Genomic DNA, 57,442 nt, shown 5'->3' with positions numbered 1-57,442 from the left:
GTGCTGGGAATGAAGGAGGTCCGGGCTGTCCTATAACGGGTCGGTTAGCCCGGCGCCATAGCGTTTTGATGCGAAGAATGAATCCCGCTTTGCGGGAAGAAAACGCGTCAAAACAAAAGACTAGGGGCCCGTCTCTGACCGTATCGGCTTACGGCTTCAGGATCGCCTCGATTGCGGCGCGGGCCTCGGTCACCGCCTCTTTCAGAGCGGCGAAGGCGTGGGACCGGCCATGGTCGGTCCGGATCGCACACTCCAGGCTGGCTGCGGCATCGGCCACCGCAAAGGCGCCTATCCCGCGCGCCGAACCTTTGAGCTTGTGCGCGAGCGCGCCGGCGTCGGCCGGACTCGCAGCCATCGCCGCGAGCAGGCGGCCCGCCTGCTCGGCGAACATCGCCAGCACTTCTCGCTCCAGTGCAATGTCGCCGAGCGTCATCCGGGAGAGGTGATCGAGGTCGAGCGGACTGTCGATCGGTGCAAGCGGGGGCGAAGGCATCCAGTCCATCCGTTGCAGTTCAGGCGTCATGGCGCAGGCCCCTGCATCGCGCGGCGGCCGCCGGTCCGGCGGTCAGGTTCCCCTCAGCCAAGCACGAAAATGGTTAACGAAATGTTCGAGCCGTTTGACGCAGATCCGCCCGCTTGTTGACGGAAAGTTGCCGCAATCTGCCGAGTTCGGTGGGGAATTGCATTTATTGCTAAGGCGTTAGGGCGCGATCCTGTTAACGATGATTAAGATTGTCTTAATCGCGGGCATTTCATTCGCGACGCTCTGCCAATAGGATGTTGCGGAAATTGGCGGACAAGCCGTCCGGGTGGGGACGGCTCGGAGATCCGCGCAAGCGGCATGATCCGGTCTGTGGGCTTGCGCCGAGCGCAGGGCTCGCGGGGGGACGCGTACAAGTAACGAGGGCTCGGACTGAACATGGCGAACACTCCGAAAAAGGTCAAAGACCCCACAGAAGTTGCGCTTTCTGCGATCCAGGAAGCCCTGAACATCAGTGACACGGCTGCCGATACCAGCCGCAACGCCACCGCGCGCAACGAAGCGGCGCCCCCGGTGCCGCCCGCGCCGCCGATCTTCGACGAGCCGAGCTTCGAGCCGCGACCGGCCGCCAATGAGCGGGCGACAGTGTTCGATACGGTCGAGGAGCCGCTCTCATCGCGCCGCGCCGCGAATGACGACCGCGAGACCATCGGCCAGCTGCTCCAGGCGCTTCAGAAGGGCCGCCCTGCCCGCAGCGTCTATACCTTCGCCACCATCTTCGCCGCCGTCTGGCTCGCCGCCTGCGCCGCGTTGACCGTCGGCTTCCTGCCCTCGATCCAGGCCGCCCTGGGCCAGAGCAGTGGCGTTCTCGTCATCGCAGGCCTGATCGCGATGGTCTTCGCGCCGATCATGCTGTTCTACTTCCTCGCCAGCCTCGTCTGGCGCGGTCAGGAAATGCGCATGATCGCGCAGGCGATGGCGCAGGTCGCAATCCGCTTCTCCGAGCCCGAAGGCTCGGCCTCCGATTCCATGGTCACGGTCGGCCAGGCCATCCGCCGCGAGGTCGCGGCGATGGGCGACGGCATCGAGCGCGCGATTGCGCGCGCCGGCGAGCTCGAGACGCTGGTCGCCAACGAGGTCGCCGCGCTGGAGCGCGCCTATAGCGACAACGAGGTGCGCATCCGCGCCCTGCTCCAGGACATCGCGCATCAGCGCGACAATCTGGTCGGCCAGGCCGAGCAGGTCCGCAGCGCCATCTCCGGCGTGCAGATCGACCTGCGCCACGACATCGCGCTGATCTCGGATGCGATCGCCTCCCGCGTCGACGAGGTTGCCAAGTCCATCACCGGCGCGCTCGAAGAGCGCGGTGCCCACATCACCAGTGCCTTGAGCAATGCCGGCGACAACATGATCCTGGCGCTCGGCGAGCGCGGCGGCGACCTGCTCGACCGCCTCGAGGAAGCCAGCAACGAGACCACGCGCGCCGTGCTCGACGCCAGCGAGCGGCTGACCACCAGCCTCAACTTCAAGACCGGCCACGTCCACGACGAGTTCGTCGATCTCGCCGACCGCGTCCACGAGATGTTGAACGAACGCATCGACCGCATCACCGGCGAGTTCGAGCAGCGTTCCGCCGCGATCGTCGACGGCATCTCCGAGCGCACCGAGCAGGTGCACGATTCCCTGAAGAACTCGTCGGACTCGCTGCTGCTCGAGCTCGAGCTGCGCTCCAACGACATCTCCGCCAAGATCGACGACGCCGGCAACCGGCTCGCCAGCCACATCATGACGAGCGGCGACAAGGCGAGCGAGGCGCTCGACGCCACCGTCAACACGCTGGTCGCCAAGGTCGTCAGCCAGACCGAGACCGCGCACGATTCGCTGTCGCTGCAGATGAGCGCCTTCGACGAGCTGGTGAGGAACCAGGGCACCGAGCTGGTCGAGAAGTTCGCTCGCGACTCCGGCACGCTGGGCGCGCTGATCACGCGCCACATCTCCGAGTTCGATCGGACCGTGAAGACCTTCGGCGGCGAGATTGTCGAGCGCATGGGCCAGCGCACGCAGGACATCGCCGAGACGCTGAAGACCTATGTCGACAATTTCGATACCCGCTTCACGGCGAACGGCGGCGAGATCACGGCGGTGCTCGACCAGCGCCTCGTGCAATTCGAGACCACGGTCGGCGAGCGCGTCAGCAATCTCGACACCTCGCTGAACGGCAAGATCGCCAGCCTCGACGGCACGATCGAGGGCCACATCAGGACCTTCGACGAGCAGCTCGTGGGCCGGGTCGCCGCGCTCGAACAGTCGTTCGACAGCCGCGCGAAGTCCATGACCGAAACCATCGACGGACGCATCAACACGCTGGCGACGTCGCTGACCGACGGTGCCGCGCAGGCGATCCAGTCGATCGACAGCCGCCTCACCTACCTCACGACCTCGCTGACCGACGGCGCATCCCAGACCATCCAGTCGATCGACACGCGGCTGACGCATCTCACGACGACGCTCACCGGCGGCGCGACGCAGGCGCTCGAATCCATCGATTCCCGCCTCACCTACCTGACCACCGCCGTGACCAACGGCGCCTCGCAGGCGGTGCAGTCGATCGACACGCGCCTGACGCTGCTGAGCTCGACGCTCACGGACGGCACCGCGCAGGCGATCGAGGCGGTCGACCGCCGCATCACCGGCGTCACCGAGATCATCGACGGACGCAGCACGCATTTGACCGACACGGTCACGGCGCGCTTCCAGGAGATCCATCAGGCCATCGAGACCAAGGTCGGCTCGGTCGCCAGCGACATCGACGTGCGCGTGGCGCAGTTCGAGGACCTGCTCGGCTCGCGCGTCGAGGCCGTCGCCGGCCGCATCGAGAGCAGTGGACGCCAGGCCAGCGAGGACATGATGTCCCGCGCCGAGATGATCTCGACCGCGATCCGCTCGCATGTCGAGGACGCCGAACGCTCGCTCACCAACCTCGTCGTCAACACCAGCGAGACGATCCAGACCGGCGCGCGCACCGCTCAGCAGTCGCTGCTGACGGTCTCCTCCGACGTCAATGCCCAGCTCAGGATGACCTCGGCCGAGGTCGAGCAGGCGCTGACCGCGGTCGGCACCGGTGCGGCGAACTCGATCCTGACCAGCGCCCGCGAAGCGCAGTCGACGCTGGTCGCGGCATCGGGCGATGCCTCCAACCAGATCAAGGGGCTCGCGACCGACGTCGAACGCACGCTGTCGGCAGCAGGCGCTGCCACCGCAGCCTCGATCCTGGCCGGCGCCCGCGAGGTGCAGACCACCCTCGTCACCGCTTCCTCGGACGCGGCCAACCAGGTCAAGACTCTCACCGCCGACGTGCAGCGTTCGCTCACCATGGCCGGCACCACCACGGCGGAATCGATCACCGCCGGCGCCCGCGATGCGCAGAGCGCGCTGGTCGCGGCTTCGACCGAGACCGCCAACCAGATCAAGGCGCTGTCCTCGGACGTGCAGCGCTCGCTGACGATGGCGGGCACCTCCACCGCCGAGACCATCATGAGCGGCGCCCGCGAGGCCCAGAACACGCTGGTCACGGCATCCTCGGATGCGGCGAGCCAGGTCAAGTCGCTCGCGGCCGAAATGCATCGTTCGCTCTCGCAGGTCGGCCAGTCGACCGCCGAGACGATCACCACCAGCGCCCGTGACGCCCAGAGCACTCTTCTTGCTGTCTCCGCAGAACAAACCAGCCAGGTCCGTTCGCTCGCGGCCGAGATGCAGCGCGCGCTGGCGACCGCCGGCGGCGCCACCATCGAGGCGCTCACCAGCGGCGTTCGCGAGGCCCAGGGCTCACTGATCTCCGCCTCGAGCGATGCGGCGAGCCAGATCAAGTCGCTGACGACGGACATCGAGCGCACGCTGACCGCGGTCGGCGCCGACACCGCCTCGACCATCCTCAGCAGCGCGCGTGAGGCGCAGATCTCGCTGACCTCGACCTCGGCCGACGCCGCGAGCCAGATCCGCACGATCTCGACCGAGATCGAGCGCACGCTGAGCGCGGCGGCCGCCAACGCGACCAACGACATCCAGACCAGCGCGCTCAACGCCCAGAACGCGCTGATCTCGGCCTCCAACGAGGCGAGCTCGCGGGTCAAGTCGAGCTCGGCCGACGTCGAGCGCTCCGTGCTCGCCGCCAGCAGCAGCTTCGGCCAGGCCATGACCGGCAAGACCGACGAGATCGTCACCTATGTGCAGCAGCAGGCCGACCGCCTGTCGAACATGATCGACGCCAAGCGCGGCGCGCTGGTCGACGCGATCGGCTCCAAGACCAGCCAGCTCACGCTCGACATCGACCGCGTCACCTCCGATGCGCTGAAGTCGATCGAGACGCGCGGCCAGGCCTTCTCGCAGACCATGATGGGCAACGGCTCGGAAGTCGCCCGCACCATTAACGCGGCGAGCGAGATCGCCACCAGCGCGGTCGGCAAGTCGCTCAAGGACCTCGAGCAGGCCTCGCGTTCCGCGATCGACCAGTCGCGCCAGGTCTCGATCGCGGCGGTCACCGAGATGCAGGAGACCAGCAAGATCCTGCGCACCGACACGGTGGCGCTGTTCGAGCGTCTGCGCGAAGGCAACATCCTGCTCCAGGAGGTGCTGACCGGTGCGCACGACAACCTCAACTCGCTCGAGCGGGCGCTGGTGACGCGCGTCGCCGACTTCGTCTCGGCGATGAACGACGTCACCTCGCGCAATGGCGCGGCGACGCAGAACCTGGAAGAGCAGCTCAACGTCTTCAATAGCAAGACCACGAAGGCGCTGCAGGATCTCGGCGAGCTGTCGATCCAGTTCGACAAGCACGGCCAGGCGCTGGTCGAGGCCGCGCAGGTGGTCGAGCAGAGCAACAAGAACACCACCGCCTCGCTCGCCGAACGCAAGCAGGCGCTGGAATCGCTCGTCACCACGATCGACCTGCGCACGGCCGATCTCGACCAGCGGCTGTCGCGCTTCACCGGACTGCTCGATGAATCCCTTGCGGCCGCCGAAGAGCGCGCTCGCGACATCGCCCGCGTGGTCGCCGAGACCGCCGGCGCAGGCTCGGCCGCGATCACCCGCCAGTTCGAGGCGGTGCGCGCGGCCTCCGAGGAGGAGCACCGCCAGACCATCGAGGCGATGCACGACATCTACCGCCAGACCACGGACGAGGCGGATGCGATGTTCAAGCAGTCGACCGAGAAGTTCACCAACCTCGTCTCCAGCATGAAGCAGATGGCCTTCGAGATGCACAACGAGCTCGAAGCCACCCGCAACGAGCTGCGCCGCGGCGTGCTCGAGATGCCGCAGGAGGCTGCAGAGAGCACCGCGCAGATGCGCAAGGTGATCGTCGACCAGATCGAGGCCCTCGCCGAGCTCAACCGCATCGTGGCCCAGCATGGCCGCGGCCTCGACGTCACCACCGCGGGCCGCGCTTCTGTCGCCGTCCAGCGTCAGGAAGAGCCGATGATGGCGGCTGTCGGCGGCCGAGCGACCGAGACGCGCATGCGCGACACCGGCAGCGCCTCGACGCTGCCGCCGCCGGACCTCGGCATGCCGGCTCCCTCGCGCCGCACTGAAGCGCCGCCGGTTGCACCTTCCAGCACCGACCAGGGCCGCGACGGCTGGCTGTCGGACCTGCTGAGCCGCACGGACGCCAACCAGGGCGCTCCGACCGGCCGTGAGCCCGCCCGCGGCCGCGCGGCACCCGCGCCGCTGCCGCAGGCCCCGCAGGGTGGCGGCAATCCGCTGGAATCGCTGTCGCTCGACATCGGCCGGCTGATGGACCGCAACCTCGCCGCCGAAATGTGGGACCGCTACCAGCGCGGCGAGAACAAGGCCTTCACCAAGCGTCTCTACACGCCCGCCGGCCAGAAGGCGTTCGACGAGGTCGCCCGCAAGTACCGCGCCGACCGCAACTTCAAGGGCACGGTCGACCGCTACGTCGCCGAGTTCGAGCGCCTGCTCGACGAAGTCGCCCGCGACGGCCGCGGCCCGCAAGAGCTGCGCGGCCACCTGACCTCGGAGACGGGGCTGGTGTACACGCTGCTCGCGCATGCGGCGGGCCGGCTGGGGTAAAGCGGAAGCTCGCGAATCGCGAATAGCGAATGAAAACGGAGGCCGTGAGGCCTCCTTTTTTTGTTTGGGACACTCTCACGCGGAGCGCGAGCACACTCTCTCCAAACCGTCATTGCGAGGAGCTCTTGCGACGAAGCAATCCAGTCTGCCTCTGCGGAGACAACCTGGATTGCTTCGCTTCGCTAGGAAGAAACTGCTGGTTGTTTAGGGTCAGGCCGCCTCCGCGATGTGCTGGAGTTGGACGGTGAAGCCGAGCTTTTTGAGGCGCGCGACCAAGCGGCTTGCCTTGACCTCGGTGGGCCGACGGTCGAAGTAGGCGGCGCCGAGGTCGTGGTGCTCGGTGCCGTTTTTGAGGATGTGGTAGATGGCGGTGAGGAGCGAGGCGGCGACAGCGCAGATGGCTTTTTGAGGTCCGCGTCTGGCCTGCAAGCGGAAGAACTGCGCTCGGTAGTAACTGTTCTTTGAGCGCTTGGCGGCCCAAGCACATTGAACGAGCATCGTCTTGAGCCACGGCGCCCCCTTGCGCAGGCGCGAGGACTTGCGCTTGCCGGCGCTCTCGTTCTGCCCGGGGCACAGGCCGGCCCAGGCAACGAGATGGCCGGCAGTCTCGAAGCGGCTCATATCGGCGCCGATCTCGGATAAAATTGCCGGCGCTGCCACCGCGCTGATCCCGGGGACCGTGGTCAACAATCCGATCAAGTGGCGAAAGGGGATCTTGCCACCGCCTGCCTCCGCTTCCATGCCCTCGATCCGCTGAGCGATTTCGACATCAAGCTTGCGGATCGTCTCATCCAGACCATCGCGTTGCTTCAGGTGAAGCGCGAGCAGAAAGCGATGGTGATCCGTCAGGCGCCCGTGCAACGCATCGTAAAGCTCCTTCGGCGACGCCTTGAGCTGCTTGCCGGCAAGCTCGGCCAGCTTGTTCGGCTGCCGGACGCCGTCGATCATCGCCTGGATGATCCGCCGGCCGCTCGCGCCCATGATGTCGGAGATCACCGAGCCGAGCTTGATGTTGGCTTCCGCCAGCGTCTTGTCGATCCGCTGCACGTGCCGCGCCTGCTCGCGCACCAGTTGCTTGCGCGTTCGCGTCAGCGCGCGCAGCTCCTGTACCTTCTCCTCGGGAATGAAGCTGCCTTTGATCAGCCCGCAGGCCAACAGATCGGCGATCCACATCGCATCGTTCATGTCGGTCTTGCGTCCCGGCACATTCTTGATATGCGCCGCATTGGCGACGATCAATTCAAAGGCGCCTTCGCCCAGGATCCGGAACACCGGCATCCAGTAGACGCCCGTCGCCTCCACCGCCACATGCGTGCACCGGCTTTCTTCCAGCCACCTTCTCAGCTCCACGAGCGGGTCCGTCGTGGCCGCAAAAGTCCGGCACTCCCGCTGCGCCTTGCCATCGACCATGATCCGCACGCAGGCCACGACCGTGTCCCTGTGTACATCCAGCCCCGCCACCCGCTCATACAAAATATCCATGCTCCTCTCCTCAACAGTTAGCGCCGGCGGCATAGGCGCCTGTCAGAAAAGAATGCTAGGAAGCGTGCTCGAGGGCCATGCAGCCCCTCCGCGCCAGTGTGGGTTATCCAGGCAACCCGGGTCCAACTCGCAACCGGGCTCTCGCGCACCAGAGAGTAATCGACCTCTTTGCCGACGGCCTCTCAAAATACCGCATTTGCCCACGCTCCGACAGTTTCATCCAGCGCGCGTCGGCTCCTCAATGCCGGTCCCAACTCGCAATGACGGTGGAGAGAGCGTGCGCCTCTCCTCTCGTCCGATCTCACTCGTCTCTTACCGCCTCGGCACCGGCTTCGGCGGCTCGGGTGGCGGGGCCGGCTGCGACGAGTTGCTCGCGCCGAACAGCACGCGGGTCGGATTGCGGTCGAAATTGTTCACGGCGCGGCTGATGTCGCCGAGGGTGCGGCGGCCATCCGCCATCAGCGCGCCGGAGCGCTTGTCGAAATCCTCGGCGAGTTCGCGGATCGACTTCACCGCCTGGAACAGTTCGCCGCCGTCCTTGCCGCCGGCGAGCGTGTTGAGGCCGAGCATGAGACTGTCGGCCTTGAGCATGACGCCGTCGACCTTGGCCATCACGGCGTCGATCTTCTCGGAATTGCGCGCCAGCGAGTTGGTGAAGGTCTCGAGGTTCTTCAGCGAGTTCTTCACCGACTCCTGGTTGTCGGCGACGATCTTGTTGACGTTCTGCAGCGTGGCGCGGATCGCCTCGGTGACGTCCTGGAGCTTGTTGGGATCGGCGGTGAGCGTCGGGATGCCGTCCTGGTCGAGCGGCGGTGGGGCCGCGGCCTCGTCGCCGCCCTTGAGCGAGATCGCGGCGACACCCGTGAGGCCCTGGAATTCGAGGCCGACCAGGGTGTCCTTGCGGATCGGAGCGTTGTTCTCGATCATGGCGAGTGCGACAACCCGCCGCGGGTTGTCCAGCTTCACCGAGACCACCTCGCCCACTCTGATACCGTTGAAGTTGACGCTGCCTCCGTTACGCAGGCCCGCCGCCGGCCCCTCGAACACGACGCGAAGAGGGCTGCGCTGCTTGGTGGTGTGCAGCGACTGGAACCACAGCACGAAGCCGATCGCCGCGGCGATCACCGCCAGCGTGAACGAGCCGATCAATACGTAATTCGCCCGCGTTTCCATCAGGTGCTCCGGCTACTCGACCCAGCTATTCAACCCAGCTACTCATCCCATGACCGCGCGGGCGCGCTTGCCATGAAAATACTGCCTCAGCCAGGGATGCTGCGAGGCCTGCATGTCGGCGATCGACCCTGCCGCAATGATCTTACCGTTCCCTAAAACGGCGATGCGGTCGCATGCTGTGTAAAGGCTGTCGAGATCGTGGGTTACCATGAAAACGGTCAGCCCCAAAGTGCGCTGGAGGGTCCTGACCAGCTCGTCGAAGTCGCCGGCGCCGATGGGGTCGAGGCCCGAGGTCGGCTCGTCCAGGAAGACGAGATCCGGATCGAGCGACAGCGCGCGTGCCAGCGCCACGCGCTTGATCATGCCGCCGGAGAGCTCGGACGGGAAACGCTCGGCGACTTCGGGCTTGAGCCCGACCATGGTGAGCTTGGCCATGGTGATCTCGTCCATCAGCCGCTGCGAGACGCGCAAATATTCGCGCATCGGAAACTGGATGTTCTGCCCGACGGTGAGCGAAGAAAACAGCGCGCCCTGCTGGAACAGCACGCCCCAGCGCCGCTCGACGTTACGCCGCTGCGACGTGCTGGAGGAATCGAGGTCGACGCCGAACACCTCGATCGAGCCGGCAATTTTCGGCACCAGACCGATGATCGTGCGCGTCAACACGGATTTGCCCGCACCCGATGGGCCGACAAATCCCAAAATCTCGCCGCGCTTGACGTCGAGATTGAGCCCGTCGAGCACGCGCGTCGTGCCGAACTGCACGGTGATGTCGCGGACGCGGATGATGGGGTCCTGAATCTCGCTTTGAGCTTCTTTTGCCATCGTCACATCCCGATCGAGGCGAAGAAGATGGCGAACACGCCGTCCATGACGATGACGAAGAAGATGCCCTTCACCACCGACGCCGTGGTGTGCTGACCGAGCGATTCCGCGCTGCCCTGCACGGCAAGCCCTTCGACGCAGGCGACGATGCCGATCACGGCGGCCATGACGGGCGCCTTCACCATGCCGACGATGAAATGATCGATCGAGATGGCGTCGCGCAAGCGCAGCAGGAAGGCTTCGGGTTCGACCCCGCCATAGAGCCAGGCAACCAGACCGCCGCCGTAAAGCGCAGCCATCGCGCCGAGGAAAGCGAGGATCGGCAGCGCCAGCACCAGCGCCAGCATGCGCGGCAGCACCAGGACCTCGATCGGATCGAAGCCCATGGTGCGCAGCGCGTCGATCTCCTCGCGCATCTTCATCGAGCCGAGCTCGGCAGTGTAGGCGCTGCCCGAGCGGCCCGCGACCATGATCGCGACCAGCAGCACGCCGATCTCGCGCAGCACCAGGACGCCCAGCATGTCGACCACGAAGATGTCGGCGCCGAAGCGGCGGAAATGGAAGATGCCTTGTTGGGCGATGATGCAGCCGATCAGAAAGGTGATCAGCACGATGATCGGCACCGCGCGCCAGCAGACCTGCTCCATGTGGTGCACGGTGGAGGTCAGGCGGAACGAACGCGGGTGGATCAAGACGCGAATCCCCGCCGCGAGCACCGCGCCGAGCATGTCGACGAGGCCTGTCACGGTCCCGGCCACACCGGCCACGGTCCGGCCGATCTGCTCCAGCATGCCGGAGATGGTGATCGTGCTGCTGTCGACCTCCTGGGGCGCCCGCACCCGCCGCACCTCGTCCACGAGGCTGGAATAATTGGCGGAGAGGCCCGCGATCTGCGCCTCGACAGCGCCCTGGGTCAGGCTGCGGCGCAGCCGCTCGATCAGCCAGGCGCCGAAAGTATCGAGCTTGGCGACCTCGGAGACGTCGATGAAGATGCTTTGCGGGGTGCCTGCGAGCTTCTCGGCGTCAGCCACCATCCGTTCCAGGACCGGCGCGAAGCTCGCGGTCCAGGTCCCGGTAGCGCAAAGTGCCAGCGCGTTGCCCTTGGCAATCCGTTCGAGCTTCGGATCGCTGCTCAAGTTGTCCGCTCCCGTACCGGGGCGGAGAAAATCAGATTGTTGCGCACGCGCCCTTACCCAGAGAAGGTATCCCCAAGTGGTTAATGTTAGTTCCTACAGGTAACTAGCAGGTTCAGATTTCGCCAGAGTTCAAAATGACTTCCTTGAAATTTGCAGCCTTGGCGGCGCGAATCGAGCGCTTCCCGATCGCGGGCAGCTTCACCATCAGCCGAGGGGCCAAGACCGAGGCCGTGACCGTCGTGGCGGAGGTCAGCCGGGACGGCCTGACCGGCCGTGGCGAGTGCGTGCCCTATCCCCGCTACGGCGAGACGCCCGAGGCGACGCTGGCCGCCATCCAGGCCATGCAGGAGGCCCTCGCGGGCGGGCTCACCCGGCAGGCTCTCCAGGCCGACATGCCCCCCGGTGCGGCCCGCAACGCCCTGGATTGCGCCCTGATTGACCTCGAAGCCAAGGCGGCAGGCCTGCGTGCCTGGAACCTGCTGAACCGACCGACGCCCGGAGAGCGCACCACCGCCTACACAATCTCGTTAGGTGCCCCCAAGGCCATGGCCGCGGCGACCGCCAAGGCGGCGCACCGGCCGCTGCTCAAGATCAAGCTCGGCGGCGGCGGCGATCCGGAGCGGATCGCAGCGGTGCGCAAGGCCGCCCCCGAATCGGAGCTGATCGTCGACGCCAACGAGGCATGGACCGAAGCCAATCTGGAAGCGAACCTCGCCGCCTGCGCCGCAGCCGGCGTCACCCTGGTGGAGCAGCCGCTGCCGGCAGGCAAGGACGAGGCGCTGGCACGAATCAAGCGGCCGCTCGCAGTCTGCGCCGACGAGAGCGTGCATGACCGCTCCTCGCTCGCGCCTTTGCGCGAGCGCTACGATGCCGTGAACATCAAGCTCGACAAGACCGGCGGCCTCACCGAGGCGCTTGCCATGGCCGATGCCGCACAGGCGCTCGGCTTCGAGATCATGATCGGCTGCATGGTCGCGACCTCGCTGTCGATGGCGCCGGCGATGCTGATCACCCCGCAGGCGCGCTTCGTCGATCTCGACGGACCGCTGCTGCTGGCGCGCGACCGTGACCACGGCCTGCGTTACGACGGCAGTCTGGTCTATCCGCCGGATTCTTCGCTTTGGGGATGAGCCGTGAGGCGGTGCCGCGCTGACCAGATCACGAGCGCGCCGGCGGCCGCCATCGCGGCCATCACGTAATACAGGCCGTCGCCGATGCGGGCGTAGATCGCGCCTGACGCGATCGAGGTCGCAGCGCCCAAGAGCCCGTTGCACGCGGCGTAGTAGCCCTGCCCCCGCGCGATCTGGTGCTGCGGCACACGCCGCACCAGGAGACTCATGGTGCCGAGGATGGTCATGCCGAAGCTGAAGCCGTGGCCGAGCTGCACGACCGCGAGCAGTGCCAGCGGCGGCTCGCTGGCGGTGACGACCCAGCGCACGACGGCGCTGAGCCCCCCGATCGCCATCATCGTGGACGGATGCAGCGAGAAGCGCGGCGACAGCGCGAACACGACGATCTCGGCGATCACGCCCAGCGTCCACAGGCCGGCGATGGTCAATCCACTGATGCCATGGAGCTGCCAGTTGATGGCCGAGAAGGTGTAATAGGCGACATGGCTGCCCTGGATCAGCGCGGCCGCAGCGATGATCGCCCAGAAGCCGGCATCGCGCAGCAGCGCCGTGCCGGCATGCCCCTCCGTCGTCCTGTGCCTGACATCGTCGAGCGGCTGCAGCAGCAAGCTGGCGAGCACCGCAACGACCGCCCAGGCCACGATGACCCAGATCAGATCGCGCGCCGCGATGACGTCGACGAGATAGCCGCAGGCGAGCGAGCCCGCGGCAAAGGCTGCCGAGCCCCATAGCCTCAGGGGTCCGTAGTCGAGCCCGTAACGGGCGACACCGCGCAGCGCATAGGCATCGGTCAGCGGCATCGTCGGCGTCCACATCATGCAGGTCAGCGCATAGATAAGGAACAATGCCAGCGGCTGCTGCTGTAGTCCGAGCGCCGTGAAGCCGACCGCGGTCGCCAGCACCGACACCATCATGGCAGCGCGAATGGCATGCCGCTTCTCGGCAAGCGCGGTGACCTGCGGCAGCGTGGTGAAGCGCGTGATCGCCGGCAGCGCGTTGATGAGCCCGATCCAGGCCGCGTCGATGCCGATCGCCTTCAGCCAAACCGGAAAGAACGGCAGATGCGTGCCCGAGACCGCGAAGATGGCCGAATAGAACAGGGCGAGGCTCACGGCGAATCGCCGCTTGCTGGCTGCAGCGATGGGGATTTGTGAGTCGGGCGCCATCAAACCAATTGCGATTCGGTCGATATCGTGGTGATCGTTACAGTAACGCGCACTGATTTGCGCGACGAGATTGTCATGGCCAACGAAGCATTCGCCCTCTCGCCCATGTCTGCCCGCGCGGCCGAGCCGAACGAGCAGGATTACGACGCGATCCGCGAAGCCTTCATGGAGACCGCGCGCGGCCGCTGGTTCCTCGGCGAATACGCCAAGCGCAACCGCAACGCCGACACGAGCATGGTGCTCGATGCTGTCGCCAGGATCGAAGAAACCCTTGCGGCACAGCGACAACCCGTCGTCGAGGACCGCCTGCCCGAAGCGCTGGTCGAGATCCGCCGCGCCATCCGCGAGGCCGAGACGATCGCGATCGCGGCGGTCGATCCCGCGGCGTTCGAGGCCAGCCTCGCGCCGATCCCGCGCGGGGTGCGCATCATCAAGGAGATCTCCTGGCGCTGGCGCGAGATCGGCGCCGACGGGCGAATCTGCGACCTCATTGATTCGCAGCTCGCCTCGATCGAGGCCGCCTGCGGACAGATTTCGACCATCGACCCCCGCGTCGAGCTCAAAGCCGCCTTCGATCTGCTGAGGGATCGTGTCGAGCAGCTTGACGGCGGCGCAACGCCGCAGGCCGCTCCGTCCACCGAGGCTGCGCCTGCACAGGCCGCCGCGCCCGCCGGGACGGCCAGCGAAGCCCCCGTGGCTTTTACCGAGACGCCGCAGGACATCGCAGCAACTCCCGAGCCCGAAGCAGCCGCTGAGAAGGCCGGCACCACCGAAGCGCTCGCCACGGCCGAGCAGGCTGTCGATGCTGCCGCCGTGCCGGAGACGGTTGCCGAAAGCGACATCGCGCCCGACCAGGCCGCAGTTGAGGACGTCGCTCTCGAGGAGCCGATCGCCGAACCAGCCGCCTTCGCGGAGGCCGCCGACGCGTTCCCGCCCGATGCCGCCGCGGAAGCCGAGGACGAAGCCATCCTCGAGGCCATCGCGCTGGAGATGGCCGCGCCCGATCCGGAGTTCGACGAGATCGTCGAGCCGGTCGAGATGGCCGCGCCGGCGCCGGAACCGATGGCCTCGGACGTCGCACCGCCCGTTGCCGCCGAGCTTCCGGAGCCGATCGCTTCTGAGCCTGTCGTCGCGGAAGAGCCCGCCGCGGACGCACCGATCGCGATGGACTCGCTCGCGCGCCTCACCGACGCGATTGCCGAAGCCGCCGCCGAGGTGATGGAGCAGCAGGCCCCGGCCATGGCGGCCACGGCAACGTTCGCCGCAGCGTCGACCGCGACGCTGCCGATGCCCTCGCCCCTGTCCACGTCCTCACCCGAGCCCTCGCTCGGCGCCACCATCCTCGCCAGCGGCATCCTGCAAAAGCCCCGCGCGCCGGCCAACGACCCGCTCGCCCCGATCCGCCGCATGACCCAGGCCGAGAAGATCGCGTTCTTCTCGTAAGGGGCAAGTTTCCTCCGCGCCGTTCACTCTCGTGTCCCGGACAAGCGAAGCGCAGATCCGGGACCCAGACGCCACGAGTTCTGCTGCACATGGGCCCCGGCTCAGCAGTTGAACCGGACGATGCTTTGCATCGCCGGGGAAGCGCTGCGCTGCGTCCGGGGCACGAGGCGAGCATTGAGGCGCGCGCTCTCTCCGCGCTGCGCTCGCAATGACGCGCTGAGGCAGCGAGCGTCGCTCTGTCGCCGTCATCCTGAGGTGCGAGGCGTACGATGCGCAGCATCGTGCGGCGAGCCTCGAAGGATAGACGGCCCCGATGCAACCGGGCCGTCGCCCTTCGAGGCTTGCTCAGCGCACCTCAGGGTGACGGTGATGGAACGGAGAAACGCATCAGTGTATGTAAGCCCATCAGACGCTGGTCCTCACACCATGCCCTCCACCGAAGACACCCTCATCCTCTGGCGCCCCATCGGTCCCAAAGAGCTCCAGCTGGTCCAGCAATCCGGCATGCGCGCGTTCCCGCCGCGCCTGCCTGACCGGCCGATCTTCTATCCGGTGCTGACCGAGGAATACGCCATCAAGATCGCGCGTGACTGGAATGTCCCGGCGAGCGGATCGGGCTTCGTGACCCGTTTCGCAGTCAAGCGCAGCTTCATCGAGAAATACGATGTGCAGGAAGCCGGCGGACGATCGCATCTGGAGTACTGGATTCCGGCCGAGGACCTCGACGCGTTCAATGCCGCAATCGTCGGCCTGATCGAGATCGTCCGCAGCTTTCCCTAACGCCGCGCGATCAGCGGCCGCTTACCCGCAATTCCAGATCGGCCCGATCGGTGTTCGCGTCCAGCACGGACCGAAGCTGCCGCCATTGTAGCGGCCGCCGTTGAAGCCTGGCCGGCCGAAATAGTGCCACTCGCCATCCCAGCGGTAATATTGCGGAACCGGGTCGATGTACCAATGGCGCCGGTCGTTGCGCGCAAGGCGCCGCATCGCGTCCTTCTGCTTGTAGAGCGGAATGCTGTTGCTCAGCGGCTGCCGATAGCCCGGCAGGAAGCCGTAACCCTTCCAGACCGGCTTGGGACGCTTTTGCGCGGCCTCAGCGGGCGCAACAGCCGGCAGCAGACACAGGATGATGGCAACGAATAGACACATGAGGCGCGACATGAATCGACGATAGACGCTCGCCTGCTGGAAGGCCATTCAAATTCGAGTGCTGGATGAATGGAGCCATGCGCACGATCGTCGCACAAGACGATCGCACTCGCCTTGCAGCAAGCGGTGCCTCGATCGAACGCGGCTCCGCTAGCTGATCACGCCCTTGCGGAGCAGGAAGCAGCCATAGCCTCTGCTGTCGCCGACCTGCACGACGCCAAAGCCTGCCGCCGCCGCACGATAGAAATCCGCCCGTGACAGCTTGCCGGGAGTGACGGGGCGGCCGGCGGCGCGCGCGATCTCCGCCGCCACCGCATGCTGCACCTCGGGCACGCGGTCGGGATCGTCGACCGGCATCATCACGCGCACCGGATCGGGATCGAAATCGTCGAGCGGATAGACCGACATGATGGCCCGGATGGCGACCTCCATGCTCATGCCCGGCAGCTGGATCAGGCGCTGCGACGTCGTGCTTTGCGCGATACGGGTGGCCGGGTGATTGGCATCGACGAATACGAGGTCGTCGCCATGGCCCATGGAGGCGAGCAGCCAGAGAAGGTCGGGCGTCAGGATCGGATCGATCGATTTCAGCATGTGGCGGACTATCCTCCCAATCGATCGCTAACCATAGCAGGTTCCAAGCGTGATTCAGATCACGTACGCGGCCCTGATGATAGGAATCACGGACCACAGGCTCGAACGCGGCCAAGCTTGCTCGCAACCAATCTCGCATCGAGATGAGTGCCAAAGGAGCACGCCATGTTCCGCTTAAAGCCTTTCCTGATGACGGCGAGCCTGCTGGGAAGCCTGTTCGGCTTTGCCTGCGGGCCGGTTTCCGCGCAAGTCGCTCCGGTCGCGCCGGCCCCCACCGCCCTGCAAGGCCCCGAGCAGCGGGTGGCGCTGGTGATCGGCAATGCGAACTACCAGAACGCGCCGCAGCTTGCGAACCCCGACGACGACGCGCAGTCGATGGCGCAGTTCCTGAACTCCGCCGGCTTCGAGGTCGTCGCAGCGACCGATTTGACCCAGAACGACATGCTCCGCGTCGTCCAGGACTTTTCCGCCAAGGTCGCCTCGCGCGGTCCCAACACGGTGGCGATGATCTATTACGCCGGTCACGGCGTGCAGCTCGCCGGCGAGAACTATCTCGTTCCCGTCGACGCCAAGGTCTCCAGCCCGACCGAGCTCCTCAACAATTCGGTGCGCCTCGTCGACGTGATGTCGACGCTGGAGACGATCCCGAGCCGCATGCGCATCGTCATTCTCGATGCCTGCCGCAACAACCCGTTCCCCGAGGTCAACGATGCCGGCCGCGGCCTTGCGATCGTCGATGCGCCGAACGGATCGATCGTCGGCTACTCGACTGCGCCGGGCGCCGAGGCGCTCGACGGCACGGGCGGTCACAGCCCCTATACGCAGGCGTTCCTGAACGTCGCGCGCGAGCCCAATGTGCCGATCGAGCAGCTGTTTAAGCGCGTGCGCCTGCAGGTCAACCAGACCACCAGCGGCGCGCAGATCCCGTGGGAGAGCTCCTCGCTGACGAGTGACTTCACCTTCTTCGGCGACACCGCGGTGGCCGCCAACCGCGCGCCGGTGAAGGCGCCTGTCGTGCAGATGGCCTCCAGCCTGCCGAGCCGTTCGACACGCCAGGCCTATGACTACGTCGTGTCCGAGGGCCGTCCCGAGTACTATCAGGAGTTCATCCGGATGTATCCGCACGACCCGCTGTGCGACCATATCCGCTGGCTGCTCAACAACATCCTGATCTCGCAGGCCTGGCACAAGGCGGTGCTCGCGAACTCGCCGCTTGCCTATAAGAGCTTCTACGACAGCTACGGCAACAGCCCCTATGCGCAGGTCGCGCTGAAGCTGCAGGCGCAGCCGAAGCAGATTCCCCTGATGCAGGCGACCAAGTTCCTGGCGCCGCAGACCATTGTGCCGACCCTCAAGATCGGCAATCTCGGCCAGCCCAAATACGTGCCGCTGATGCAGCAGGGTCATGGTGGGTCGCAGACGGGCGGCAACCTGCCGGTCGTGCAGAAGCCGGTCGACGGCAACGGCAGCGTCCTCGGCAAGCTCGGCAATGGCGGCCAGATCGTCACCCTGCCCGCGCCGAGCAACAGGAGCAAGAGCATTGGCGGCATCGGCAAGATCGTGACGCTGCCCGCGACCAACACCAAGCCGGGCGCCGGCAACGCTACCCCGGGCAAGGTCGTGAGCATGCCGGTGAAGATCGGCAAAGGCGGATCGAAGATCGACGCGAAGCCGGTCAATGGTCAGACGCAGAACCGCCCGATCCGCATCACCAACGGCAACACCGGCTTCGTGAAGCCCAACGGCACCCCGGTGAAGAAGGTGCAGGTCCTGAACAATCGTCCGCAGTTCAATGCGATGCCGAACCGCATGGTCAACAGCAACGACAACTTCCGGCAATCGATGAACCAGGCGCCGAACATGAACGGCGGCGGCAACCGTCGCGGCGGCTTCATGCGCTGATCGTACGGAAGGCAGACGCGACAAAGGGGCAGAGCCGCAATGCTCTGCCCCTTCTTCATGTCAGCTCTTGAGCATCGTCATTCCGGGATGCGCCGCAAGGCGCAGGCCCGGAATCCATCGGGCGGCAGAGTCGGCGGAGAAATAGATTCTCAGATGCGCAATTGCGCATCGTAGCTCTCGCTTCGCGAGCCCCGGAATGACGGCTAGGCCACCAGTTCGGCGAACAGATCGGCGTCGACGTTCCCGCCGGAGAGCACGATGACGACGTTCTTGCCGGCGACGTCGAGACGGCCCGCGAGCAGCGCGGCAAGGCCCACCGCGCCGCCGGGCTCCACCACGAGCTTGAGCTCGCGATAGGCAAACGCGACGGCCGCGCCGACTTCCTTGTCCGATGCCGTGACGCCGCGCGCGAGCAGCTTGCTGTTGATCGCAAAGGTCATCTCGCCGGGCATCAAGGCCATCAGCGCATCGCAGATGGTGCGGCCCGCCGGTGGATGCGGCTCGCGGTGGCCGGCCGTCAGCGAAATGCCGTGATCGTCGAATGCCTCCGGCTCGGCCACCACGATCTCGGCCTGCGGATAGCGCGCCTTCACGGCGGTCGCGACGCCCGCGATCAGGCCGCCGCCTGAGGCCGGCGCCACCACGATATCAGGGGCGAGACCGAGGCTCGCCATGTCCTCGGCGATCTCGCGGCCGGCGGTGCCCTGCCCTGCGATCACGAAGGGATCGTCATAGGGCTTCACCAGCGTCGCACCGCGCTTCTCGGCAATGCCGCGCGAGATCGCCTCGCGATCGTCCTTGTCGCGATCGTAGAGCACGACCTCGGCGCCGTAGGATCTGGTGCGCTCGCGCTTCGACAGCGGCGCGTCCGCCGGCATCACGATGGTGGCCTGCATGTCGAGGATCTTTGCCGCGGCTGCCACGCCCTGGGCATGGTTGCCCGAGGAGAACGCAACCACGCCACCGGCGCGCTTGTCCTGCGGGATCGAGAACACCTTGTTGAAGGCGCCGCGGAACTTGAACGAGCCGGTGCGCTGGAGCATCTCCGGCTTCAGGAAGACCTTCGCGCCGACACGCTCGTTGAGCACAGGGAAGGACAACAGCGGGGTGCGGATGGCGTAAGGCGCGATCACGCGCGCTGCGGCATCGATGTCGGCGGGGCCGACCGGGAGGAGCTGTTCGGTCATGGCGGAATGGTATCGCGGCCGACGAGGCCCCGGCAAGACACCTCCGCGCGAGGATTCCCAAAACGTTCTCGATCGATCGAGATGGCCTTAGGCGACGAAGCGCGGCTGTTCCGTCACGTTCCCGCCGGGCAGCACCGCGCCAACCGCCCTGATGCTGTCGATAAAGATCCGCGCCGAGGCTTCCCAGGTGTAGTTGGCGGCGAACGCGACGCAGTCCTGCCGACAGACGTCGAGCGCGGCGAAGCAGGCACTGCCCAGATCGTGATCGAGCGCGCCCACCGGCGCATCGCCGATCACGTCGCGGGGGCCTTTCACCGGAAAGGCCGCCACCGGCAGCCCGCTGGCGAGCGCTTCCAGGAGGACGAGGCCGAACGTGTCGGTCTTGCTGGGGAACACGAACACGTCGGCGGCCGCGTAGATGTCCGCCAGCGCCTCGCCCTGCTTCTCGCCGAGGAAGATCGCATCGGGATAGGCCTCCTCCAGCGAGGCCCGCGCCGGGCCGTCACCGACGATGACCTTGGTGCCGGGCAGATCGAGGTCGAGGAAAGCCTCGAGATTCTTCTCCACCGCGACCCGGCCCACCGACAGGAACACCGGTGCCGGCAGGCAGAGATCGATGGCACGGGGATGGAACAGGCCGGTATCGACCCCGCGCGGCCACAGCACGACATTGTCGAAACCGCGGTCGGTCAGCTCGCTGGCCAGCGCCGGGGTTGCCGCCATCACGGCACGGCTGGGCGCATGGAAACGGCGCAGCGCGTGCCAGATCAGCGAGCCCGGCACCGGCACGCGGGCGCGGACATATTCCGGGAAGCGCGTGTGGAAGCTGGTCGTGAACGGCAGCTTGCGCTGGCGGCAATAGCGGCGGACCATCAGTCCGATCGGCCCTTCCGTCGCGATGTGGATGCTGTCCGGACGCGCTTCCTCGATCAGCCTTGCGATCCGGGCCGGGCGCGGCATGGCCAGCCGCACGTCGCGATAGCTCGGCATCGCGAAGGTGCGGAACGATTGCGGCGTCAGGAACGCGAATTCGACGCCAAGACCTTCAACGCTAAGCCCTTTCGCGGCGTCGGCGAGCTTGGTCAGCGTCCGAACCACACCGTTGACTTGCGGGTGCCAGGCGTCGGTCGCAACCAGGATGCGCATCAGGCGGCCCTTGTCATGCAGCTCTTGCCGCGACCTGCGGGACCGCCGCCGGCTTTTGCAGATGATCCGCCCAGGTGATGATCTCGAAATGGCCGTCGTCATGCTCGACCAGGGCCGTGCAGCTCTCGACCCAGTCGCCGCAATTCATGTAGCGGATGCCGGCCTCGTCGCGGATCACGGCGTAGTGGATGTGGCCGCAGATCACGCCGTCGGCATCGTGGCGCCGCGCCTCGGCGGCGAGCGCCTGCTCGAACGCGCCGATATAGTTGACGGCGTTCTTGACCTTCTGCTTGGCCCATTGCGACAACGACCAATAGGGCACTCCGAACAGGCGGCGAAAGAAGTTGACGAGGCGATTCATCTGGATCGCGAAGTCGTAGGCCTTGTCGCCGAGATGGGCGAGCCAGCGCGCATTCTGCACCACGAGATCGAAGATGTCGCCGTGGATGACGAGATAGCGCTTGCCGTCGATGCCGGTGTGAACCGTGTTCTCGACGACGTCGATGCCGCCGAAATGCGTGCCGTAATAGTTGCGCAGGAACTCGTCGTGATTGCCGGGGATGTAGATGATCTTGGCGCCCTTGCGCGCCTTGCGCAGCAGCTTCTGGACGAGGTCGTTGTGCGACTGCGGCCAGTGCCAGCTCGATTTCAGCGCCCAGCCATCGACGATATCGCCGACGAGATAGATCGTGTCGGCATCGTGGTAGCGCAGGAAGTCGAGCAGTAGATCGGCTTGAGAACCGCGGGCTCCGAGATGGACGTCGGAGATGAACAAGGTGCGAAAGCGCCGCTCCGGGCTCTCGTCACTCACAGCGTAACTTCCCATGCGCCAGCCTGTAACAATGTCCCGTGACAGGGGGATGACCGATTGAACCTTGAGGCACCTCAGCTACGAATCAAACTTCGCCTCGCCCTCCCCGCGAATATCAGTCGCATGCGACAATCAGGCGACACGGCGCCGCAGAAGGTGATCGTCATGCCCGGGCTTGTCCTGGCTTGTCCCGGGCATCCACGTTCTTCGTGCTGCGTGGCAAGCGTGGATGGCCGGGACAGGCCCGGCCATGACGATGTGGGGCTAGCGTGCCCCCAAAGTGCACCGCCGCGGCGCTCCCGCGCGCGGCAGCCTCAGTAGAACCTGTGGAAATGATGGATCGGCCCATGGCCGTGGCCGACGCTGAAGCGGTCGGCGGCGCCGATCGCGGCGCTGATCCAGGCCTTGGCATTGCGCACGGCGTTTTCCAGATCCTCGCCCCTGGCCAGTCCCGCAGCGATCGCCGAGGACAGCGAGCAGCCGGTGCCATGGGTGTTGCGGGTGGCGATGCGCGGCGCGGCGAGCGCGATCGTGCTGTCCGCACCGACCAGATAGTCGATGCTCTCCGCGCCCTCGCCGTGCCCGCCCTTGACCAGGACGGCGCGGCAGCCGAGCGCCAGCAGGCGGCGCCCCTGGCTTTCGATCTCGGCCTCGCTTGCCGCGACCGGCTCGTCGAGCAGAGCCGCGGCCTCCGGCAGGTTGGGCGTGATCACGGCGGCGAGCGGTATCAGCCTGGTGCGCAGGGCGTCGACGGCTTCCGCAGCCAGCAGGCGGTCGCCGGAGGTCGCGACCATGACGGGATCGAGCACGACATGCCCCGGCGCCCAGCGCGACAGCGCGGCGGCGATGGCATCGATGCTGGCGACCTGGGCCACCATGCCGATCTTCACCGCGCCGATGTCGAGATCGGAGAACACCGCATCGATCTGTCCGGCGACGAACGCGGCCGGCACCGGGTGGATGCCGGTGACGCCGCGCGTGTTCTGCGCCGTCAGCGCCGTGATCACGGAGGCGCCGTAGACGCCGAGCGCGGCAAAGGTCTTCAGGTCCGCCTGGATGCCGGCGCCGCCGCTCGAATCGGAGCCGGCGATGGTGAGTGCGACCGGGGTCGTCATGACGATTTTCCGCGTTTTCGGGCCATGAGCCCTCTTAGCAAGCTCGCGCCGAACCCAGCAAGTTCGCTTGCTAAATCCGGCCGGTTTTGGCCTATTAGCCGGAAGAATACGCTCTCGGAGTGCCTGCGATGGTTCCCTTTTTCGTCCAGATCAAATGCAAGCTCGGCCAGTCCTATGTGGTCGCCAACGCGCTCGCCGAAGCCGAGATCGCCTCCGAGATCTACTCCACGGCCGGCCAATACGACCTGCTGGTGAAGTTCTACGTCGACAAGGACACCGACATCGGCCATTTCGTGAACGAGAAGGTGCAGGTGCTGCCGGGCATCCAGGACACCCTCACCATCATCACCTTCAAGGCGTTCGGCACCGGTTAGCTTGAGCTAGCTGTCCAGCTTGCGTTTCGGCGGCGTCGGCCCGTCCACCGGCGGCAGCGATTTGAGGTACTCCGCCATCGCGGCGAGATCCGCGTCCGGCAATTGCGAGACGTTCTTGATCACGCGCGTCATCGCGCCGCCGGCGCTGTCGCCATCCGGCAATTCACCGGACTTGAGGAAATAGGCGAGATCCTTCGTGCTCCACTCGCCAAGGCGCTTCTGGGTGATGTTCGGAACCCATCCCTCGCCTTCCGGATTCGGACCGCCGGCAAAGCGCTGGCCAGCAATGATGCCGCCGAGCGCATTGCGCGGGCTGTGGCACTCGGCGCAATGGCCGAAGCTGTTGACGAGATAGGCGCCGCGATTCCACTGCGGCGACTTGCTGGCGTCGGCGACGAAGGGCTTGCCGTCCATGAACAGGAACTTCCAGATGCCGATGTTGCGCCGGATGTCGAAGGGAAAGCTCACCTCGTGATCACGCACCTTGCCTGCAACCGGCGGCAGCGTTTTCAGATAGGCAAAGAGATCGAGCACGTCCTCCCGCCTCGCGTGCTGGTAGGAGGTGTAGGGAAAGGCCGGAAAATAGTGCTGGCCCGATGGCGAGACCCCGTGCATCACCGCGTTGACGAAATCGGCGTCCGTCCATTTGCCGATGCCGTCGTTCGGATCGGGTGAGATGTTCGGTGCGTAGAACGTTCCGAACGGCGACTTGATCGCGACGCCGCCACCAAGCCTGAGGCGATCGGGCTGATTGGGAACGGCATGGCAGGACGCGCAGCCGCCGGCGTTGAACATCACCTCGCCATTGGCGAGATCGGGCGCGCGGCCCGGGATGGCGCTCGCAGCCGCCACCACCGGCGCACTGAGCCACCAATAAAGGCCGGCAGCGGCGACCGCGACGAGCAGCGCCACCAGAATTGTTCGTTGCAACATGCGCACCTATTCACTCGTTGCGGCGAACTTACGACCGATGTCGTCGCGGCTCCAGCCACGAAGAATTTAGCCCGCCCTGGCCGGAGGCCGGAATAAACTGAAATGCCGGCTGTTGGAAGTTTGGCAGCCCCTTCGGGTTCAACAGGGAGAATCTCATGAACAAGTCCGTCATTGCCGTGTTCGCGCTCGGTGCCGTTGCCTTTGCAGGGTCCGCCAACGCCGAAAAGCTGAAAGCAACGCTCGACGGCAAGGCCGAGGTGCCGGCGACGACCAGCAGCGCCACCGGAACGGCCGATCTCAACTATGATGCCGCCAGCAAGAAACTGTCCTGGACCGTCACCTATTCCGGCCTCTCCGGGCCCGCCACTGCGGCGCATTTCCACGGCCCTGCCGAGGCCGGCAAGAACGCAGGCGTTGCCGTCCCGATCCCGAACGCGGCCTCGAGCCCGGTCAAGGGCGAAGCGACCCTGACCGACGCGCAGGCCGCCGATCTGCTCGGCGGCAAGTACTACATCAACATCCACACCGCGGCGAACCCGGGCGGCGAGATCCGGGGACAGGTGACGAAGTAAGCCTCGAGGCGCTTCGTCGCGCGAAGGCCGGGCGCTGGAGGGGCGTCCGGCCTTTTCGATTCCGGGGGCGCCCATTGCCGATCCTCGTTCACCTCTCCCGCTTGCGGGAGAGGTCGGCGCGAAGCGCCGGGAGAGGGCTTCCTCCTCTTGGGGATTGTCCCATTGAGGATACACCCTCTCCCCAACCCTCTCCCGCAAGCGGGAGAGGGAGCGCACCACCGTCGCCGCAACATCGCGGCCTCATCTCATCATGCTCAAGCCGCGTTCAGCGCCTGCGCGAGGTCGGCGATCAGGTCCGACGGGTTCTCGATGCCGATCGACAGTCGGATCGTGGAATCGAGGACGCCGATCTTGCGGCGGATGTCGGCGGGGACGCCGGAATGGGTCATGGTTGCGGGCAGGCTCGCAAGCGATTCCGTTCCGCCAAGGCTCACCGCCAGCTTGAGGATCTGCAGCGCGTTGAGGAACTTGACCGCCGCCTCCTTGCCGCCTTCGATGTCGAAGGAGAAGGTGGATCCGGCGCCGAGACACTGCCTCGCAAACGCGCGCCCGGCCGGCGAGTCCTCCTCATGATGACCGAGGTAATGGACCTTGGCGACCTTCGGATGATCGCGCAGGAAGTCCGCCACGAGGCGCGCATTGTCGTTGGCCTTCTCCATCCGCAGGCTCAGCGTCTCCAGCGAGCGGTTGATCATCCAGCAGGAATGCGGATCGAGCTGGGTCCCGATGGCGCCGCGCAAGGCCTTGATGCCCTTCATGATCGCCTTCGATCCGAGCGCGGCGCCCGCGATCAGGTCGGAATGACCGCCGACATATTTGGTCAGCGAATACAGCGAGAGGTCCGCACCATGCTCGATCGGCCGCTGAAACACCGGTCCGAGCAGCGTATTGTCGCAGGCGATGACCGGTGTGTGGCCCTGCGCCTTTCCGATCGCGTCGGCAACACGGCGGATCATTGCGATGTCGACCAGGCCGTTGGTCGGATTGGCGGGCGTCTCGATCAGGATCATCGAGACCCGCCCCTTGCCCATGGCCTCCTCCGCAGCCTGCCTGACCGCCGTCTCGTCGATGCCGTCGGCAAAGCCGACGGCTCCGATCGACAGGCGCGCAAGCGTGTTCGTCAGCAGGGTTTCCGTCCCGCCATAGAGCGGCTGCGAGTGCAGGATGACGTCGCCGGGGCGAACGAAGGCCAGGATCGTGGTTGAGATGGCCGCCATGCCGGATGAGAACAGCGCACAACTCTCCGTGCGCTCGTAGATCGCGAGCCTGTCCTCGACGATTTCGCTGTTGGGATGATTGAAGCGCGAATAGACGAGGCCCGCGCCCATGCCTTCCGGCGGCTCGCGCCGGCCGGCGACGTAGTCGAAGAAGTCCTGCCCGTCCTCGGCCGTCTTGAACACGAAGGTGGAGGTCAGAAACACCGGCGGCTTGATGGCGCCTTCGGACAGTTGCGGATCATAGCCATAGGTCAGCATCAAGGTTTCCGGATGCAGCATATGGTTGCCGATATGGGTCTTGGACGGAAACGGTTTTGCCATGGCCTGTCTCGCTGTTGATACAATTCCGCGCCGGGCGTTGGAACTCATGATGTCATGAGGCGGTCAGGCGCGAGAGGCGCCGGCTCCAACAGCTCACATCGATGCTGCGGCGGCTGGTGCTGAAGATAACCGCTCTCGCGGCGATCCGTCAGGCCTTGCGAATAGAATTCCTGTTGCTGAACGGCAATGCAAAAGAGGGCGAGTGCTTTCGCGACCGCCCTCTTTTGGTCCTGTAACCAGATGCAGCGAAGCGCGATCGGGACTGGCTCTATGCCCAGCTATTTCAACTTCACCCGATAGGTCTCGTGGCATTCGTTGCAGCGATCGTTGATCGTATTATAGGCCGCCTTCAGGCTCGCGACATCCTTGATCTTGCCCTTGACGTCGGCGATCGCCTTCTGCACCGGAGGAATCTTGGAGTCGAAATCGGCCTTGTTCTGCCAGATCTTTTGCGATGAACCATAGGTCGCGTTCACCACGTCCTGCTTGGGATTGATCTCGAAGGTCTTGGCGATCTTGGCGACATCGGCCTCGATGCTGGCGATGGCCTGATCGGCAGCTTTCTTGTCGAAGGGGATATCGCCCTTGCTCATCTTCTGCAGGACGCCATACTGGTTCTTGGCGATCGATTTCATAAGATTGTCCTGCTGGACGGCAATCTCCTGCTGCGCCATGACGGCGCCCGCGCCCAATACGAGGGCGCCCGCGACAATCATCGTCCGTTTCATTGGTCCGTTTCTCCGGCTCTCGAGACGTTCAGGGAATGAGGCTTCGCCGGCTTCGCGTGAAGCCGGAGCCCATCAGGTGTAGAACCCCGCGCGACGCGTTTATTCCCGTGCGCGCGGAGATCGGGCTCACAGGCTGTGGCGGCGATGGTGCTCGTTGATTGCGATCCACACCCGCTCCGGCGTTGCCGGCATGTCGATGTGGTCGATCTTGTATTCGCGCCAGAGCGCGTCGACGATGGCGTTGACGATCGCCGGGCAGGAGCCGATCGCGCCGGCCTCGCCCGCCCCTTTCACCCCCATCGGATTGGTCTTGCAGGGGATGTTGTTGGTCTCGAACACGAAGGCCGGCCCGTCCGCCGCACGCGGCAGCGCGTAGTCCATGAAGGTCGCGGTGATGAGCTGGCCATCGGTGGCGCCATACACCACCTGCTCCATCAGCGCCTGGCCGATGCCCTGCATGGCGCCGCCATGGACCTGTCCCGCCAGCAGCAGCGGATTGAGCGTCTTGCCGAAATCGTCGACGATCACGTAGTTGACGATCTTGATGATGCCGGTGGCCGGATCGATCTCGACCTCCGCGACATGGGTGCCGTTCGGATAGGTACCGTCGGCGCTGGCAAAGGTCGCGCTGCCGTTCAGCTTCGATGGATCGACGCCGGGCCGCTTGGCGAGACCGGCGAATGAGATCGAGCGGTCGGTGCCGGCGATGCGCACCACGCCCTCGGAGATCTCGAGGTCGCCCGCGCTGGCTTCCAGCGCCTGCGCCGCGATCTCCTTCAGCCTCGAACCGAGCTCGCGCGTGGCGCGCTCGACGCTGACGCCGCCGGAGGGGATCGAGGCCGAGCCGCCGGTGCCGAGGCCGGTCGCGATCTCGTCGGTATCGCCCTGGCGAACATGCACGCGCTCGGGCGCGACGCCGAACTGCTCGGCGACGATCTGCGCATAGGCGGTCTGGTGTCCCTGCCCGCTCGATTGCGTTCCGATCAGCACGGTGACGTCGCCATTGGCATCGAGCCGCACATTGGCGGTCTCCTCGCCCATGGTGCCGCACACCTCGACATAGCTCGCAAGGCCGATGCCGCGGATCAGGCCATGCTTCTTGGCGAGCTTCGCGCGCTTGGGAAACTCCTTCCACTCGGCGATCTCCATCGCGCGCTTCAGATGCGCGGCGAAGTCGCCGGAATCATAGACCTTGCCGGTGGCCGTCTTGTAGGGCAGCGCCTTCGGCGGGATGAAGTTCTTGCGGCGGATCGCATCCGGCGTCATGTCGAGCTTTCGCGCGCAGGCATCGACCAGGCGCTCGATGACATAGGCCGCCTCAGGCCGGCCGGCGCCGCGATAGGCATCGACCGGAACGCTGTTGGTGAAGATGGTGCGCACCCGGCAGTGGAACGCCTGGATGTCATAGAGGCCCGGCAGCATGCCGGCGCCGCCATGGGGAATGTAGGGCCCGAAGGTGGACAGATACGCGCCCATGTCGCCCATCAGGTCGCAATCCATCGCCAGGAACTTGCCGTCCTCGGCCAGCGCCATCTTCGCGGTGGTGACGTTGTCGCGGCCCTGCGCGTCGCCCATGAAATGCTCGGTGCGGTCGGCCGCCCATTTCACCGTCTTCTTCAGTTTCTTGGCCGCGACCGCCATCAGGGCGTATTCGCGGTACGGGAACAGCTTCGTGCCGAAGCCGCCGCCGACATCGGGACAGATCACCCGCATCTTGTCGGTGGGAATGCTGAGCACGTTCTGACACAGGATGTCGCGTAGCCGGTGGCTGCCCTGGCTGCCGATGGTGAGCGTCAGATGGTCGCGCTTGGCGTCATATTCGCAGACGGCCGCGCGCGTCTCCATGAAGCTCGCGACCACGCGCGGATTGACGATCGAGATTTCAGCGACCGCATGCGCCTTGGCGAAGGCGGCTTCCGTCGCGGCCTTGTCGCCGATCGAGACATCGAACAACACGTTGCCGGGCTTGTCCGGCCAGACCTGCGCCGCCCCCTTCTTCACGGCGTTGACGACGCCGGTCACCGCCGGCAGCGGGCTCCATTTGACCTCGATCGCCTCGATCGCGTCGCGGGCCTGGTCGATGGTCTCGGCGACGACGAAGGCGATGGCATCGCCGACATGGCGCACCTCGTCCTTGGCGAGGATCGGGTAAGGCGGGCCGGTGAACGGATCGGTCTCGAGATTGAACAGGCAGGGCAGATTGCCGAGATCCGCAACGTCCTCGGCGGTCAGAATCAGCGCGACGCCGGGCAGCCCGCGGGCCCGGCTCGCATCGATGGTGTATTTGGCATGCGCATGCGGCGAACGCAGCATCAAGCAGCGCAGCGCAGCCTGCGGCGCGTAATCGTCGGTGTAGCGGCCCTTGCCGCGGATGAGCGCGTCATCCTCCTTGCGCAGCACGCTTTGGCCAACGCCGAACTTGATGGGAGCCGCCATTGTCTTTTCCCGTTCTCATGGTTGTTTTGCGGGCCATATTGCCGTGGAAAAACTGGCAAGGCAAACGGGTTTAGGCATGCGCGTTGGCCGAAGGCCGAAGAGAGCGCCGCACACACGTCATGGCGCAGACTGTCGCATGGCTCTTGGAGGATAGGATCGCGCCGCAATACAAGGCCCTCCCCCTGAGAGCCCGCCAAAGGCGGGCATCTCGAAGGATCGGCCGCAAAGCGACCCGCCAAGCTCCTCGACGAGTTACATCCCACCACGGCTCAATAGATACCTCGTGCTATCTCTGAGCCTGTCGATGGCGCGCTCAGGTGCGATGGAGTCGATCTCACAGCGCGTCAGGCCGATATCCAAAAGCTCCCTGTCGCTCAGGTCCTGCAAGGTGGTTTGTGGGCGGTGGCGCCAGCGCCACTCCTGATATGCACGCCAGTATTGCGTGAGGAAGCCCCGCACATCTGGCGTCGTGACGAGGTCGAGGCGGAGCCTCGCGGCATCGCCCGCTGGGTCGGCCGTGCTGTTGGTCAGTTGAGGTGGCATCGAATGCTCCTGCTGTTGAGCCGGCAGCGAGCGTGGCCAAAGAAAAGGCCCCGTCCGATGCCGGCGGGGCCTGGTGGAAAAGATGTCGTCGAATTCCTAGCGCACGACTCCTCCCACCGCCCAGCCGAAACGGGTGATGTGATTGCGGTTGAGTTTGCGCGACGATTTGATCATGAAGCGCTGATACCACGGCAATCGCGCAAAATCAAGAGATGTACGGATTCTGGTTGCAGCCTGGAGGCGAGCACCCCGCTCGTCTAACCGCGCACCAGCGACACCAGCCAGCTGCGGCCGAACAGGATGAGGATCGCGAGGGAATAGACGATGGTGCCGCCGACCGCGAGCAGAACCAGCATCAATTCGTCCCGGAAGTGCATCGCGCCCAACAAAGGACCACCGAAGCGCGCGATCAGCCAGAAGGCGACGGCGAGGATAATGCCGGTCAGCAAGAATTTCGAAAGCGACATCAGCCAGCCGCGATCCAGCACGAGGAAACCTCGCCGCACGGCGAAGAACAGCACCAGCAAGAGATTGGTCCAGACCCCGACGGCAGTTGCGAGCGCGAGGCCGATCTGCGCGAGCGATCCCATCAGGGCGACCTTCAGCGCGACGTTGACTGCGATGCCGGTCAGCGATGCGCGAACCGGCGTCGCCGTATCCTTGCGCGCATAGAAGGTCGCGACCGCACTGCGGATCAGAACGAAAGGAATGAGGCCGATGGCATAGGCCGCGAGTGTGCCGCCGGCGGCGACGGCATCGGCCTTCGAGAATGCGCCGCGGGCGAACAGCGCACGCATGATCTCGTCGGGCACGGTGAGGAAGGCCGCCACGAACGGGATCGAGAACAGCAGCGTGAAATCGAAGGCGCGACGTTGCGCCTTCATCGCGCCGTCATGGTCGTTGGCGGTGATCCGCCGTGACATCTCCGGCAACAGCACCGTGCCGATGGCGATGCCGATGACCCCGATCGGCAGCTGGTTGAGACGGTCGGCGTAGTAGAGCGCCGACAGCGCGCCTGCGGGCAGGAAGGTCGCGATGATGGTGTCGGCGAACAGCGCGACCTGCGTGCCCATCGAGCCCAGGGTCGCAGGTCCAAGCGCCTTGAAGAAGCCGCGGACGTCTTCGTCGAGCTTCAGCGGTGCGAAGCGCGGCAGGCCGCCGTGGCGGGCGAGATCGCCCGCCAGCAGGAAATATTGCAGGAAGCCCGAGATGAGCACGCCCCAGGCCGCGGCGTGGCCAGCGGTCGGAAACCACGCGGCGAGCGCCAGCGTCATCATCATCGCGACGTTGAGGAAGATCGACGCCGCCGCGGCGCTGGCAAAGCGCTGCATCACGTTGAGCATGCCGCCATAGAGCGTCACCAGCGTGATCAGCAGCAGATAGGGAAAGGTGATCCGGGTCAGCTCGATCGCGAGCTTGCGCTGCTCGGCGTCGTCGCTGAAGCCCGGCGCGAGGATGCTCATGGCCTGCGGCATGAACAGCCAGGCGACGATCAGCAGCACCACCTGCGAGGCCAGCAGCAACGTGAAGATGCGGTCGGCGAACAGGCTTGCCGCCGCCTCCCCCTTCTCGCCATGGACATGGGCATAGGCCGGCACCCAGGCCGCGTTGAAGGCGCCCTCGGCGAAGATCGCGCGGAAATGGTTGGGCAGCCGCAGCGCCACGAAAAAGGCATCGGCGACGGGACCGGCGCCGAGGATCGCCGCGAGCATGATGTCGCGGGCAAATCCCGTGACCCGCGAGAGCAGCGTGTATCCGCCAACCGTGAAGATGCGTCCGAGCATGCGTCCTTTGTAGAGCGTTATCGAGCGAGCGATAAGTCTGTCAGCTCCGATGAGGCGGAAAATCGGCCACTCGGCTGTCGCCTCTTCGAAGCGGCCCCCGATGATGGATCAGGTTCGGCTGAAGGGATCGAGGACCGTCACGCCGGCAGGTCTGAAGTCGGAGACGTTTCGGGTGACCACCGTAAAGCCATTTTCCAGCGCAGTGGCCGCGATCATGAGATCGGCGCTGTCGTTGCCAAGAGCAGCGCTGAGTGCGCCCCAACGACGTGCTGCGCGCAGATCGAATGGTACAATCCGCTCGCCATAGAGGTTCACCACCTGATCCAGCCAGGCAGCAAGCGCCGTCGCAAAGCCCGGATCAGCTGCGCGTTGTCGGACGATGCCGCGCTCGATCTCGCCAATGCTGACGACACTCAGAAAAAGATCGGCGGTACGTTGGCGCTCGAACCACCTGACGACCCCCGGATCACGTTCGCGTCTGCGCAACTCGGACAATATGACCGTGTCAATCAGAAACATCAGATTCCGGGCTCGCGCATCCGGACTTTCGCCTGCGGAAATTCTCGGTCATCCTGAGGGATCGCGAGCAGCACGTCCGCAAAGGAGGGAGCCTGGGCGCGCTCAAGGCGCCGCAAGCGCTCATACTCGTTGATGTCGACCACCATGACCGCGGGCGTGCCATGCTTGGTGACCACCTGCGGCGCGCGCCGCGCCGCCTCGACGACCTCGCTGAACCTATTTTTGGCGTCCTGTATGGACCACTGGCGCCGCGACATGGTCGACCCATTCTAGCTAGAAATTCTAGCTAGAATACAGAGCCCCCGGGTCGCCGTCAACGCGTGAAATCCGGCCTCCAAGTCACCCCGCCAGCGCGCCCTGCACGGCGGCGATGATTCGCTCTTGGTCGGCTTCGGTCACATAGGCATGCATCGGCAGGCTGATCACGTCCCGCGACAGGCTCTCGCAACCCGGCAGCCCGCCTTCCGCGACAGGATATTGCTTGTAGGCGGTCTGCTGATGCATCGACTTGCCGTAGTAGATCGCGGTCGGCACGCCCTGGGCCTTCAGCGCGGCGGCAAAGCCGTCGCGATCGGTCCCCTCAGGCAGACGGATGGTGTACTGCGCCCAGACCGAGGTATTGCCGGGGCTGAGGCGCGGCACGGTGACCACATTGGACAGGCCGCGCTCATAGCGCTCCGCGACCTTGTTGCGGGCGGCGATCTCGTCGTCAAAGATCCTCAGCTTCTCGATCAGCACCGCGGCCTGCATGGTGTCGATCCGGCCGGTCAGGCCGAGACGGACATTGTCGTACTTGTCCACGCCCTGCCCGTGCACGCGGATGCTGCGCAGCGTGGCCGCGAGCTCGTCGTCATCGGTGAAGATCGCGCCGCCGTCGCCGAAGCAGCCGAGCGGCTTGGCCGGGAAGAAGCTGGTCGCCGTGGCATGCGCGAGCGTGCCGAGCTTGCGCCCCTTGTAGCTCGCGCCAAACGCTTGCGCGGCGTCGTCGAGCACGAACAGGCCCTCGGCCTTGGCGATCTCGGCGATGGAGTCGTGATCGGCCGGCTGGCCGAACAGGTCGACCGGAATCACCGCGACGGGCTTGAGGCCGGCCTTGCGAGCGGTCGCGATGCCGCGCTTCAGCGATTCCGGGCTCATGTTGAAGGTCGCCTCGTCCACGTCGACATAGACAGGCGTCGCGCCGGTCCGCGCCACCGGCGAGGCGGTCGCGATGAAGGTGAAGGATGGACACAGCACGGCATCGCCGGGCCCGACATTCTTCGCCATCATCACCATCAGGATCGCGTCGGTGCCGCTGGCGCAGCCGATCACGTGCTTGGCGCCGCTGTAGGCCGCGAGCTGCTTTTCCAGCTCGAAGACCTCCGGGCCATTGACGAACTGGCAATGGTCGAGCACGCGCTTGACGGCGACATCGAGCGAAGCGCCGAGCCGGCGCCGCTGCGAGGCGACGTCGATGAAGGGAATGGGATCGGAACGCAGATGCTGGTTCATAGTCTGGTTCTTGGCGCCTTGTGACGTTTGAGCGGTCGACATGGAAAAGGGTCAGCCGGCGACGCGGCGCGGAGCCTTGCGGACAGGCGCCGTCGCCGCAGGCCGCGACGGCGTTTCGAGACATTGCGTGGCGATCTCGAGGCTGGCGACGCCTTCATCGCCCGTTACCGCCGGCGTATCGCCATGGCGCACCGCCTTGAGGAACGCGATCAGCTCGGCGCGCAGCGGCTCATCGTGGCCGACCGGCAGATGCCGCATCGAGTAGCTGCCGTCGGGCTTGAAGCCGAAGCACTCGGTGACCTGGCGCGTGAGCAGATCGCCCATCACGTATTTGCCGCGCGTGGCGACCGTGACGCTGCGCGCCTTGAACGGCGTCAGCCAGTTGGTGTTGATGTGGGCGAGCACGCCGTTGGCGGTGCGAAACTGCAGGAGCGCGATGTCCTCGCGCTCGGCGACGGCGCTCGACAATTGCGGCTGCACCTCGACGATGTCGGATTCGGTGAACCAGCGGATCAGATCGATGTCGTGCACGGCAAGGTCGATGACGACGCCGACATTGGACATGCGCGGCGGAAACGGGCCGACGCGCGTGATGGCGATGGAGAGAATGTCCTCGCCCGCAATGGCCTGCTTGACCGCGGCGACCGCCGGATTGAAGCGCTCGACATGGCCGACCATCAGCGTCACGCCGGCCTTCTGCGCCGCGGCGACGATCTCGCGGCCCTCTTCCACGGTGGAGGCGATCGGCTTCTCGACCAGCACGTGGATGTTCTTGGCGATGCAGGCGAGCGCGACCTCGTGATGCAGATGGGTGGGCGCGGCGATGGTCACGGCATCGACGCCTTCGGCGAAGAGCTGGTCGAGCGTCTCGAAGCTTTCGCAACCGGCGAGCTCCGTTGCCCGCGCACGATGTGCCGCCGAGGGATCGACGACGCCGACGAGGCTGACGCCGGGTAGACCCGCAAGCACGCGCGCGTGGTTGCTGCCCATCACGCCGGCACCAATGACGCCGACGCGCAAGCCGGCCTTCGCCGGTGCAGATCCTTTGGAACTCATCTGAGCAAACCCCGATTCAACCCAAATCCCCGGCGCCTCTCCTAGCACGACCGCCACATTTGTGGCGAATGCGGAGCTGGGAGCCCGGACACGATTTGATTCAAAAAGTTACACGTTCCCCGGGCCTTAAGCCGCAAAACATACCGTCTTCCCGGCCCGGGGCACATGATTCGGAGCTTGCTGGTTACGACCTTTGATAGTCGTCTTCAATCCGGATGATGTCGTCTTCCCCCAGATAAGAGCCGGTCTGGACCTCGATCAGCTCCAGCTGGATCTTGCCGGGGTTCTCCATCCGGTGCACGGCGCCCATCGGGATGTAGATCGACTCGTTCTCGTGCACCGTCTTCACGGCCTCGTTGACGGTGACCTGGGCCGTGCCCCGCACCACGATCCAGTGCTCGGCGCGATGATGGTGCTTCTGCAGCGACAGGCGCCCGCCCGGCTTCACCACGATGCGCTTGACCTGGTGACGCTCGCCATTGTCGACGGACTGATAGCTGCCCCAGGGCCGGTGCACCTTGAGATGCTCCTCGGTGACCTTCGGCGCGACCGCCTTCAGCTTGGTCACCAGGCGCTTCAGGCCGTTGGCATCCTTCTGGCGCGAGACCAGGATCGCGTCCGCGGTGGCGACCACGACGAGATCGTCGACGCCTTCGAGCGCGACCAGCGCGGCATCGGTCGTGACGTTGCAGTTGCGGGAGTCCTCGAACACGGCGGTGCCATGCGCCGCATTGCCCTGCGCGTCCTTCTCCGACAGCTCCCACACAGCGAGCCAGGAGCCGACGTCGGACCAGCCGCACGACACCGGCACCACGGCCGCGCGCGCGGTCTTCTCCATCACCGCATAGTCGATCGAGATCGCCTTCGCCGCGCCGAACGCCTCGGGCTCCAGCGTGACGAAGCCGAGATCGCGGCCGGCATTGCTGACGGCGCTGGTGACGGCCTCGACGCTTCCCGCATCGACCCTGCGATATTCGTCGAGCAGCACGGCGGCCGGGAACATGAAGTTGCCGCTGTTCCAGAGATAGCCCGAATTGACGTAGTCGGACGCCTTCACCGCGTCCGGCTTCTCGACGAAGCGCGCAACCGCATGCACCTCGCCGGAAATCACCTCACCCGGATTGATGTAGCCGTATTCGGTCGCCGGCCGCTCCGGCTTGACGCCGAAGGTGACGATGCGCCCGGCGCGCGCGGCGGTGAGGCCCTCGCGGCAGGCCGCGACGAAGGCGGCATCGTCCTGCACCACGTGGTCGGCGGCGAGAGCGAGCACGATCGCTTCGCTGTCGCGGTTCTGCGCGAACACCGCGCCCGCCGCGATCGCAGGGCCGGAATCGCGTCGCATCGGCTCGAGGATCACGTCGGCCTCGATGCCGATCTCGGCGAGCTGCTCCAGCACCATGAAGCGATAGGCCGCATTGGTGATGACGATCGGGCGATCGAACAGCGAGGGATCGGACACGCGCAGCAGCGTGTCCTGGAAGGTCGAGCGCGTGCCGAACAGCGGCAGGAACTGCTTGGGGCGAACCTCGCGCGAAGCGGGCCACAGCCGCGTGCCGGCACCGCCGCACATGATCAGGGGGATTATGCGTTTGTCCATCGTGATCTCAAACCTTGAAGTAGTCGCGATACCAGGTGACGAAATGATGGACCCCATGCTCGATCGGCGTTGACGGTGCAAAGCCGGTGTCGCGCATCAGATCCTCGACATCCGCGAACGTTTCCCGCACATCTCCCGGCTGCATCGGCAGCAATTCTTTGATCGCCGTCCGGCCCAGCTCCCGCTCCAGAAGACCGACGACGTGCATCAGCTCCTCCGGATGGTGGTTGCCGACATTGTAGAGCTTAAACGGCGCATTTGCGGCAGCCGGATCGTCCGCGGGCACAAGATCGATCAGCTTCGATACGACGCGGGTCACATCATCGATATAGGTGAAGTCGCGCCGCATCTCGCCATGGTTAAAGAGCCGGATCGGCTTGCCCGCCATGATGGCGTTCGCGAACAGAAATACGGCCATGTCGGGCCGGCCCCACGGGCCGTAAATGGTAAAGAAGCGCAGCCCAGTGACCGGCAGGCGGTAGAGATGGCTGTAGGACTGCGCCATCACCTCGTTCGCCTTCTTGGTCGCGGCATAGAAGCTCACGGGATGATCGGTGCGGTCCGCAACCGCAAATGGCAGTTTTGTGTTGGCGCCGTAAACGGAGGATGACGAGGCGTAGACGAGATGACGACAGCCGTTGTTGCGGCAGCCCTCCAGCACGTTGAGAAAGCCATGGAGATTGGAATCGGCATAGGCGTGCGGCTGCTCGATCGAGTAGCGCACGCCGGCCTGCGCCGCCATATGCACGACTTTGGCAAAACGATGTTGCGCAAACAACGCCGCCATCGCCTCGCGGTCGGCGAGGTCGGCCTCGACGAAGGAGAAGCGGGAATCGTCCCTGAGCAGCGCCAGGCGCGCTTTCTTCAGCGCCGGATCGTAATAGCTGTTGAGATCGTCGAGCCCGACGACGGGACGGCCTTCGCCCACAAGCTGCCGGGCGACGTGAAAGCCGATGAATCCGGCGGCACCCGTGACCAAAATCGCCTGATCCGTCATCCTGTTCCCTGGGGATCCCTCGCCCGGTCCTGTTTAGCCGCCAGCTCGATCGGGTCGCAATAGGCTCGCCGCTGCCCTCACAACACCCCAACGACGGCTATTGCAAGATCGGCGCCAAGACCATACCAAAGCGGCCGAATTCGGCGCCTCGCGTCGGGTTGCCTCAAATCTTCGCAAACCCTGTCCATGCGGGCGAGATGCGCCGAATCCTGTTGTCGACGGCCAAGATCATGATTTCCGCGGCGCTGCTCTATCTGGCGCTGCGCAAGGTGGACCTGTCCGAATTGTTTTCGCGCTTCACCGTCACCAGCCTGTTCTGGATCGGCGTCGCGATCGCGGTTGCGTTCCTGCAGATCTTCGTCGGCGTGCTGCGCTGGCGCCAGATCAGCGCCGTCTGCGGCGCGCCGCTCGAGCTCAGCCGCGCCATGCGCTACAACGTGATCGGCTCGTTCTTCAACCAGACCCTGCCGTCGGCGATCGGCGGCGATGCGGTCCGGCTCTGGCTGGTCGCGCGCGCCGGTGCCGGCTGGCGTGCGGCGACCTACTCGATCTTCGTCGACCGCGCGATCGGCCTGATCGCGCTCGCGGTTCTCATCGTCGCCAGCCTGCCCTGGAGTTACACCCTCATCACCGATCCGCACGGGCGCTCGGCGCTGCTGCTCATCGACCTCTTGGCGCTCGCCGGCGGCCTCGGCTTCCTGATTTTCGGCGCGCTGAAATGGCCCTGGCTGAAGACCTGGTGGGGCACGCATCACATTCACGCCTGCGCGGTGATCGCCAATCGCGTGATCTTCAGCGGCACCCGCGGGCCGATCGTCGCAATCCTGTCGGTCCTCGTTCACGTGCTGGCCGTCGTCATCGCCTGGTGCGTCGTGCGGTCGATTGCGGCCCCGGTTCGCTTCAGCGACGTCTTTCTGCTGGTGCCGCCGGTGATGCTGATCACGATGATGCCGATCTCGATCGCCGGCTGGGGCGTGCGCGAAGCCACGATGAGCCTTGCGTTCGGCTTCGCGGGACTTGCCGCCAACGAGGGCGTCAACGTCTCGCTGCTGTTCGGCGCCGTGTACTTCATCGTCGGCGCCGTCGGCGGCCTGGTCTGGATCCTCAGCGCGGAGAAGGCCGCGCAAGGCTCGGCCCCCATCGGAGTGCCGGAGTGAGCTCGACCACCGAAGCGCTCGCCGGCGCGCCCGTGCTGCTTGCCGTTGCGATCGCCGCGCTGATCTCGGCGCTCGTCACCTGGACCAGCCGTCCCCTGCTCCAGCGCTACGCGCTGGCGCGACCGAACGCGCGGTCCTCACATCGCATCCCGACCCCGCAGGGCGCGGGCATCGCGGTGATCGCCGCGACCCTGATCGTCGCCTCGCTCTGGGCCGTCTGGGCGAACGTCGCTATCCCGCCGGTGCTGATCGGCGCGACGGTGCTGATCGCGCTGGTCGGGTTTGCCGACGACATAAAGTCGCTGCCGGTGCTCGTGCGGCTGGTGCTGCAGGCAGCCTGCGTCGGCGCAGTGGTGTTCACCGCGCCGGAGACCGCACGCATCGTGCCGGCGCTGCCGCTTGCGCTCGAGCGCGGCCTCATCGTCCTTGCCGGAGTCTGGTTCGTGAACCTCGTCAACTTCATGGACGGGCTCGACCTGATGACGGTGGCGGAAGTCGTGCCGGTCACAGCGGCGCTGCTGCTGCTGGGAATGCTCGGGGATCTCTCGTGGCCGGCCGTGCTGATCGCCGCCGCGCTGTGCGGTGCCATGCTCGGCTTTGCGCCGTTCAACCGCCCGGTCGCAAGGGTCTTCCTGGGCGATGTCGGCAGCCTGCCGATCGGCCTCTTGCTCGGCTGGTGCCTGCTGGAGCTCGCCTTCCGGGGGCAGACGGCCGCAGCGCTGCTGTTGCCCGCCTATTATCTTGCGGATTCCACCATCACGCTGTTCCGGCGCATCATCAGGCGCGAACCGTTCTGGTCGGCACACCGCACGCACTTTTATCAGCGTGCAACCGACAACGGGTTCACGGTAAAGCGGGTGGTCGGCGAGGCATTCGCGCTCAATCTCGTGCTGGCATTGCTCGCCATCGTCACCGTTCGCGCCGGTTCGACGACGATCACGATCGTCTGCCTGTTCGCCGGCGCGTGCGCGGTCGGATTCGTGCTGCGCCGTTTCTCCCGGCCTCAGGGCTCCTGATCCGAGACCGCCAGGCGCAAGCCCTCCTCGAGGGTGACCTGCGGCTGCCAACCGGTTGCGATCGCCTTCGAAATGTCGAGCTCGAGCGAGCCGATCAGGCCGTCATGCATATCCTGCCGGCCCATCATGCGGAGGACCGCACTGAGCAGCTCTGGCGGCATGCGGAATAGCCGGCTGCTCCTGCCGGAGGCTCGCGCCAGACATGCGATGAATTCAGACGTCGAGACCCGCTCCCGGTCGGCCAACAGGAAGATCTCGAAATTGCCCCCCGGGTCGGGATGGCCGAGGCGGTGCAGGATGAACGACGACAGGTTCTGCACGGAGAGAAAGTTGCGGCGATTGCGGATTGCCGCGAACGGCAGCGGCAGTCCCACCCTCACCGCCCGTGCCAGCAGCGCGAAATTGCCCTTGGCGCCCGCGCCATAGATGAGCGGCGGCCTGATCACCGAGATCTTCATTCCGCTGTCGCGCGCCAGCGCGCTCAGGCCCGCCTCGGCCTCCGCCTTGGACGTGCCATAGAGGCCACGCGGCGTCGGAACATCGCTCTCGCGGAACGGCGCACGGCCTTCATTGGTGCGGCCGTGAACGAGGACGGTGCTGATGAAGATGAACTGGCGCACGCCGGCCGTCGCCGCGGAGCGCGCCAGATGCAGTGTGCCGTTGACATTGACGTCGCGGTAGAGCTGGGCCGCGTGTTCATCGTTCTTGTAGTGCACGCGCGCGGCGAGATGGATGACGGCGTCGACGCCTTCAAGCGCGGCCTGCCAGTCGGTTTCGGGGCCGATCGATCCGATCGGAACCTCGCCGTCGGTCCCATCCGCGCGGCGCACCGCGCGGCGGACCGACCACCCTGCCCGCGTCAGCGCAGGCACGATATGGCGGCCGAGGAAGCCGCTCGCTCCCGTCACCAGCGCGAGCGGCTTGGTCTCGCTCATCGTTGCTCCACCAGAACCGCGCTGCCCGACGATCCGCAGGCCGAAGCGGCACAGGCGACGATCTGGCCTCGACGCTGCATGGTCAGGCCGCCGTCGACCCGAATTCGGGCACCGCATCCTTCAGGATGGTCCTGATGGTGGCGCGATCGTCGCGGGCGATCGCCTGCTCCAGCGCAGCAATCCATTTGCGCAGCGTCTGCATCGGCGGCTCGTTCGGCTGCGCGGCCATGATGCCGGGAACACCGATCTCGCGGGTCGGCTCCTCGGAAGCGAACAGTATCTCGTGCAGCCGCTCGCCCGGCCGCATGCCGGTGAACACGATATCGATGTCGTAGCCCGGCTGCAGTCCGGAAAGACGGATCATGCGCTCGGCGAGATCGACGATCTTTACCGGCTGGCCCATGTTGAGCACGTAGACCGAGACGTCGGGGCGCTGCGTCCCGAGCGCATGCGTGGCCGCGGTGATGACGAGATCGCAGGCCTCGCGGATGGTCATGAAGTAGCGGACCATGTCGGGATGCGTCACCGTCACCGGGCCGCCGGCCTCGATCTGCGCCTTGAACTTCGGCACCACCGAGCCGTTCGAGGCCAGCACGTTGCCGAACCGGACCGAGATCAGCCGCATCGGCGGCTTGGCGCCGCCGCTGCCTGCGGCGAGCTCGTGATCCAGCGCCTGGCAGTACATCTCCGCGAAGCGCTTGGTCAGGCCGAGCATCGACACCGGCTCGATTGCCTTGTCGGTCGAGATCATCACCATCGCGCCGGCGCCAGCCGCCACGGCGGCATCCGCAACATTGATCGAGCCGAAGATGTTGGTCTTGACGCCTTCGCTCCAGTCGCGTTCGAGGATCGGAACGTGCTTGAGCGCCGCGGCGTGGAACACGATGTCCGGCCTGAACTCCGCCATCAGGCGCATGATGCGCTCGCGGTCGCGAATGTCGGCGATCCGCCCTTCGATCTCAGCTGCCGCCCCCCGCGCGGCGAGCGCTTCCGTGATCGCGTAGAGCGCGGGCTCGGAGTTTTCCGCGATCAGGAGCCGCGCGGCACCGAAGGCGACGACACGCTCGCAGATTTCTGCACCGATCGAGCCGCCGCCGCCGGTGACGATGACGGCCTTGCCCCTGATCAGCGCTTCCAGGCGCCCATAGTCGATCGTCTCGCTCGGCCGCAGCAGGAGGTCCTCGACCGCGACCGCGGTGAGCCGCGGCGTGTCGCCGCTCTCCAGCGAGGGCATGCGGTTGACGATCACTCCCAGCTTGCGCGCCCGCATCAGGATCGATTCGGGGTGTGCTTCCGGCTCGAATGCCGACGGTGTCATGATGAGGCGCGCGATCGCCTTGTTGCGCTTGGCGAAGTCCGCGATGACGTCCTCGACGTCGTCGATGCCGCCCAGCACCGGCAGGTTGCGGATGAACTGGCCGCGATCCGCCATCGAGGGCGACAATACGCCGACGGGCCAGATGTGCTTGATGGCCCCGCTCTCGATGCCGCGCAGCAGCACCTCCGCATCCGCGGCGCGGCCGATCAGCAGCGTCGGGGCGGCATCGTTGCCCTTCGCGTGACGCCGTACCCGCGTATAGCGGAAGTAGCGATAGGCCATGCGCAGCGCGCTGAGGAAGGCGATCTCCAGGAACCAGTAGAGAACGATCGTCACCTTGCCGAGGAAAAAGGCGCCGCGGACGTTGGGAGCAACGAAGATGTAGTCGAGCACGAGCAGGGCGACGGTGAGCACGGTCGCCGCGCGGATGATGTTCAGCGCATCCGGCAGCGAGATGAAGCGCCACTTCGTCGTGGTCAGGTTCAAGACGAAGAACACGACGACGCTGAAGGCAAGAAAATAGGGCAGGATCTGGAACAGCAGCGGCAAGCGCTCGAAGAAGTCTTCGCCGCCCTCGAATCGCAGATAGAAGGCGGCAAAAAGCGCGGCAGTGGTCGCCAGCAGGTCATGGAGCGCGATCAGGAAATTGCGCGAGGTAAGATGCGAAAGACGCGTCATCCGCCGACCGATAAAAACCCAGTTAGATGCAACCTGACCGCGCTGATAACCCATCTGGACAAGACTTGCCAGCCGCGCGACCGCTCAGGAACCGGCTTCCCTCATCTTCGCCTCGGCCTGTTGTGCCCGGATCACCATGCCGCCGGCAACGCCGACGCCGATGACGTACATCCAACCCTCGTGGAAGTCGAACAGATGCGAGTTGAACAGCGAGGTGAAGACGTTCTGCACCACGACCAGGAACCCGATCCAATTGGCTAGCCCGTCGCCGCGAAACAACAGCAGATGCAGGATCCAGATCGTGTAGAGAACGGCGACGCCGATCAGACCCCATTGCACGGCAACATTCAACGTCTGATTGTGGGGGTTGCCGATCACTTCGGCTGACGCCTTGTGCTGACTGCCGGGCGTCGCGACGCGCTCGAACAATCCGCGCGTCGAGCCCGTGCCGTGTCCCGCGATCGGCGCCTCCGCGAAGAAACCGAGCGACTTTCGCCAGAATTCGAGCCGCAGGCCCAGCGAGGTCGGCTCGCCCCTCTCCATATAGCGCGTGTAGTCGTCCGTAAACCTCTCGGCAGTATGGCGCAAATGCGGCGAGACCTGCCAGGCGAGAAAGGCGCCGGCGAGCAACGCGGCGGCGACGATCGCAATGCTGCGCCACCTGAGGTGAAGGAGCGCGAACACGCCGAACATGATCGGAATGGTGACGAGCGCGGTGCGCGACACCACCACGAAGGCCATGTTGACGAAGAAGCTGAGCGCAAGCGCCGTGAGCAGGGCGGCGAACCAGTATCGCTTCTCCCGCAGCAGCATCACGATCGGATAGGCGAGCGCGACCGCGCAGAGCGTGAATTCCTGGCTCTGGTCGATGTAGTTCTTGACGAAGATGCCGCGCTCGGGCGGATCGGTCTTGAGCGCAAGATTGGGATAGAATGCGACCAGCCACGACATCACCGACAACAGGGCGCAGGACACCAGGAAGGCGACGAAGACCCACCGGCCGCGCGGCGAGCGCTCGAAATGATAGAGCAGGACCGGCAGCACGAGCAGCTTGACGGTCGGATTGACCGCATACAAGCGGGCGCCCCAGGCCGCATCCGACCACAGCGTCCCCACCAGCGCGAGCAGCACCAGCGCGATCGGCGCCACACAGATCGGACGCTTCAGCGATTGCAGGAAGGCGCGGACGTCGAGGAACGGCACCATGCAGAGCAGCATCAGCGCGTTGAATATCCCCGCGAGCGACGTCGACCAGGGCAGCGACGCCGCGGTCAGGATCGCGAACAGGTCGACTGTCTCGCGCCAGGCCACCGGACTGCGCAGGCGCCGCCGCAACATCTGGCCGGGAGTCTCCCCGGCAAGCGCCGTCACTTACCGCCTCCCCGGGCGCGATGAACCAGCGCCGTCGTGCTGAAGCCCTGGAGGATGTCGACCAGCACGACCACCCCGCCCGCGGCCTCGACCACCTCGTGGCCGACGACCTGCTCGCGGGTGTAGTCGCCGCCTTTCACCAGCACGCCGGGCTTGATCCTGGTGATCAGGTCGATCGGCGTGTCCTCCGCGAAGATGACGACGAGATCGACGGCCTCCAGCGCGGCGAGCACCTCGGCACGCGCGCGCTCGTCCTGCACCGGACGATCGGCGCCCTTCAGCCGCCGCACCGAGGCGTCGCTGTTGAGCCCCACGATCAGGCGATCGCAGGCGGCGCGCGCCGCAGTCAGCACCTTGACGTGACCGGGATGGAGGATGTCGAAACAGCCATTGGTGAAGCCGACGCGCTGGCCCTGCCTCTTCCATTCGGCGAGCTGGGCATCGAGCGCGGCCGGATCGAGCACGATCTTCTCCTCGGCCGCGAGAGTGGCATGCGGCAGGATCTTTCGGCGCAGCTCGGCCGCGCTCACGCTGGCGGTGCCCTGCTTGCCGACGGCGACGGCGGCGGCGGCATTGGCCACGCGCAGCGCCGTATCCCAGTCCGCGCCGGCCGCAAGCGATACTGCGAGCGCGGCGGCGACGGTGTCACCGGCGCCGGAGACGTCGCGCACCTTCGCCGGGAAGGCCGGAACGTGCACGGCCCCGCCATTGCGCGGCACCAGCGTCATGCCGTGCTCGCCCTGCGTGACCAGGATCGCCTCGCAATCGGCGAGCCGCATCACGTCCTCGCTGGCCTCGACGATGCTCTGCACCGTCTCGGCCCGGCTGCGGGTCGCTTCCGAGAATTCCTTGCGATTGGGCGTGAGCAGCGTGGCACCGCGATAGATCGCCCAGTTCAGGCTCTTGGGATCGACCACCACGGGCTTGCCGAGCTTGCGCGCGGCGTCGATGGTGTGGCGGATCACGCGCGCGGTCAGCACGCCCTTGGCGTAGTCGGACAACAGCACGATGTCGGCGCGCGCGATCTGCGGCAGGATCGCGTCGATCAGTTTGGTTTCGATGTCATCGGAAGCAGGCGCCGCCTGCTCCCAATCCGCGCGCAGCATGTGCGTGGAAAAATGCTCGGAGACGAAGCGGGCTTTTCGCGTGGTCGGCCGCGACGGATCGCACACCAGCACGCTCTCGATACCGGCTTGCTCACCCAGCGCCGATGCCAGCCGCCTGCCCGCATCGTCCTCGCCGACGAGGCCGACGAAGATGCAGCGTGCGCCGAGCGACGCGACATTGCGCGCGACGTTGCCGGCGCCGCCGATGTGAATCTCGCTGCGCTGGGCCGTGATGACAGGCGTCGGCGCTTCCGGCGAGATCCGCGACACCTCGCCATAGACGAACTCGTCCAGCATGATGTCGCCGATGCAAAGCACCGTGCGGCCTGAGATCGTTTGCGCGAAGGCGTCGAAATCAAGAATGGGGGTCGCCATGATCAAAGGCCTCAGCGGAAGCGGTCGGGCCGGTCGAGATAATCCCCGACATAGGCTTTGACCGCGTCCTCGAGCGTCGTGAAGCCGCCGTTATAGCCGGCGCGGCAGAGGCGATCGACCTCGCTCTGGGTGAAGTACTGATAGCTGTTGCGGATGCTCTCGGGCATGTCGATGTATTCGATGTTGGGCCTGGTGCCGAGCGCGGCGTAGGCAGCCAGCATCAGATCCCTGAAGCTGCGCGCCTTGCCGGTGCCGACGTTGAACAGGCCGGACACCGACGGCGTCGCCAGCAGCCACATGACCACGCGCACGACGTCGTCGACATAGATGAAGTCGCGGCGCTGGTCGCCGTCTTCGATGCCCTCGCGATGCGACTTGAACAGCTGCACGACGCGGCCCGCCTTGACGTCGTCGAAGCGCCGCGCCAGCACGCTCATCATCGAGCCCTTGTGGTATTCGTTGGGGCCGAACACGTTGAAGAATTTCAGCCCGGCCCATTGCGGCGGCAGCGGATCGCCGTTCGCCACGCGCGCGGCGACCGCGAGATCGAACATGTGCTTGCTCCAGCCGTAGAGATTCATCGGCCGCAATTTTTTCAGTGCCGGTAGCGAAGCGTCGTCGCCGAAGCCGGCCTCGCCGTCGCCATAGGTCGCCGCCGAGGATGCATAGATGAACGGCACCGCGTTCATCGTGCACCAGTCCAGCAGGCGCATCGACAGGCGGAAATTGGTCTCGAACACGAGGTCGCCGTCGGTCGCGGTGGTCGCGGAGATCGCCCCGAGATGGATCATGGCCTCCAACTTGCTGCCTTTAAGCCAGTCGGGCAGTTCGGCCGGGGGAACGATATCCACAAGCTGCCGCTTGGCGAGGTTGCGCCACTTGCCCTCGGTGCCGAGCAGGTCGCAGACCACGACGTCGCTGCGGCCGGCCTGGTTCAGCGCGGCCACGACATTCGATCCGATAAAACCGGCCCCGCCGGTCACCAGCAACATTCCAACTACCTGCCCGCTTTTCTTAGTGCCCGGTCCTGCCGTAGCGCATGATCCGCCAAAGTGTAAGCGGTTTTGGGATCGTCGCTTCTGCCGGCTTTACCTGCCGGCCGGGAGCGGCTACCGAACCGCCAACATCAGCACGCCGTCGGTCCTCATTAACGAATGAATATTGATTCGCAATTTGTTGGAGATGCAGACCGGAGCGACACCCGCCCGATCCTGATTATTCCCTACATGTGGATCGGCGATTTCGTGCGGAATCATACCGTCGTGCGGGTCCTGAAGGAGCGCTGGCCGAACCGGCCGGTCGATCTCCTGACCACGTCGCTGTGCGCCCCGCTGATCGATTACATGCCCGGCGTGCGCGCCGGCATCGTCTGGGACCTGCCGCGCAGCCGGCTCGCAATGGGCCGCCAGCTCGGTCTGGCAGAACTCCTTCGGAAACGGAATTACGGTACCGCCCTGGTGCTGCCCCGGACCTGGAAGGCGGCGATCGCGCCGGCGCTGGCCGGTATTCCTGAACGGGTCGGCTTCGTCGGCGAGTTTCGGTTCGGCCTCATCAACCGCTGGCGCTGGGGCGAGAAGAGACTGCCCCGCTTCATCGACAAGAACGCCGCGCTGGCCCAGCCCGACGGCGCCCCCCTGCCTCCGGAATGGCCGGTGCCGCAACTGCGGGTCCCGGCCGAGGAGATCGTCCGCTGGCGCAAGGCCAACGGCCTCAGCGGCGGAGCCGCCGTGGCGCTCGCCCCGGGCTCGGTCGGGGTCTCAAAACGCTGGACCTACTATCCCGAGGCTGCCCGCCTCCTGGTCGAGCGTGGCCTGGAGGTCTGGGTGGTCGGCGGCCCCGCCGAAAAGGGCTTGGCCCAGGAGATCGTCGCCGCGGGCGGCCCGGGGACCGCTGGCGGCCCCGGGGTCCGGGACCTCACCGGCACCGATCTGCGCAACGGCGTCCTCGCCATGGCCGCGGCCGGCGTCGCCATCTCCAACGATTCCGGCCTGATGCACGTCGCCGCCGCCCTGGACACGCCCACCATGGGCATCTTCGGCCCCACCAGCCCCTACCTCTGGGCGCCCCTCAACAGCCTTGCGGCAACAGTGGTGCAAGACAAGGAAATGCTGCCCTGCCAGCCCTGCCAGAGCACGATCTGCAAGATGAACGACCATCGCTGCATGCGGGATCTCGCGGCATCAGAAGTGGTGGGAATTGCGGAGAGGGTGCTGGGTGAGGCCGGGGCGCACAAGCGCCAAAGTTGACCCCTTAAATCCGCCGCTCGCTTGCTTGTGACGTTGACACGACCTTGCGAAACCATGGCGGCAGAGCCGCAGGCATCACTTCGTGCGCGTACGAAATTCCCGCTGATAGCAGACACGCAAACGGGCGTTTTTGGAATCCTGGCAGAGTGCGGACGAGTACGGGTTCGTATCCTCGGCTGGATAGTGCCCGAGCATCACGTTCAGCGACTGCACCATCTCCTGCTGCCCCTTGGCGCTATGGGCGATCCGCTTGAACATGTCGGGCAGCAGCGGCTTCAGGGCTTGATAGGTGTCTGAGGGCAGCTTGTCGGTCTCTATCGATGCGGCAAAGGCGTGCTGCTTCAGCGCCAACCGGATCAGCTCGATATCGTCCTGATTGAGTTGTCCGTTCTTGAGCCTTGCACTGAGGAAACTTGCGACGAGTTTCGACTGAGTCGTTGGAATCAATCCAGTTCCGTAGTCCTGTCTCAGGATGGCATTCACTGTGGCCCGGTCATTCTCCGATGTGGGCGCGGAAGACAGACGGGCCGGTTTGGATCCCGGCACCACCGGGAAGCCATAACGGCGATTAATCATCTCGAACGGATCCGCGCGGCTGTTTGCAAAAGGTTCGGTCGCCGCGGCGAGGCACAGATTGGGAATTTCACCTCCGCCACATCGTCTCGTCGTGAAATAGAACGGAACGCGCGCATTGCTCGCGTGCAGCGCCGTCCTGATCTCGGCCGGGACCAGGTTGCCGTCATGCTGCTCGGCAATCGTGATGGTGATCGGGGCGGATTCAATGTTGGCGAACGCGATATTCAGATCGGGACGAAACTGGCCATCGGCGCCCTGTACATCGAGAGGTTTGGACAATGACACGAGGACATCGGCTTCGCGCTGATCGACGGTGTCTTCGATCAAGCATCGGCCGCCGACGACCTCATGAACGAATTCAGCCGCGATGAGGCTCAGCGTCTCGGGACAGCTCTCGCGATGTTCGAGGTGAAATCTCCTCCAACGCGGCAGCCATGTGACTTCGACCATTCGCTGCATCGAGCCGTCAGGCCCTCTCTTTTGCGTCTCGGTGCTGATCATCCGGGCGCCACGCGCGTTATGGTCCCGGATAATGACGTGGTCGATATGCCCCTTGAACAGCAACTGCTGGCAAAGATCCGCGCAGGGCGGCGGAGGGGTCGGATCGTGGCTTTCGGGTTGCCGCCAATTCGTCCAGTAATTGTCCTGCTCGGGATACGGAAGCTCAAAGGAGCGCGGCTGGAACGACGATGGCACCGGACCCGTGATATCTGTCGCGAGCAGTTTCTCGAGCTGGCTTTGGCTGCGGTAATGAGGCAGCAACGCAGCCGCGGCGAGCACCGCCGCCACAACCGTGGCGCCAAGCAGGTTGCTTCCAAGGAATCGCGCCAGCAGATATCCGGGGAGTGCAGCGAGAGAGTAATAAAGCAACGTGGGAGCTGCGATCAGTATCTGCCCCGGGAGGATGAACAGCAACAGGCCGAGCGTGATCATCCCTGGGATGAGCGCGATCAATGTCAGTCCAATCAGGGCAAGGAAGGAAATGCCAACGAAGGGTGGCACCAAGGACAGCGCATTGAAGCGATCGGAAGGAGATATGCGGTCTAGCATTTGGCTTCGCTCGCGCAACGGCATCCATCTTCGCGGTCGCGGCGCGCAATTAGGTAGCATCCGCAGATGTCGTCAACCTCTAATGCGCCCGATGCCCAATTTTGCGTGGAACCGTACAATTTGCTCGCATGCGCGTAGCTGAACTGTAACGTTGACCGCGTCAACGGCGACGAGCTCGAAGTCACGTTCCTGCGTCAGAACGCCAAAAAGAAACAGCGCGGCGAGACGCCGATTCGATCAAATGGTGAATGGTCCATTCGCCACGGCGCGCGGACTGCCGGCCCGCAGCTACGGGTAATCGGGCATTCTGGGACGATACCTGTCTAGCACTGTTTTGCCCGACGGGTCAAATCGACTTCGCAAAATCCGCAAGAGACCGCACCAACCGCCAAGCCATTGATTCTCCTATCCCCGGCTACTGTGCATGGGGTTGTTTTCGCGGTTTTGTGTGCGACCGGCGAAACCGCGTCAGAGCAGCGGCCGATAGACCTCGCCGATCCGCGCCGCTTCGGCATCGAGGCTGAACTTCTCGAGCACGCGCCGGCGTCCCCGCTCGCCCATCGCCGTCGCAGCGGCCACATCGCGCATCAGCGGCTCCAGCGCCGCAGCGAGCGCGTCGGCATCACCCGGCGGGACCAGCACGCCGGTGACGCCATCCTCCACCACGAGCTCGGCCGCGCCGGCGCGCGACGCGACGAGCGCGCTGCCCGCCGCCATCGCCTCGATCAGCGTCAGGCCAAAACCCTCGTTGCGCGAGGTGAAGGCGTAGATCGTCAGCCGCTGATACCAGCGCTGCACCGCCTCGATCGGTAGCTCGCCTGTGATGACGATGCGCGATTGCAGGTTCGCTGCCTCGATCCGCTTCTTCAGGTCGTTGGCAAAGGGCGTCTGCTCGGGCGTGACCTGACCGACGATGACGGCGGAGAACTCAGGATAGCGCGGCAACAGGCGGCACATCGCATCGACGAACACGTCGGTGCCCTTCTGCGCCCGCACGCGGCCGAAGCAGCCGATGGCGTAGCGGCCCGGCAGCGCGGCTTCCGCGAAGGCCGCAGCGCGATCGGTCGGCGGCGCATAGACGTCGGTGTCGACGCCGTGCGGAATCACCGTCGCCTTCACCTTCAGGAACGAGGCCGAGATGTCGCTCGTTGCGATGATCGCGTCCATGCGCCGGATCAGCCAGCGCGTGATCCAGCTGTGATGCCGCTGCGCCGCCGAGGTGAACACGAGTTTCAGCGGCCAGCCGAGCGCGCGCAACGCGAGGCCTGCGATCATCTCGTTGTTGCGGCGCGCATGCCAGATCACGGGCCGCTTGCGGCGCCACAGTTTCAGAAAATCGGCAACGCTCAGCCGCGCGATCCCCTCCGGCGCGTCCGATCCGAACCAGGCCGCGCGATACAGTTTCGCCAGCCGCGGCGCCACCATCCGGTTGGTCGCGGTGACCCCGGAATAGCGCCTGTGCAGATTTGGCACGATCAATTCGAGATCGCCGGGGAAACTCGCCACGTCACACTCCATTTCGCAAAGTCCCTATACGCAACATTAAGCATAGTGACCAGTTCAGCCGCGCCGATACCCCCTCTTCACCACGCAAGCGCTAGCTTCGCGCGTTGATCGAAGACGGGTGAGATCATGACTGTGCTAGTCACCGGCGGCGCCGGCTACATCGGAAGTCACACGGTCCTGGCGCTGGCGGAAGCCGGCGAGGACGTCGTCGTGATCGACGATCTCTCCACCGGTTTCTCAGCTTACCTGCCCGAAGGCGTGCCGCTGTTCATCGGCGATGCCGGCGATGAAAACCTGCTCGAAGGCGTGATCGCCCAGCACGACGTCGAGAGCATCATCCATTTCGCAGGCTCCGTCGTCGTGCCGGATTCGATGCGCGATCCGCTTGGCTACTACCGCAACAATTTCACGACCGCGCGCAACCTGCTCAACGTCGCAGTCAAGCGCGGCATCGGTCGCTTCATCTTCTCCTCGACCGCCGCCGTCTACGGCAATCCGGACCAGGTGCCGGTGCCCGAGCACGCGCCGACGCGGCCGCTGTCGCCCTACGGCTCGTCGAAGCTGATGACCGAGATCATGCTGCACGACGTCGCCGCCGCCTACGGCATGCAATATGTGACGCTGCGTTACTTCAACGTCGCCGGCGCCGACCCGCAGGCGCGCATCGGGCTCGCCACCGTCGGCGCCACGCATCTGCTCAAGATCGCGGTGGAAGCGGCCACCGGCCAGCGCGCCAAGATCGACGTGTTCGGCACCGATTATCCGACCCCGGACGGCAGCTGCATCCGCGACTTCATCCACGTCACGGACCTCTCGCAGGCCCACCGGTCGGCGCTCGCCTACCTGCGCAACGGCGGCGCCTCGACGACGCTGAATTGCGGCTACGGCCGCGGCTATTCGGTGCTGGAGACCATCGACGCCGTGCGGCGGGTTTCGGGCCGCAGCTTCGCCGTGCAGTACGCCCCGCGCCGGCCCGGCGACATCATGACCATGGTCGCGGACACCAGCCGCATCCGCAGCCTGCTCGACTGGCGGCCGCAATATGAGGACCTCGAGACCATCGCAGCCCATGCGCTGGCCTGGGAGGACAAGCTGTTCCGCGAGCGCCACGGCGAGCTCCGCCACGCCGCCTCCGCCTAGAATCATCCCAAGCGCAAGCCCTTAATTGGGCTTGAAAAACCGCAGCTGAGCGGGCACAGAGGCCCATCGATCCCTGACGCGCAGGCAGGTTTTGTCCCGCGCCGTCAATGGACACCGGATGGCCCAGTTTCCGAAGAAAATCACCGACGATCCCTACGCGGCAGCGGTCCTGATTCGCCGCCTGGTCACGGAACAGGGCATCGTCTACTGGCGGCGCTACCTTGTCGCCTTCGCGCTGATGGCGCTCGCCGCGGGCGCGACCGCAGGCGCGACCTATGTGCTCGGCCAGGTCATCAACCAGGCCTATGTCGACAAGAACATCCCGGGCATCGCGATGTTCTCGGGCATCACGGTCCTGTTGCTGTTCATCAAGGGCGTGGCGACCTACGGCCACATGGTGATCCTGACCAAGATCAGTAACGCGATTCTTGCCGCCAACCAGCGCCAGCTGTTCGCCAAGCTGATGCGCGAGAGCGTCGGTTTCTTCTCCGAGCGGCATTCGTCCGAGTTCCTGGCCCGGCTGACGGCGGGCGCCAAATCGATCACCGACGTGCTCAACATGCTGGTCAACGCCATCGGGCGCGACCTCCTGATGCTGCTCGCCATGATCGGCGTGATGGTATGGCAGGATCCGCTGATGTCGTTCATCGGCCTCGTCGCCGTGCCGCCGGCAATGCTGGTGCTGCGCAAGCTGGTCAAGCGTATCAAGGGCCTCGCCTTCAACCAGTTCACCGGCACCGCCGACATCATGGAGACGATGCAGGAATCGCTGCAGGGCATCCGCACCGTCAAGGCGTTCACGCTCGAAGAGACCATGCAGAAGCGGATCGACGAGAATATCGCGGTCGTCGAGCGCAACGCCAACAAGATGGCGCGCGTCGCCAACCGCTCCAACCCGCTGATGGAAATGCTCGGCGGCTTCGCGGTCGCCGGCTGCCTGATGTACGGCGGCTATGCCGTGGTCGCGCTCAACGCCACGCCCGGCGCGTTCTTCTCCTTCATGACCGCGTTCCTGATGGCGACCGAGCCGGCCAAGCGGCTGGCGCGGCTCAACATCGACCTCAACAGCCAGCTGGTCGGTGCGCGCATGCTGCTCGAAGTCGTCGACAGCCCGGCGAGCGAGCAGTCCGACGACGACAAGCCGTCGCTGAAGCTGTCGGATGCCCGTATCGAGCTGCGCGACGTCAGCTTCTCCTATCGCAACGGCGAGACCGTGCTCAACCGCATGAGCTTCATGGCCGAGCCCGGCAAGGTCACCGCGCTGGTCGGTCCCTCCGGCGGCGGCAAGTCGACCGTGCTGGCGCTGCTCTTGCGCTTCTACGAGGTGACGCAAGGCGACATCGTGATCGACGGCCAGTCGATCGGCGCGGTCTCGCGCAAATCGCTGCGGGCGCAGACCGCCTATGTCGGCCAGGACGTCTATCTGTTCCGCGACACCATCCGCAGCAACATCGCCTTCGGCCGGCCGGGCGCGAGCGAGGACGAAATCGTCGACGCCGCCAAGGCCGCCTGCGCGCATGATTTCATCATGGGCTTCCCGCTCGGCTACGACACGCCGGTCGGCGAGCACGGCACGCAGCTCTCCGGCGGCCAGCGCCAGCGCATCGCGGTGGCCCGCGCGCTGATCAAGAACGCGCCGATCATCCTGTTGGACGAAGCCACCGCCGCGCTCGATTCCGAATCCGAGCGGCAGGTGCAGGAGGCGATCGAGCATCTCTGCCGGAACCGCACCACCATCGTGATCGCACACCGCCTGCACACCATCATGCACGCCGACGCCATCCTGGTGGTCGAGGGCGGCGAGATCGTCGAGCAGGGCCGGCATGACGAGCTGCTCCGGCGCGGCGGGCGCTATGCCTCGTTCTTCCGGTTGCAGCATAGGGACAGCAGCCCCTTGGAGCTGGCGCCGATCAGCGCAACCGCCTAGAATTCTCTTCACCTCAAGAGCCGCGAGACCTTACATGAACGCCGCCTCCTACGTCATCCCGCTTCCGCCCCAGGCTTCGCTTCCCGTCGTCGGCGAGAGCGGCCGTTATCCGGTGCGCCGCATCTGGTGCGTCGGCCGCAACTATCTCGAGCACATCCGCGAGATGGGCAATGACGAGCGCGCCCCGCCGTTCTTCTTCGCCAAGCACGCCGACATGCTGGTGCCCGATGGCGCCACTATTCCCTATCCGCCGCTGACCAAGGACCTGCATCACGAGGTCGAACTGATCGTCGCGATGAAGAGCGGCGGCCTCAACATCCCCGCCGACAAGGCGCTGGACCACGTCTACGGCTACGCCGTCGGCATCGACCTCACCCGCCGCGACCTCCAGATCGCCTCGCGCAAGAAGGAGCGTCCCTGGGAGATCGGGAAGTCGTTCGACTATTCGGCGCCCTGCTCCACGATTCAGCCGGCCTCGAAAATCGGCCATCCTTCCAAGGGCAAGATCTGGCTGACGGTCAACGGCAAGGAAGCGCAGAAGGGCGACCTCACCGAGCTGATCTGGAACGTGCCCGAAATCATCTGGCAACTCTCGCAGCAGGTGAAGCTCGCCGCCGGCGACATCATCATGACCGGCACGCCCGCCGGCGTGTCGCAGCTCCAACCCGGCGACAAGCTCGAATGCGGCGTCGACGGCGTCGGCACGCTGAAGGTGAGCATCGGACAGCCGGAGTAGGCTGCACACATCTGGAATCAAAAGCCCCGGAGGGGGGAACCCATCCGGGGCTTTTTTGTTTTCACCGGGCCTTCACCGGCCGGTTGGCATGGCTCGTCTGCGGTACACCGCGATTGAGCGACATGTGCGAATGCACGCACAGCCAACCATCGCCATTTCGGGAAAACACCATCGTGGCGCGGCCGGGCCGCGCAAACGCGCTGCCGTCGGGATGATAGCCCGTGCTCGTCCACGGCGCGATCACAGTCGCCATCGCGCCATCGGCAGATGCCAGAACGGAAGTCTGCTCGATGACGAAGCGGAAATCGGTCGTCTTCGGCCAGACGTTGTTCCACTGCGTCGAGACCCACTGATCAAGGCCGGGGATGACATCGTTGTGCGTGCCGAAGGCGAGCACGTCCGGATGGAAAAGCGGCCGCGCCGAAGCGTAGTCGACCTCGCGGACATAGCCCGCGAAGGTCTCCAGCCACTTGCGGAAGAACTGCGTGATCTCCGCGTCAGCAATCGGCAGGGAGGTCATTGGCCGGATCATTCACCGTAGCGCCGACCACACGATGAGGCCGAGGATCAGCACCGTCAGCGAGTATTTCAGCGTGTAGTAGACGTTGCGATTCCACTCCTTGACCTTGCGGCTGGCGAGATGGATCTCGTAGAGCTTGCCGAACATCTTGTTGAGCACGCCGACATTCTCGCCCTCGACGTTCTGAGTCGCCGACGCCTTGACGATGTGATGGCTGACCCAGCGGTTGATCGCGGTCATGAAGCCGTACTTCATCGGACGCTCGACGTCGCAGAACAGGATGATGCGGTTGACGTCGGTCGCATTCTCGGCGCTGTGGATGAAGGTCTCGTCGAACATGAAGGCCTCGCCGTCGCGCCAGACGCATTCGACGCCGTCGACGAGAATCCGGCACTTGTTCGAGTTCGGGGTGACCAAGCCGAGATGGTAGCGCAGCGAGCCCGCGAAGGGATCGCGGTGGGCACCGAGCTTGCCGCCCGGGGGCAGCATCGCGAACATCGCGCCGTGCACGCTCGGGATCGCGTTCAGGAGCTCCACCGTCTTCGGGCACAGCGTGCGTGCCGAGGGCAGGAAGTCGTCGTACCATTTCAGGTAAAACCGCTTCCAGCCGCTCTTGAAGAACGAGTAGAAGCCCCAATCGTTGTTCTTCGCCGCGGCGCGAATGAAGCCTTCGTCGAACAGGCGCACCGCCTCGTCTCGGATGGTCTCCCAATTCTCGCTGAGGGGCTTCAGCTCCGGAAACTGCTCGACCGGGATCACCGGCTTGTTCGGCACGGCCGAGCCGGCGTACATCAGCACGTTGTAGGGCGCGAGATAGGTCGAGTGATCGCCGAGTTGGCGCGCGAAGCGCAGCCGTTGCTTGCCGCGGAAGTGAACGTAAATCGTCGAGGCCGACAGCACATAAAGAATGACAAGTTGCGGCGCAAAAAGCTGTTTCAGCATTTCCCCAGTTCCCAAGTGAACCCAGCCGGGGACGTCATCTACTCCGGCCGGGCCCGAGCGACAAGATATTCACCGGAGGGTTGCAATCACGCTGGGGAGAGCGTTCGGCCGGGAACTCGGGGTTGAAAGGGCCGGAACCGGCCGAATCAAGCCCGCGACAGCGCCTGCAGCCCCTTGAAGGTCAGGCGTTTGGGATCGGTGACGCCGGCCAGGTAGAGGCGGCGGATGAAGGCGATGACGGCCTCGCGGTCGCAATCGGTCAGCGCGACGACGGCGTCGACCGCGATCTTCTGGGCTTCCATTGGGCTCACCTCGGCTTTGCAGTAACCCCGGCCGAGACAGGCTAGGACTCATCCGTTAAATCGGCGTTAACCGTTTTGGAACCCTCGCCGATTCAGCCGGGCCGCCGTATACGCAAAACAACGCATTGCGGGGGCGCGAAGCAGCTCAGCGCGCCTTGATGCTCTTCTTCAGCAGCGCAAACTGCTTCTTCAGCCGGGGCACCGCGAAGTCGGTGAAGGCCTGCACCTTCGGCACCGAGAGCCGGCCCTGCGGGCAGATCAAATGCGCGGGCATCTCCGGGTCCTCGTCGCCGGCCAGGACGATCTCGAGCTCGCCGCGCGCGACCTGTTCGGCGACCTGGTACGAATACATCCGCGCCACGCCCCGCCCGGCGACGGCGGAGGCCACTGCCGCATAGGTGCTGTTGACGACGAGCCGCGGGGTGAACTGCACCGAGCGCGGCACCGATGAACCCGCCTGTGGCGCGAAGGTCCAGGAATTGGGCAGATGCGCCATGGCGACGATCTGGTGCTTGGCGAGATCGCCGGGCTCGGCGATGCGCGGATGCTGCTTCAGATAGCGTGGCGCTGCCACCACGACGCGGCTGATCTCTCCGACCCGCATGCCAATCATCGCCGAATCCGCCAAGGGACCGATGCGAAGCGCGACGTCGATCCCCTCCTCGATCAGATTGACCGCGCGATCGAACAGCAGGAGCTTTGCCGACACGGTGGGATAGGCATCGAGAAACGCATCCAGAATCGGCCGCAAGACCATCTCCCCCGAGACCACGGGAGCCGTGATCGTGAGCAGGCCGCGCGGCGCCGTAAGCGGTCCGGCCGCGATGTCGTCGGCTTCCTCCAACTCGGCGAGCACACGGCGGCAGATCGCGGCATAGCGCTCCCCCTCCTCGCTCAGCTTGATCGAGCGCGTGGTCCGGTGCAGCAGTTCGGCGCCCACGCGTTCTTCCAGAAAGGCGATGGCCCGGCTCACCGCCGCCGGCGAGCGGCCGAGTTTGCGTCCTGCGGCGGCCAAGCTGCCTTCGTCCACGGCCAGGACAAACACTTTCATCGCATCCAGACGATCCATTCCCTTCCCGTCTTGCTCTGAGCTTCCGCTCGCAGGCTAGGCGTTCGCCGCAACCTCGACAACTACCGCCGTGCGCCGGC

At 65.5% G+C, this 57,442-nt stretch carries 48 protein-coding genes; 13 read left to right on the top strand and 35 right to left on the bottom strand.

Features of this window, described 5'->3' with window-relative positions; genetic code table 11:
• Positions 1-148: 148 nt before the first annotated feature.
• Positions 149-523, bottom strand: coding sequence for an Hpt domain-containing protein (locus IVB23_RS34315; RefSeq protein WP_247801480.1), 375 nt, complete (start codon positions 521-523; stop codon positions 149-151).
• 396 nt (positions 524-919) lie between these two features.
• Between IVB23_RS34315 and IVB23_RS34310 the strand changes: the two genes are divergently transcribed.
• Positions 920-6,565: a negative regulator of septation ring formation gene (locus IVB23_RS34310; protein ID WP_247801479.1), complete on the top strand. Its 5,646-nt coding sequence runs from the start codon at positions 920-922 to the stop codon at positions 6,563-6,565.
• 210 nt (positions 6,566-6,775) lie between these two features.
• Here the strand turns inward: IVB23_RS34310 and IVB23_RS34305 are convergent, their stop codons facing one another.
• The 4 genes from IVB23_RS34305 to IVB23_RS34290 all read right to left on the bottom strand — a co-directional run bounded on the left by IVB23_RS34305 (position 6,776) and on the right by IVB23_RS34290 (position 11,181).
• A complete protein-coding gene (locus IVB23_RS34305; protein ID WP_247799878.1) occupies positions 6,776-8,047 on the bottom strand; it encodes an IS110 family transposase in 1,272 nt (423 codons plus the stop codon).
• A 312-nt stretch (positions 8,048-8,359) separates the two neighbouring features.
• On the bottom strand, positions 8,360-9,220 hold the full coding sequence (locus IVB23_RS34300) for an MlaD family protein (RefSeq protein ID WP_247801478.1): 861 nt from the start codon (positions 9,218-9,220) through the stop codon (positions 8,360-8,362).
• Positions 9,221-9,262: 42 nt separating this feature from the next.
• On the bottom strand, positions 9,263-10,045 hold the full coding sequence (locus IVB23_RS34295) for an ABC transporter ATP-binding protein (RefSeq protein ID WP_061878895.1): 783 nt from the start codon (positions 10,043-10,045) through the stop codon (positions 9,263-9,265).
• A 2-nt stretch (positions 10,046-10,047) separates the two neighbouring features.
• Complete coding sequence (locus tag IVB23_RS34290) at positions 10,048-11,181, bottom strand: ABC transporter permease (protein WP_247801477.1); 1,134 nt, start codon at positions 11,179-11,181, stop codon at positions 10,048-10,050.
• 134 nt (positions 11,182-11,315) lie between these two features.
• Here IVB23_RS34290 and dgcA point away from each other — a divergent pair, with 134 nt between their 5' ends.
• A complete protein-coding gene (dgcA, locus tag IVB23_RS34285; protein WP_247801476.1) occupies positions 11,316-12,311 on the top strand; it encodes an N-acetyl-D-Glu racemase DgcA in 996 nt (331 codons plus the stop codon).
• On the opposite strand, the gene IVB23_RS34280 is transcribed toward dgcA, so the two are convergent.
• Positions 12,281-13,477 (bottom strand): major facilitator superfamily domain-containing protein 6, encoded by a 1,197-nt coding sequence (locus IVB23_RS34280; protein WP_247801475.1) that lies wholly within the window; start codon positions 13,475-13,477, stop codon positions 12,281-12,283. The two genes, dgcA and IVB23_RS34280, sit on opposite strands and share 31 nt — an antisense overlap.
• 75 nt (positions 13,478-13,552) lie before the next feature.
• On the opposite strand from IVB23_RS34280, the gene IVB23_RS34275 reads away from it, so the two are divergent.
• Together IVB23_RS34275 and IVB23_RS34270 are read left to right on the top strand one after the other, a co-directional pair.
• The gene (locus IVB23_RS34275; RefSeq protein WP_247801474.1) at positions 13,553-14,920 is read left to right on the top strand and encodes a hypothetical protein; all 1,368 of its coding nucleotides are present in this window, start codon (positions 13,553-13,555) and stop codon (positions 14,918-14,920) included.
• A gap of 426 nt (positions 14,921-15,346) precedes the next feature.
• Positions 15,347-15,700 carry an ADP-ribosylation/crystallin J1 gene (locus IVB23_RS34270; protein ID WP_247801473.1) on the top strand — a complete coding sequence of 118 codons (354 nt, stop codon included), beginning with the start codon at positions 15,347-15,349 and terminating at the stop codon, positions 15,698-15,700.
• Positions 15,701-15,721: 21 nt separating this feature from the next.
• Here IVB23_RS34270 and IVB23_RS34265 read toward each other — a convergent pair whose 3' ends face one another.
• On the bottom strand, positions 15,722-16,117 hold the full coding sequence (locus IVB23_RS34265; protein ID WP_156504947.1) for a hypothetical protein: 396 nt from the start codon (positions 16,115-16,117) through the stop codon (positions 15,722-15,724).
• A 102-nt stretch (positions 16,118-16,219) separates the two neighbouring features.
• Positions 16,220-16,663 carry an RbsD/FucU domain-containing protein gene (locus tag IVB23_RS34260; protein ID WP_247801472.1) on the bottom strand — a complete coding sequence of 148 codons (444 nt, stop codon included), beginning with the start codon at positions 16,661-16,663 and terminating at the stop codon, positions 16,220-16,222.
• Positions 16,664-16,828: 165 nt separating this feature from the next.
• Here IVB23_RS34260 and IVB23_RS34255 point away from each other — a divergent pair, with 165 nt between their 5' ends.
• Positions 16,829-18,565, top strand: a complete 1,737-nt coding sequence (locus IVB23_RS34255) for a caspase family protein (protein WP_247801471.1) — start codon at positions 16,829-16,831, stop codon at positions 18,563-18,565.
• A 203-nt stretch (positions 18,566-18,768) separates the two neighbouring features.
• On the opposite strand, the gene IVB23_RS34250 is transcribed toward IVB23_RS34255, so the two are convergent.
• The 4 genes from IVB23_RS34250 to thiD all read right to left on the bottom strand — a co-directional run bounded on the left by IVB23_RS34250 (position 18,769) and on the right by thiD (position 22,824).
• Complete coding sequence (locus IVB23_RS34250; protein ID WP_197966878.1) at positions 18,769-19,752, bottom strand: threonine/serine dehydratase; 984 nt, start codon at positions 19,750-19,752, stop codon at positions 18,769-18,771.
• Between the two features lie 87 nt (positions 19,753-19,839).
• Positions 19,840-20,898, bottom strand: a complete 1,059-nt coding sequence (locus IVB23_RS34245) for a glycosyltransferase family 1 protein (protein ID WP_247801470.1) — start codon at positions 20,896-20,898, stop codon at positions 19,840-19,842.
• Positions 20,899-20,911: 13 nt separating this feature from the next.
• Positions 20,912-21,724 (bottom strand): UDP-2,3-diacylglucosamine diphosphatase, encoded by an 813-nt coding sequence (locus tag IVB23_RS34240; protein WP_061878886.1) that lies wholly within the window; start codon positions 21,722-21,724, stop codon positions 20,912-20,914.
• Between the two features lie 299 nt (positions 21,725-22,023).
• Positions 22,024-22,824 (bottom strand): bifunctional hydroxymethylpyrimidine kinase/phosphomethylpyrimidine kinase, encoded by an 801-nt coding sequence (thiD, locus tag IVB23_RS34235; protein WP_247801469.1) that lies wholly within the window; start codon positions 22,822-22,824, stop codon positions 22,024-22,026.
• Between the two features lie 128 nt (positions 22,825-22,952).
• Here thiD and IVB23_RS34230 point away from each other — a divergent pair, with 128 nt between their 5' ends.
• A complete protein-coding gene (locus IVB23_RS34230) occupies positions 22,953-23,198 on the top strand; it encodes an Lrp/AsnC family transcriptional regulator (RefSeq protein ID WP_061878884.1) in 246 nt (81 codons plus the stop codon).
• Between the two features lie 6 nt (positions 23,199-23,204).
• On the opposite strand, the gene IVB23_RS34225 is transcribed toward IVB23_RS34230, so the two are convergent.
• Complete coding sequence (locus IVB23_RS34225; RefSeq protein ID WP_247801468.1) at positions 23,205-24,131, bottom strand: cytochrome c; 927 nt, start codon at positions 24,129-24,131, stop codon at positions 23,205-23,207.
• 155 nt (positions 24,132-24,286) lie between these two features.
• On the opposite strand from IVB23_RS34225, the gene IVB23_RS34220 reads away from it, so the two are divergent.
• Positions 24,287-24,703, top strand: a complete 417-nt coding sequence (locus IVB23_RS34220; protein WP_028182282.1) for a CHRD domain-containing protein — start codon at positions 24,287-24,289, stop codon at positions 24,701-24,703.
• A gap of 254 nt (positions 24,704-24,957) precedes the next feature.
• Here the strand turns inward: IVB23_RS34220 and IVB23_RS34215 are convergent, their stop codons facing one another.
• The 11 genes from IVB23_RS34215 to IVB23_RS34165 all read right to left on the bottom strand — a co-directional run bounded on the left by IVB23_RS34215 (position 24,958) and on the right by IVB23_RS34165 (position 37,392).
• On the bottom strand, positions 24,958-26,241 hold the full coding sequence (locus tag IVB23_RS34215; protein ID WP_247801467.1) for a cystathionine gamma-synthase family protein: 1,284 nt from the start codon (positions 26,239-26,241) through the stop codon (positions 24,958-24,960).
• Positions 26,242-26,519: 278 nt separating this feature from the next.
• A complete protein-coding gene (locus tag IVB23_RS34210; protein ID WP_247801466.1) occupies positions 26,520-26,969 on the bottom strand; it encodes a cytochrome c in 450 nt (149 codons plus the stop codon).
• Between the two features lie 126 nt (positions 26,970-27,095).
• Positions 27,096-29,405 carry a xanthine dehydrogenase family protein molybdopterin-binding subunit gene (locus IVB23_RS34205; RefSeq protein WP_247801465.1) on the bottom strand — a complete coding sequence of 770 codons (2,310 nt, stop codon included), beginning with the start codon at positions 29,403-29,405 and terminating at the stop codon, positions 27,096-27,098.
• Between the two features lie 252 nt (positions 29,406-29,657).
• The gene (locus tag IVB23_RS34200) at positions 29,658-29,948 is read right to left on the bottom strand and encodes a DUF1127 domain-containing protein (RefSeq protein ID WP_197966884.1); all 291 of its coding nucleotides are present in this window, start codon (positions 29,946-29,948) and stop codon (positions 29,658-29,660) included.
• A gap of 257 nt (positions 29,949-30,205) precedes the next feature.
• Complete coding sequence (gene murJ, locus IVB23_RS34195) at positions 30,206-31,732, bottom strand: murein biosynthesis integral membrane protein MurJ (protein WP_247801464.1); 1,527 nt, start codon at positions 31,730-31,732, stop codon at positions 30,206-30,208.
• A gap of 108 nt (positions 31,733-31,840) precedes the next feature.
• Positions 31,841-32,251: a type II toxin-antitoxin system VapC family toxin gene (locus IVB23_RS34190; protein WP_061878877.1), complete on the bottom strand. Its 411-nt coding sequence runs from the start codon at positions 32,249-32,251 to the stop codon at positions 31,841-31,843.
• On the bottom strand, positions 32,251-32,508 hold the full coding sequence (locus IVB23_RS34185; protein WP_247801463.1) for a type II toxin-antitoxin system Phd/YefM family antitoxin: 258 nt from the start codon (positions 32,506-32,508) through the stop codon (positions 32,251-32,253). The genes IVB23_RS34190 and IVB23_RS34185 overlap by 1 nt, the downstream gene beginning before the upstream one ends.
• Before the next feature lie 82 nt (positions 32,509-32,590).
• On the bottom strand, positions 32,591-33,742 hold the full coding sequence (locus IVB23_RS34180) for a DegT/DnrJ/EryC1/StrS family aminotransferase (RefSeq protein WP_061878875.1): 1,152 nt from the start codon (positions 33,740-33,742) through the stop codon (positions 32,591-32,593).
• Positions 33,743-33,793: 51 nt separating this feature from the next.
• Entirely contained in the window at positions 33,794-34,798 is a 1,005-nt protein-coding gene (locus tag IVB23_RS34175) for a Gfo/Idh/MocA family oxidoreductase (protein WP_247801462.1), read from the bottom strand.
• A 184-nt stretch (positions 34,799-34,982) separates the two neighbouring features.
• Complete coding sequence (locus tag IVB23_RS34170) at positions 34,983-36,395, bottom strand: mannose-1-phosphate guanylyltransferase/mannose-6-phosphate isomerase (protein ID WP_247801461.1); 1,413 nt, start codon at positions 36,393-36,395, stop codon at positions 34,983-34,985.
• A gap of 7 nt (positions 36,396-36,402) precedes the next feature.
• Positions 36,403-37,392 carry an SDR family NAD(P)-dependent oxidoreductase gene (locus IVB23_RS34165; RefSeq protein WP_247801460.1) on the bottom strand — a complete coding sequence of 330 codons (990 nt, stop codon included), beginning with the start codon at positions 37,390-37,392 and terminating at the stop codon, positions 36,403-36,405.
• 197 nt (positions 37,393-37,589) lie between these two features.
• On the opposite strand from IVB23_RS34165, the gene IVB23_RS34160 reads away from it, so the two are divergent.
• Both IVB23_RS34160 and IVB23_RS34155 read left to right on the top strand, forming a co-directional pair.
• Positions 37,590-38,549: a lysylphosphatidylglycerol synthase transmembrane domain-containing protein gene (locus IVB23_RS34160; protein WP_247801459.1), complete on the top strand. Its 960-nt coding sequence runs from the start codon at positions 37,590-37,592 to the stop codon at positions 38,547-38,549.
• The gene (locus tag IVB23_RS34155) at positions 38,546-39,565 is read left to right on the top strand and encodes a glycosyltransferase family 4 protein (RefSeq protein WP_247801458.1); all 1,020 of its coding nucleotides are present in this window, start codon (positions 38,546-38,548) and stop codon (positions 39,563-39,565) included. The genes IVB23_RS34160 and IVB23_RS34155 overlap by 4 nt, the downstream gene beginning before the upstream one ends.
• Here IVB23_RS34155 and IVB23_RS34150 read toward each other — a convergent pair.
• From IVB23_RS34150 to rfaD, 5 genes are all read right to left on the bottom strand, one after another.
• The gene (locus IVB23_RS34150; RefSeq protein ID WP_247801457.1) at positions 39,553-40,500 is read right to left on the bottom strand and encodes an NAD-dependent epimerase/dehydratase family protein; all 948 of its coding nucleotides are present in this window, start codon (positions 40,498-40,500) and stop codon (positions 39,553-39,555) included. The two genes, IVB23_RS34155 and IVB23_RS34150, sit on opposite strands and share 13 nt — an antisense overlap.
• Positions 40,501-40,582: 82 nt before the next feature.
• A complete protein-coding gene (locus IVB23_RS34145) occupies positions 40,583-42,496 on the bottom strand; it encodes a nucleoside-diphosphate sugar epimerase/dehydratase (protein WP_061878868.1) in 1,914 nt (637 codons plus the stop codon).
• 84 nt (positions 42,497-42,580) lie between these two features.
• Positions 42,581-43,867 (bottom strand): O-antigen ligase family protein, encoded by a 1,287-nt coding sequence (locus IVB23_RS34140; protein WP_247801456.1) that lies wholly within the window; start codon positions 43,865-43,867, stop codon positions 42,581-42,583.
• Positions 43,864-45,348 (bottom strand): D-glycero-beta-D-manno-heptose-7-phosphate kinase, encoded by a 1,485-nt coding sequence (gene rfaE1, locus IVB23_RS34135; RefSeq protein ID WP_247801455.1) that lies wholly within the window; start codon positions 45,346-45,348, stop codon positions 43,864-43,866. The genes IVB23_RS34140 and rfaE1 overlap by 4 nt, the downstream gene beginning before the upstream one ends.
• 11 nt (positions 45,349-45,359) lie before the next feature.
• Positions 45,360-46,340 (bottom strand): ADP-glyceromanno-heptose 6-epimerase, encoded by a 981-nt coding sequence (rfaD, locus tag IVB23_RS34130; RefSeq protein ID WP_247801454.1) that lies wholly within the window; start codon positions 46,338-46,340, stop codon positions 45,360-45,362.
• 162 nt (positions 46,341-46,502) lie between these two features.
• On the opposite strand from rfaD, the gene waaF reads away from it, so the two are divergent.
• Positions 46,503-47,594, top strand: a complete 1,092-nt coding sequence (waaF, locus tag IVB23_RS34125; RefSeq protein ID WP_247801453.1) for a lipopolysaccharide heptosyltransferase II — start codon at positions 46,503-46,505, stop codon at positions 47,592-47,594.
• Between the two features lie 75 nt (positions 47,595-47,669).
• On the opposite strand, the gene IVB23_RS34120 is transcribed toward waaF, so the two are convergent.
• Together IVB23_RS34120 and IVB23_RS34115 are read right to left on the bottom strand one after the other, a co-directional pair.
• Positions 47,670-49,220: a hypothetical protein gene (locus IVB23_RS34120; protein WP_247801452.1), complete on the bottom strand. Its 1,551-nt coding sequence runs from the start codon at positions 49,218-49,220 to the stop codon at positions 47,670-47,672.
• 468 nt (positions 49,221-49,688) lie between these two features.
• Positions 49,689-50,726, bottom strand: a complete 1,038-nt coding sequence (locus IVB23_RS34115) for a glycosyltransferase family 4 protein (protein ID WP_247801451.1) — start codon at positions 50,724-50,726, stop codon at positions 49,689-49,691.
• A 126-nt stretch (positions 50,727-50,852) separates the two neighbouring features.
• Here IVB23_RS34115 and galE point away from each other — a divergent pair, with 126 nt between their 5' ends.
• From galE to IVB23_RS34100, 3 genes are all read left to right on the top strand, one after another.
• Positions 50,853-51,866, top strand: a complete 1,014-nt coding sequence (galE, locus tag IVB23_RS34110; RefSeq protein ID WP_197966899.1) for a UDP-glucose 4-epimerase GalE — start codon at positions 50,853-50,855, stop codon at positions 51,864-51,866.
• 118 nt (positions 51,867-51,984) lie between these two features.
• On the top strand, positions 51,985-53,793 hold the full coding sequence (locus IVB23_RS34105; RefSeq protein WP_061878861.1) for an ABC transporter ATP-binding protein: 1,809 nt from the start codon (positions 51,985-51,987) through the stop codon (positions 53,791-53,793).
• A 34-nt stretch (positions 53,794-53,827) separates the two neighbouring features.
• Positions 53,828-54,529, top strand: coding sequence for a fumarylacetoacetate hydrolase family protein (locus tag IVB23_RS34100; RefSeq protein WP_247801450.1), 702 nt, complete (start codon positions 53,828-53,830; stop codon positions 54,527-54,529).
• Between the two features lie 61 nt (positions 54,530-54,590).
• Here the strand turns inward: IVB23_RS34100 and IVB23_RS34095 are convergent, their stop codons facing one another.
• From IVB23_RS34095 to IVB23_RS34080, 4 genes are all read right to left on the bottom strand, one after another.
• Entirely contained in the window at positions 54,591-55,049 is a 459-nt protein-coding gene (locus tag IVB23_RS34095) for a nuclear transport factor 2 family protein (RefSeq protein WP_247801449.1), read from the bottom strand.
• A 12-nt stretch (positions 55,050-55,061) separates the two neighbouring features.
• On the bottom strand, positions 55,062-55,991 hold the full coding sequence (locus tag IVB23_RS34090; protein ID WP_247801448.1) for an aspartyl/asparaginyl beta-hydroxylase domain-containing protein: 930 nt from the start codon (positions 55,989-55,991) through the stop codon (positions 55,062-55,064).
• Positions 55,992-56,137: 146 nt separating this feature from the next.
• Complete coding sequence (locus tag IVB23_RS34085) at positions 56,138-56,293, bottom strand: hypothetical protein (RefSeq protein ID WP_162832013.1); 156 nt, start codon at positions 56,291-56,293, stop codon at positions 56,138-56,140.
• A gap of 145 nt (positions 56,294-56,438) precedes the next feature.
• Positions 56,439-57,362, bottom strand: coding sequence for a LysR family transcriptional regulator (locus IVB23_RS34080; RefSeq protein WP_247801447.1), 924 nt, complete (start codon positions 57,360-57,362; stop codon positions 56,439-56,441).
• Positions 57,363-57,442 lie beyond the last annotated feature (80 nt).

The sequence above is a fragment of the Bradyrhizobium sp. 191 genome, assembly GCF_023100985.1.
GTDB lineage: Bacteria > Pseudomonadota > Alphaproteobacteria > Rhizobiales > Xanthobacteraceae > Bradyrhizobium > Bradyrhizobium diversitatis.
This window is presented reverse-complemented; position numbering and strand designations above follow the sequence as displayed.

Coding starts and splice junctions, on each gene's coding strand:
- IVB23_RS34315 (WP_247801480.1), bottom strand. CDS start 523: ATGACGCCTGAACTGCAACGGATGGACTGGATGCCTTCGCCCCCGCTT.
- IVB23_RS34310 (WP_247801479.1), top strand. CDS start 920: ATGGCGAACACTCCGAAAAAGGTCAAAGACCCCACAGAAGTTGCGCTT.
- IVB23_RS34305 (WP_247799878.1), bottom strand. CDS start 8,047: ATGGATATTTTGTATGAGCGGGTGGCGGGGCTGGATGTACACAGGGAC.
- IVB23_RS34300 (WP_247801478.1), bottom strand. CDS start 9,220: ATGGAAACGCGGGCGAATTACGTATTGATCGGCTCGTTCACGCTGGCG.
- IVB23_RS34295 (WP_061878895.1), bottom strand. CDS start 10,045: ATGGCAAAAGAAGCTCAAAGCGAGATTCAGGACCCCATCATCCGCGTC.
- dgcA (WP_247801476.1), top strand. CDS start 11,316: ATGACTTCCTTGAAATTTGCAGCCTTGGCGGCGCGAATCGAGCGCTTC.
- IVB23_RS34280 (WP_247801475.1), bottom strand. CDS start 13,477: ATGGCGCCCGACTCACAAATCCCCATCGCTGCAGCCAGCAAGCGGCGA.
- IVB23_RS34275 (WP_247801474.1), top strand. CDS start 13,553: ATGGCCAACGAAGCATTCGCCCTCTCGCCCATGTCTGCCCGCGCGGCC.
- IVB23_RS34270 (WP_247801473.1), top strand. CDS start 15,347: ATGCCCTCCACCGAAGACACCCTCATCCTCTGGCGCCCCATCGGTCCC.
- IVB23_RS34265 (WP_156504947.1), bottom strand. CDS start 16,117: ATGGCCTTCCAGCAGGCGAGCGTCTATCGTCGATTCATGTCGCGCCTC.
- IVB23_RS34260 (WP_247801472.1), bottom strand. CDS start 16,663: ATGCTGAAATCGATCGATCCGATCCTGACGCCCGACCTTCTCTGGCTG.
- IVB23_RS34255 (WP_247801471.1), top strand. CDS start 16,829: ATGTTCCGCTTAAAGCCTTTCCTGATGACGGCGAGCCTGCTGGGAAGC.
- IVB23_RS34250 (WP_197966878.1), bottom strand. CDS start 19,752: ATGACCGAACAGCTCCTCCCGGTCGGCCCCGCCGACATCGATGCCGCA.
- IVB23_RS34245 (WP_247801470.1), bottom strand. CDS start 20,898: ATGCGCATCCTGGTTGCGACCGACGCCTGGCACCCGCAAGTCAACGGT.
- IVB23_RS34240 (WP_061878886.1), bottom strand. CDS start 21,724: ATGGGAAGTTACGCTGTGAGTGACGAGAGCCCGGAGCGGCGCTTTCGC.
- thiD (WP_247801469.1), bottom strand. CDS start 22,824: ATGACGACCCCGGTCGCACTCACCATCGCCGGCTCCGATTCGAGCGGC.
- IVB23_RS34230 (WP_061878884.1), top strand. CDS start 22,953: ATGGTTCCCTTTTTCGTCCAGATCAAATGCAAGCTCGGCCAGTCCTAT.
- IVB23_RS34225 (WP_247801468.1), bottom strand. CDS start 24,131: ATGTTGCAACGAACAATTCTGGTGGCGCTGCTCGTCGCGGTCGCCGCT.
- IVB23_RS34220 (WP_028182282.1), top strand. CDS start 24,287: ATGAACAAGTCCGTCATTGCCGTGTTCGCGCTCGGTGCCGTTGCCTTT.
- IVB23_RS34215 (WP_247801467.1), bottom strand. CDS start 26,241: ATGGCAAAACCGTTTCCGTCCAAGACCCATATCGGCAACCATATGCTG.
- IVB23_RS34210 (WP_247801466.1), bottom strand. CDS start 26,969: ATGAAACGGACGATGATTGTCGCGGGCGCCCTCGTATTGGGCGCGGGC.
- IVB23_RS34205 (WP_247801465.1), bottom strand. CDS start 29,405: ATGGCGGCTCCCATCAAGTTCGGCGTTGGCCAAAGCGTGCTGCGCAAG.
- IVB23_RS34200 (WP_197966884.1), bottom strand. CDS start 29,948: ATGCCACCTCAACTGACCAACAGCACGGCCGACCCAGCGGGCGATGCC.
- murJ (WP_247801464.1), bottom strand. CDS start 31,732: ATGCTCGGACGCATCTTCACGGTTGGCGGATACACGCTGCTCTCGCGG.
- IVB23_RS34190 (WP_061878877.1), bottom strand. CDS start 32,251: ATGTTTCTGATTGACACGGTCATATTGTCCGAGTTGCGCAGACGCGAA.
- IVB23_RS34185 (WP_247801463.1), bottom strand. CDS start 32,508: ATGTCGCGGCGCCAGTGGTCCATACAGGACGCCAAAAATAGGTTCAGC.
- IVB23_RS34180 (WP_061878875.1), bottom strand. CDS start 33,742: ATGAACCAGCATCTGCGTTCCGATCCCATTCCCTTCATCGACGTCGCC.
- IVB23_RS34175 (WP_247801462.1), bottom strand. CDS start 34,798: ATGAGTTCCAAAGGATCTGCACCGGCGAAGGCCGGCTTGCGCGTCGGC.
- IVB23_RS34170 (WP_247801461.1), bottom strand. CDS start 36,395: ATGGACAAACGCATAATCCCCCTGATCATGTGCGGCGGTGCCGGCACG.
- IVB23_RS34165 (WP_247801460.1), bottom strand. CDS start 37,392: ATGACGGATCAGGCGATTTTGGTCACGGGTGCCGCCGGATTCATCGGC.
- IVB23_RS34160 (WP_247801459.1), top strand. CDS start 37,590: ATGCGCCGAATCCTGTTGTCGACGGCCAAGATCATGATTTCCGCGGCG.
- IVB23_RS34150 (WP_247801457.1), bottom strand. CDS start 40,500: ATGAGCGAGACCAAGCCGCTCGCGCTGGTGACGGGAGCGAGCGGCTTC.
- IVB23_RS34145 (WP_061878868.1), bottom strand. CDS start 42,496: ATGACGCGTCTTTCGCATCTTACCTCGCGCAATTTCCTGATCGCGCTC.
- rfaE1 (WP_247801455.1), bottom strand. CDS start 45,348: ATGGCGACCCCCATTCTTGATTTCGACGCCTTCGCGCAAACGATCTCA.
- rfaD (WP_247801454.1), bottom strand. CDS start 46,340: ATGTTGCTGGTGACCGGCGGGGCCGGTTTTATCGGATCGAATGTCGTG.
- waaF (WP_247801453.1), top strand. CDS start 46,503: ATGAATATTGATTCGCAATTTGTTGGAGATGCAGACCGGAGCGACACC.
- IVB23_RS34120 (WP_247801452.1), bottom strand. CDS start 49,220: ATGCTAGACCGCATATCTCCTTCCGATCGCTTCAATGCGCTGTCCTTG.
- galE (WP_197966899.1), top strand. CDS start 50,853: ATGACTGTGCTAGTCACCGGCGGCGCCGGCTACATCGGAAGTCACACG.
- IVB23_RS34105 (WP_061878861.1), top strand. CDS start 51,985: ATGGCCCAGTTTCCGAAGAAAATCACCGACGATCCCTACGCGGCAGCG.
- IVB23_RS34100 (WP_247801450.1), top strand. CDS start 53,828: ATGAACGCCGCCTCCTACGTCATCCCGCTTCCGCCCCAGGCTTCGCTT.
- IVB23_RS34095 (WP_247801449.1), bottom strand. CDS start 55,049: ATGACCTCCCTGCCGATTGCTGACGCGGAGATCACGCAGTTCTTCCGC.
- IVB23_RS34090 (WP_247801448.1), bottom strand. CDS start 55,991: ATGCTGAAACAGCTTTTTGCGCCGCAACTTGTCATTCTTTATGTGCTG.
- IVB23_RS34085 (WP_162832013.1), bottom strand. CDS start 56,293: ATGGAAGCCCAGAAGATCGCGGTCGACGCCGTCGTCGCGCTGACCGAT.
- IVB23_RS34080 (WP_247801447.1), bottom strand. CDS start 57,362: ATGGATCGTCTGGATGCGATGAAAGTGTTTGTCCTGGCCGTGGACGAA.